The organism is Paenibacillus koleovorans NBRC 103111 (assembly GCF_004000845.1).
GTDB classification, from domain to species: Bacteria; Bacillota; Bacilli; order Paenibacillales; family NBRC-103111; genus Paenibacillus_AA; species Paenibacillus_AA koleovorans.
On record NZ_BIMA01000029.1, the window covers coordinates 1 to 57,671 of the forward strand.

Annotated in this window: 43 protein-coding genes and 2 pseudogenes (1 of these 45 running past the window's edge); 28 read left to right on the plus strand and 17 right to left on the minus strand. The window is 57.8% G+C overall.

Features of this window, described 5'->3' with window-relative positions; all coding sequences use genetic code 11:
• Positions 1-212: 212 nt before the first annotated feature.
• A complete protein-coding gene (locus tag PKO02S_RS11995) occupies positions 213-2,483 on the minus strand; it encodes a helix-turn-helix domain-containing protein (RefSeq protein WP_127583013.1) in 2,271 nt (756 codons plus the stop codon).
• Between the two features lie 345 nt (positions 2,484-2,828).
• Between PKO02S_RS11995 and PKO02S_RS12000 the strand changes: the two genes are divergently transcribed.
• The 9 genes from PKO02S_RS12000 (at position 2,829) to PKO02S_RS12040 (ending at position 14,366) form a co-directional block, all read left to right on the plus strand.
• Positions 2,829-4,718 carry a peptidoglycan D,D-transpeptidase FtsI family protein gene (locus PKO02S_RS12000; protein WP_246066945.1) on the plus strand — a complete coding sequence of 630 codons (1,890 nt, stop codon included), beginning with the start codon at positions 2,829-2,831 and terminating at the stop codon, positions 4,716-4,718.
• 153 nt (positions 4,719-4,871) lie between these two features.
• A complete protein-coding gene (locus PKO02S_RS12005; RefSeq protein ID WP_307720019.1) occupies positions 4,872-5,768 on the plus strand; it encodes a YheC/YheD family protein in 897 nt (298 codons plus the stop codon).
• Between the two features lie 243 nt (positions 5,769-6,011).
• Positions 6,012-6,806 (plus strand): response regulator transcription factor, encoded by a 795-nt coding sequence (locus PKO02S_RS12010; RefSeq protein ID WP_127583015.1) that lies wholly within the window; start codon positions 6,012-6,014, stop codon positions 6,804-6,806.
• Positions 6,785-9,124 carry a cache domain-containing sensor histidine kinase gene (locus PKO02S_RS12015; protein ID WP_127583017.1) on the plus strand — a complete coding sequence of 780 codons (2,340 nt, stop codon included), beginning with the start codon at positions 6,785-6,787 and terminating at the stop codon, positions 9,122-9,124. The genes PKO02S_RS12010 and PKO02S_RS12015 overlap by 22 nt, the downstream gene beginning before the upstream one ends.
• The gene (locus PKO02S_RS12020; protein WP_164821409.1) at positions 9,121-9,597 is read left to right on the plus strand and encodes a sensor histidine kinase; all 477 of its coding nucleotides are present in this window, start codon (positions 9,121-9,123) and stop codon (positions 9,595-9,597) included. Before PKO02S_RS12015 ends, PKO02S_RS12020 begins: the two co-directional genes overlap by 4 nt.
• 96 nt (positions 9,598-9,693) lie before the next feature.
• Entirely contained in the window at positions 9,694-11,376 is a 1,683-nt protein-coding gene (locus PKO02S_RS12025; protein ID WP_127583021.1) for a type 2 periplasmic-binding domain-containing protein, read from the plus strand.
• A 66-nt stretch (positions 11,377-11,442) separates the two neighbouring features.
• Positions 11,443-12,396 (plus strand): ABC transporter permease, encoded by a 954-nt coding sequence (locus PKO02S_RS12030; RefSeq protein WP_127583022.1) that lies wholly within the window; start codon positions 11,443-11,445, stop codon positions 12,394-12,396.
• A gap of 2 nt (positions 12,397-12,398) precedes the next feature.
• On the plus strand, positions 12,399-13,298 hold the full coding sequence (locus PKO02S_RS12035) for a carbohydrate ABC transporter permease (RefSeq protein ID WP_127583024.1): 900 nt from the start codon (positions 12,399-12,401) through the stop codon (positions 13,296-13,298).
• A 6-nt stretch (positions 13,299-13,304) separates the two neighbouring features.
• Positions 13,305-14,366 carry a sialidase family protein gene (locus tag PKO02S_RS12040; RefSeq protein ID WP_127583027.1) on the plus strand — a complete coding sequence of 354 codons (1,062 nt, stop codon included), beginning with the start codon at positions 13,305-13,307 and terminating at the stop codon, positions 14,364-14,366.
• A gap of 38 nt (positions 14,367-14,404) precedes the next feature.
• Here the strand turns inward: PKO02S_RS12040 and PKO02S_RS12045 are convergent, their stop codons facing one another.
• The 8 genes and pseudogenes from PKO02S_RS12045 to PKO02S_RS12075 all read right to left on the minus strand — a co-directional run bounded on the left by PKO02S_RS12045 (position 14,405) and on the right by PKO02S_RS12075 (position 19,876).
• Positions 14,405-15,361, minus strand: a complete 957-nt coding sequence (locus tag PKO02S_RS12045; RefSeq protein ID WP_127583029.1) for an aldo/keto reductase — start codon at positions 15,359-15,361, stop codon at positions 14,405-14,407.
• 30 nt (positions 15,362-15,391) lie between these two features.
• The gene (locus PKO02S_RS12050; RefSeq protein WP_164821410.1) at positions 15,392-15,952 is read right to left on the minus strand and encodes an SDR family oxidoreductase; all 561 of its coding nucleotides are present in this window, start codon (positions 15,950-15,952) and stop codon (positions 15,392-15,394) included.
• On the minus strand, positions 15,868-16,179 hold the full coding sequence (locus tag PKO02S_RS32350; protein WP_164821411.1) for an NAD-dependent epimerase/dehydratase family protein: 312 nt from the start codon (positions 16,177-16,179) through the stop codon (positions 15,868-15,870). Before PKO02S_RS32350 ends, PKO02S_RS12050 begins: the two co-directional genes overlap by 85 nt.
• Positions 16,180-16,219: 40 nt before the next feature.
• On the minus strand, positions 16,220-17,002 hold the full coding sequence (locus PKO02S_RS12055) for an SDR family NAD(P)-dependent oxidoreductase (protein ID WP_127583033.1): 783 nt from the start codon (positions 17,000-17,002) through the stop codon (positions 16,220-16,222).
• A gap of 3 nt (positions 17,003-17,005) precedes the next feature.
• Complete coding sequence (locus PKO02S_RS12060; RefSeq protein ID WP_127583035.1) at positions 17,006-17,833, minus strand: HpcH/HpaI aldolase family protein; 828 nt, start codon at positions 17,831-17,833, stop codon at positions 17,006-17,008.
• 39 nt (positions 17,834-17,872) lie between these two features.
• A complete protein-coding gene (locus PKO02S_RS12065) occupies positions 17,873-18,844 on the minus strand; it encodes a Gfo/Idh/MocA family oxidoreductase (RefSeq protein WP_127583037.1) in 972 nt (323 codons plus the stop codon).
• 12 nt (positions 18,845-18,856) lie between these two features.
• Positions 18,857-19,066 (minus strand): annotated as a pseudogene (locus PKO02S_RS12070) (aldehyde dehydrogenase family protein); the annotation flags it as partial.
• Positions 19,067-19,876 (minus strand): IclR family transcriptional regulator, encoded by an 810-nt coding sequence (locus PKO02S_RS12075; RefSeq protein ID WP_127583041.1) that lies wholly within the window; start codon positions 19,874-19,876, stop codon positions 19,067-19,069.
• Between the two features lie 951 nt (positions 19,877-20,827).
• On the opposite strand from PKO02S_RS12075, the gene PKO02S_RS33210 reads away from it, so the two are divergent.
• On the plus strand, positions 20,828-21,859 hold the full coding sequence (locus PKO02S_RS33210) for an HAD-IIA family hydrolase (RefSeq protein WP_164821412.1): 1,032 nt from the start codon (positions 20,828-20,830) through the stop codon (positions 21,857-21,859).
• A gap of 23 nt (positions 21,860-21,882) precedes the next feature.
• Here the strand turns inward: PKO02S_RS33210 and PKO02S_RS12085 are convergent.
• The 4 genes and pseudogenes from PKO02S_RS12085 to PKO02S_RS12100 all read right to left on the minus strand — a co-directional run.
• Positions 21,883-22,920 (minus strand): annotated as a pseudogene (locus PKO02S_RS12085) (YheC/YheD family endospore coat-associated protein); the annotation flags it as partial.
• A gap of 114 nt (positions 22,921-23,034) precedes the next feature.
• Positions 23,035-24,192, minus strand: coding sequence for a Ger(x)C family spore germination protein (locus tag PKO02S_RS12090; RefSeq protein WP_127583047.1), 1,158 nt, complete (start codon positions 24,190-24,192; stop codon positions 23,035-23,037).
• Positions 24,189-25,610 (minus strand): spore germination protein, encoded by a 1,422-nt coding sequence (locus tag PKO02S_RS12095; RefSeq protein WP_127583049.1) that lies wholly within the window; start codon positions 25,608-25,610, stop codon positions 24,189-24,191. Before PKO02S_RS12095 ends, PKO02S_RS12090 begins: the two co-directional genes overlap by 4 nt.
• Entirely contained in the window at positions 25,603-26,688 is a 1,086-nt protein-coding gene (locus tag PKO02S_RS12100) for a GerAB/ArcD/ProY family transporter (RefSeq protein ID WP_127583051.1), read from the minus strand. Before PKO02S_RS12100 ends, PKO02S_RS12095 begins: the two co-directional genes overlap by 8 nt.
• A 208-nt stretch (positions 26,689-26,896) precedes the next feature.
• Here PKO02S_RS12100 and PKO02S_RS12105 point away from each other — a divergent pair, with 208 nt between their 5' ends.
• From PKO02S_RS12105 to PKO02S_RS12120, 4 genes are read left to right on the plus strand one after another with little or no spacing between them, the layout of a single operon-like run.
• A complete protein-coding gene (locus PKO02S_RS12105; RefSeq protein WP_246066946.1) occupies positions 26,897-28,210 on the plus strand; it encodes a Gfo/Idh/MocA family protein in 1,314 nt (437 codons plus the stop codon).
• A gap of 20 nt (positions 28,211-28,230) precedes the next feature.
• Positions 28,231-28,743, plus strand: coding sequence for a GNAT family N-acetyltransferase (locus tag PKO02S_RS12110; RefSeq protein ID WP_127583055.1), 513 nt, complete (start codon positions 28,231-28,233; stop codon positions 28,741-28,743).
• Between the two features lie 43 nt (positions 28,744-28,786).
• Positions 28,787-29,791 carry a Gfo/Idh/MocA family protein gene (locus tag PKO02S_RS12115; RefSeq protein ID WP_127583057.1) on the plus strand — a complete coding sequence of 335 codons (1,005 nt, stop codon included), beginning with the start codon at positions 28,787-28,789 and terminating at the stop codon, positions 29,789-29,791.
• Between the two features lie 59 nt (positions 29,792-29,850).
• The gene (locus tag PKO02S_RS12120; protein WP_127583059.1) at positions 29,851-30,660 is read left to right on the plus strand and encodes a helix-turn-helix domain-containing protein; all 810 of its coding nucleotides are present in this window, start codon (positions 29,851-29,853) and stop codon (positions 30,658-30,660) included.
• Here PKO02S_RS12120 and PKO02S_RS12125 read toward each other — a convergent pair.
• Positions 30,650-31,810, minus strand: a complete 1,161-nt coding sequence (locus tag PKO02S_RS12125) for an ROK family protein (RefSeq protein WP_127583061.1) — start codon at positions 31,808-31,810, stop codon at positions 30,650-30,652. The two genes, PKO02S_RS12120 and PKO02S_RS12125, sit on opposite strands and share 11 nt — an antisense overlap.
• 202 nt (positions 31,811-32,012) lie before the next feature.
• On the opposite strand from PKO02S_RS12125, the gene xylA reads away from it, so the two are divergent.
• The 3 genes from xylA to PKO02S_RS12140 all read left to right on the plus strand — a co-directional run bounded on the left by xylA (position 32,013) and on the right by PKO02S_RS12140 (position 36,123).
• A complete protein-coding gene (xylA, locus tag PKO02S_RS12130; protein WP_127583063.1) occupies positions 32,013-33,326 on the plus strand; it encodes a xylose isomerase in 1,314 nt (437 codons plus the stop codon).
• Between the two features lie 72 nt (positions 33,327-33,398).
• The gene (gene xylB / locus PKO02S_RS12135) at positions 33,399-34,910 is read left to right on the plus strand and encodes a xylulokinase (protein WP_127583065.1); all 1,512 of its coding nucleotides are present in this window, start codon (positions 33,399-33,401) and stop codon (positions 34,908-34,910) included.
• Between the two features lie 46 nt (positions 34,911-34,956).
• Positions 34,957-36,123, plus strand: coding sequence for a Gfo/Idh/MocA family protein (locus PKO02S_RS12140; RefSeq protein ID WP_127583067.1), 1,167 nt, complete (start codon positions 34,957-34,959; stop codon positions 36,121-36,123).
• 134 nt (positions 36,124-36,257) lie between these two features.
• Here the strand turns inward: PKO02S_RS12140 and PKO02S_RS12145 are convergent, their stop codons facing one another.
• A complete protein-coding gene (locus tag PKO02S_RS12145; RefSeq protein ID WP_127583069.1) occupies positions 36,258-37,166 on the minus strand; it encodes a helix-turn-helix transcriptional regulator in 909 nt (302 codons plus the stop codon).
• Positions 37,167-37,311: 145 nt separating this feature from the next.
• On the opposite strand from PKO02S_RS12145, the gene PKO02S_RS12150 reads away from it, so the two are divergent.
• The 4 genes from PKO02S_RS12150 (at position 37,312) to PKO02S_RS12165 (ending at position 42,454) form a co-directional block, all read left to right on the plus strand.
• Positions 37,312-38,316, plus strand: a complete 1,005-nt coding sequence (locus PKO02S_RS12150; protein WP_127583071.1) for a Gfo/Idh/MocA family protein — start codon at positions 37,312-37,314, stop codon at positions 38,314-38,316.
• A complete protein-coding gene (locus tag PKO02S_RS12155; protein ID WP_127583073.1) occupies positions 38,313-39,308 on the plus strand; it encodes a Gfo/Idh/MocA family protein in 996 nt (331 codons plus the stop codon). The genes PKO02S_RS12150 and PKO02S_RS12155 overlap by 4 nt, the downstream gene beginning before the upstream one ends.
• A gap of 166 nt (positions 39,309-39,474) precedes the next feature.
• A complete protein-coding gene (recQ, locus tag PKO02S_RS12160) occupies positions 39,475-41,280 on the plus strand; it encodes a DNA helicase RecQ (RefSeq protein ID WP_127583075.1) in 1,806 nt (601 codons plus the stop codon).
• A gap of 145 nt (positions 41,281-41,425) precedes the next feature.
• Positions 41,426-42,454, plus strand: coding sequence for an Rpn family recombination-promoting nuclease/putative transposase (locus tag PKO02S_RS12165; protein ID WP_373865207.1), 1,029 nt, complete (start codon positions 41,426-41,428; stop codon positions 42,452-42,454).
• Positions 42,455-42,553: 99 nt separating this feature from the next.
• On the opposite strand, the gene PKO02S_RS12170 is transcribed toward PKO02S_RS12165, so the two are convergent.
• Positions 42,554-45,256: a family 78 glycoside hydrolase catalytic domain gene (locus PKO02S_RS12170; RefSeq protein ID WP_127583077.1), complete on the minus strand. Its 2,703-nt coding sequence runs from the start codon at positions 45,254-45,256 to the stop codon at positions 42,554-42,556.
• 172 nt (positions 45,257-45,428) lie between these two features.
• On the opposite strand from PKO02S_RS12170, the gene PKO02S_RS12175 reads away from it, so the two are divergent.
• The 3 genes from PKO02S_RS12175 (at position 45,429) to PKO02S_RS12185 (ending at position 50,804) form a co-directional block, all read left to right on the plus strand.
• Positions 45,429-46,358 (plus strand): AraC family transcriptional regulator, encoded by a 930-nt coding sequence (locus tag PKO02S_RS12175; protein WP_164821414.1) that lies wholly within the window; start codon positions 45,429-45,431, stop codon positions 46,356-46,358.
• 201 nt (positions 46,359-46,559) lie between these two features.
• The gene (locus PKO02S_RS12180) at positions 46,560-48,986 is read left to right on the plus strand and encodes a cohesin domain-containing protein (protein ID WP_127583081.1); all 2,427 of its coding nucleotides are present in this window, start codon (positions 46,560-46,562) and stop codon (positions 48,984-48,986) included.
• 60 nt (positions 48,987-49,046) lie between these two features.
• Positions 49,047-50,804: an S-layer homology domain-containing protein gene (locus tag PKO02S_RS12185; RefSeq protein WP_127583083.1), complete on the plus strand. Its 1,758-nt coding sequence runs from the start codon at positions 49,047-49,049 to the stop codon at positions 50,802-50,804.
• A 128-nt stretch (positions 50,805-50,932) separates the two neighbouring features.
• On the opposite strand, the gene PKO02S_RS12190 is transcribed toward PKO02S_RS12185, so the two are convergent.
• Positions 50,933-52,060, minus strand: coding sequence for a class I mannose-6-phosphate isomerase (locus PKO02S_RS12190; protein ID WP_127583085.1), 1,128 nt, complete (start codon positions 52,058-52,060; stop codon positions 50,933-50,935).
• A gap of 218 nt (positions 52,061-52,278) precedes the next feature.
• Here PKO02S_RS12190 and PKO02S_RS33870 point away from each other — a divergent pair, with 218 nt between their 5' ends.
• The 4 genes from PKO02S_RS33870 to PKO02S_RS12210 all read left to right on the plus strand — a co-directional run.
• Positions 52,279-52,617: a heterocycloanthracin/sonorensin family bacteriocin gene (locus PKO02S_RS33870; protein ID WP_127583087.1), complete on the plus strand. Its 339-nt coding sequence runs from the start codon at positions 52,279-52,281 to the stop codon at positions 52,615-52,617.
• A 172-nt stretch (positions 52,618-52,789) separates the two neighbouring features.
• Positions 52,790-54,745, plus strand: coding sequence for a putative thiazole-containing bacteriocin maturation protein (locus tag PKO02S_RS12200; RefSeq protein WP_127583090.1), 1,956 nt, complete (start codon positions 52,790-52,792; stop codon positions 54,743-54,745).
• Positions 54,742-56,685 (plus strand): TOMM precursor leader peptide-binding protein, encoded by a 1,944-nt coding sequence (locus tag PKO02S_RS12205; protein ID WP_127583092.1) that lies wholly within the window; start codon positions 54,742-54,744, stop codon positions 56,683-56,685. The genes PKO02S_RS12200 and PKO02S_RS12205 overlap by 4 nt, the downstream gene beginning before the upstream one ends.
• Positions 56,686-56,704: 19 nt before the next feature.
• Positions 56,705-57,671 carry the 5' portion of a SagB family peptide dehydrogenase gene (locus tag PKO02S_RS12210; RefSeq protein WP_127583094.1) on the plus strand. 632 nt of this gene lie beyond the right edge of the window, so only the first 967 of its 1,599 coding nucleotides appear in the window; it begins with the start codon at positions 56,705-56,707; the stop codon falls past the right edge of the window.

Below are 57,671 nucleotides of genomic sequence, written 5' to 3' on the forward strand. Positions count from 1 at the left end.
AGTCCGACTTTTTCGGATTACGGGGCGGGAGTGTCGTGCGGACAAGCAGGGAGCGAGCGATGAAGGAGCGGTAGATGCAGCCCCAGTCGGCCGATCGCCCAGTAGCCTTGTTCTGCTGCTCTGCAGTCCAAATACCCCAGTAAGTCAGGAAACCCCTGACGCTTCAATACGGTGAAGAACTTCAACTTTCTTATCTGTTAAAAAAACCGGCGTCAGCCGGGGTCAAGTGAGGTGATCGAAATTGCGCGAAGCCGATATTCGCTTGGCGTCGTACCTGTCATTTTTTTGAAAATGCGGTTGAACGAGTTAATATTTTGATACCCGACGCTTGTCGCCGCTTCCTGGATTTTGGCGCCGGGCTGCGCGAGCAGCGGCAGCACATGGCGGATCCGGACCGAATTGACATAATCGACGAAATAGACCCCGATCTTCTCTTTGAAATAGGTCGACAAGTAGCTCCGCGACAAGTTCAGCTTATCGGCGAGCATTTCGAGAGAGATGACGGACACATAATGGGCCTCGATATAGTCGCTGATGAAGGCGATGACGGGATCCCGTTTGATCCGATGCATGTCGTGCAAAGCGGCAGCGGCGCTCAGCAAGTCATGGAACCATTGCAGCAGCTGCTCGTATGTATGGCATTCGTCGAGCGCGGCTCGAATGGCGCGCAGCTCCTTCGGGATAGAGCCGAGGCGCGAACAGCCGGCGTCGATTTTGGCGGCAAGGCTGTCGGCTAAGGCGACTATTTGCGCATGCGAGGCATGCCGTCTTTTCATCGACTGAATCGTTTTCTCGACTATGCCAAAAGCCGCTTCGATATGGCCATCCGCCAAGTTTCGCTCGAACGCCTCCTCATGATCCAGAATGTAAATCATTTGTGGCTCGGCCGCAGGCATCGGCTCGACTAGAATTTGACCGGGATGATCGAATGTGCGCAGCTTGAGCAGAGCGACGGCCGATTCATACGCTTCGGTCAAATCGTCGGTTTCCGCTCGCCCGGAGCCGATCCCGGTCGTCAGGAAGCAATACTTCCGTTCATTTCTCATCATGGCTTCGATCCGATCGATTGCGGCGCGTACTTGATCGTCCTGCGTCTCGCCGAACAACACCGTGATAATCAACTGCCTCTCAATCTGACAGGACAGCATTTCACGAAAATCCGCCTTCAGCAATTGATCGATGATCTCTTTGATGTAAGGAGTGGCGCGTTCTTTGGCATAATCAAGCTCGGCTAGAAAGCCCGGCATGTAGTGGACTTGGAACAGCAATATCCGGAATGGCTTCCGCTCCTTCTGGATATCCCAGAACCGGCTGAGTCCGTTGCTCGTTCTTTTAAACACGTCTATAACCGCATAGTGCTGCAAAATGGAGTTTTTGGCCTTCAGATCATGGGTGATATCCCGGTTGAACTGGACTATTTGTTTCACGGTCTCTTGAATTTCCGAAAATTCTTTGATTCGGGACAAAGGCTTCTCGCAGGAGCCTTGTTGCCTGAGCGTCTCGATCATCCGTTTCACTGGCGATTGCAGGCGGAACGCAAAGACGAACGACATCAATACGCTGATCAGCGCGATGAGCGCCAGGATTGCGAAGAACGAACTGATCCACCGCGTTTTGGCGGCGATGGTGGCGTCGGTAATCGTCGTGGAGTAGGTGAATTCAGTGTAGGAGCCCTGCTTTTGGAACAGATATTCGCCTTTGGCCGGCTCGGCTGTGCCGCTTGAATCGCCCGTCCCTTCCTTGAGCTTGGCGTTTACCGGACTGTAGATCAATAGGCCCCGAGAATCGCGGATATAGAAATTATCGTTAATCGATTGGAAGAACGAATTGTACATTTGATCCGCATCGACAAGGGCAACCATGAAGAAATCGGGGATCTGCTTATTCCGAATGACGATGGGCATCTGTCGAAACCGGGAGATTTCGGCGCCGCTGCCGTCGTGCTCCGAGTAGGTCGCCGTCTGGAGATAGTTAGTCGTTTCTTTCTGCTCAAGCAGGGAGTTCCAGTAAACGGTTGGTTTGTCCGCATGGTATAAGAAGCGGGTGAAATAGTTCCCGTAAGAAGTGCCTCTGGATTTGTCGAGCGTCAGGCCGCTCTTCCCGAAGTGAAGAATGAGGTTTTCGATGCGCAAGGAGGAATTGTTCAGAAACTGCTGGATGGCGATTCGCGTTTCCATGGCCACGGGGTAGGAGAGGTTCTCCCTGTTCAGCGACTGGATGTCCAAGCCCATGGAGAACGTGAGCACGGAGTCGGTAATGAGCTGAAACTGCTTCTCATAGTCGTCGGTGGCGGAGGTGAGAATCAGATTGTTGTACTGGATCACTTCGTCTTTCACGCGATCGCTGAAGAACAAGGCGGAGAATAAAGTGAATGAGCAGAACAAGAGGATAATGACAGCGAAGCTGCTCAGGAACCAGGCGAACAGCGTGTACGGCCGTCTTCTCCATACGGTTCTGCGAATAGGCTCGAACCAGGATATCATCGCAGTCCTCCCATTCTTCGTATCATTGCTTTCCTATTTAGTATAACAAGTCATATCCGGTGTTCAATATGAAAATGAAGCGGTGTAGAAGTGGGAGCAGGGCTAGCCCAAAAAGAGACCCACGGCAACGGGCCGCAGGTCTTAAGGTGATGCTATATTAAAAAGGGGGTCATGGATAAGTATAGGCGATCAACATTAAAGCAAGATGAAAACAACATTTCAAAAATATTACATTTTAAAACAAGCGTATGACAGCCATGGTTTGCGCCCGCCGGTGGAAGGCAACACTAGATCCAGAAGCAACTTTACGATCCGCATCTAGGTCTCAACTGGAGGGTGCAGCCTGTGAACCATTCCGAGAACCCCAACGTCTTGTCGCTCCACCGCCGCGTCTTGTTCGGCTTGCTCGTCATTGCCGTGATGTTCGCTTTCCTCTTATGGAAGCTCATGCGCATTCAAGTGCTCGACACGGGCAGCTACACTGCTCACGAGGTCGATCTTGTGCGGGACTCGGTGGCGCAACGAGAGACGGGCATCGAGCTGGACAGCGGACGAGGCCAATTTTATGACCGGAACGGCATGCCGATCACCGGCCAAATCGTGAAGGCGCTCGTCGTATTCCCGCTGAAGCCGATGCTGAGCGGTCGAGAGGGCGATGTGGCCAAGCTGCTGCGGGTGATCGGCACGGACCAGAAAACGTGGGAGTCGTTCTACCACGGATTGCGCCAGCCCCGCATCTGGGGCGACGGGTTGTCCGGTCAGCCGAAGCCGCTCACCGAGGCGCAGGCGGAGCAAATTACGGCGCTGCAGCTGCCCGGGGTCAAGGTGTTCGAAACCATGCGCCGCTACCCGGCCGATGCCGTGGCGAAGCAGCTCATCGGCTATGTCGGCGAGAATCCGCAGCGCATCGCAACGATGTTCGCCCGGGAGCTGGAGAACGGCCAACTGTCGATCACGAGCCGGATCGGCGTCGCCGGGTTGGAGAAGACGCTGGAGTCGTACCTGCAGGGGATCGGCCATACGTCGATCAGCCAGTTCACCGACGCCGAGTCGAGACCGCTGCCCGGCATGGAGTCCCGGCTCGTAACGCCGGACAATCCGTACTATCCGCTGCAGGCGAGGACGACGCTCGACTTGCCGCTGCAGCGGCAAGTCGAGGCCGTCCTCGATCGGCTGCGGGTTCGCGAGGGCGCGGTCGTCGTGCTCGACGCTTCCAATGCGGACGTGCTGGCGATGGCCAGCCGGCCCGATTACGACCCGGGCCGGGTCGACCCGTCCGGCACGGGGTGGAGCAACCGGGCGCTGAAGGCGTTCGCGCCAGGCTCGATCTTCAAGACCGTCGTCGCGGCTGCGGCGCTGGAGGAAGGCGTCTTGAAGCCGGGCGAGCGGTTTCATTGCAGCGGCTCGTTGGGCAAATACGGCTTCACCTGCTGGCTGAAGCAAGGCCATGGCGATATAACGCTGCAGGAAGCGTTCGCGGTCAGCTGCAACGTGACGTTCGCCAAGGTGGCGCAGCGGTTGACGGGCAGTCAGCTGCAGCAATACGCCGAGAAGCTCGGGCTTGACCGCAAGGTCGGCTGGTCCGAGGGACCGGGCGCCAAAGCGGACGGCGGCAGCAAGGGCGGCAGCAAGGGCAGCAGCAGCGGCGAGCGCCAAGCCTGGAGCCAGTTCGACGCCGAGGAGCAAGGGCAAATATTCGACGGCCGCCAGCCGTCCGAAGACGAGGGCGTTCGCGTGCAAACCGCGATAGGCCAACGCGACGTGCTCGTCTCGCCGCTCCAGGCGGCCAATCTCGTCGTGACGCTGCTGAACCGGGGAGTGGTGCATCAGCCGCGCGCCGTGACGAGCATCCAGTTCCGCAGCGGATCGGCGGCGGCCGAGTTCCCGGAGCGGGTGCTCCTGCCGCGGGGGGACGGCATCTCCGCCTCGACCGCCAAGAAGCTGACGGGCTGGATGCAGGACGTCGTCCGCGACGGCACCGGCAAAGCGCTGCAGCAGGCGAAATGGCCGCTTGCCGGCAAATCGGGCACGGCGGAGGTGACCGCGGGCGGCAAACCGGCGGTCAACCAGTGGTTCATCGGCTACGGCCCCGCCGACAAACCCCGCTACGCGGTCGCCGTTGTCGTGCCGCATGCGAACGACCGCGAAGGCGGCCTCGCGATCGCCGCCTTCCGCGACGTCATGGACGCGCTGGCGGAACGCGAACAAGCTTCCGCACCTCCGGCGGCGAAATAAAAGGACGGGCTCCCTGACATTTATCCCATATATAAGCGGATGTCTTGGGACAAACAAACAAGAGAAGCGCCTGTTTCCCGAATATCGTATAGCAAGGCTTATGCAACGGAAGCGCTGCTTTCCGCCTAATCTTGCTGTACAGGAGGGGAACTCATGGAAGAAGCCACGAACGGGATCGGCGAAGCGCAAGCCGGTTCGACCGGAAACGCCGGCGCATCGGCCGCTGCAGCCGCAACGGAAGGAGCGCGGGTAGATCAAGCGGGGGAAGCTCCCGCAGCGCAGGATCAGCCGGCCGATCTCACGGCGGTTCAACCCGGCGGGGAGGGATCGGAGGGAGTTCAGACCGAGCTGCATCTGAACAGCATGCTGCTCGGCAGCAGGAAAGGTTCGATTTCCCGTCAAGTCGCGAGCAAGTGGGTGAAGACATCCGTCCTTCGCCAAGACGCGCGCATTGCGAAGCATATTCCTGACACTCGTATTTTCTCCGCGGGCGATCTGTCCGCTATGTTGAATGCTTACGGCAAAGTCGTCGTCAAGCCGGTTGTCGGGACGGGAGGCGTCGGCGTGATCATGATCGATAAGTCCGGCGACGGTTATCTCATGCGGCACAAGAGCCGGCATCGCCGCTTCGCCAAATTCGAAGGGCTGGTAGCCGCGCTCAAACGAATCAAACGCAGGCGCCGGTACTTGATCCAGCGAGGCATCTCGCTCGCGACAATCGGCGGCCGCCCGATCGATTACCGGGTGAAGATGGTGAAACAGCGGAAGAGCTGGAAAACGACAGCCATGGTCGGTCGCTTGGCCAGGCCCGGCTTGTTCGTCACCAACCTGTGCCGCGGGGGGACGCTGCTGCCTTCTTCCGTGGGCATCAGCCGCTCGCTGCCAAGCTCGTCCGTCCGGGCCAAGAAGCAAGAGATGCGCCAGCTGACGCGGCTCTGCATAGCATCGCTGGAGCGGGCGTTCCCGAATGTCGGGCAGCTCGGCTTCGACTATGGCATCGACCGCAGCGGCATGATTTGGATATTCGAAGTGAATACGCGGCCTCACTAGCGTAAGAGTAATCAGGGCATTCGTTTCCCTGCATGCGAGCCTTCTCGGAAGATGTTCCGGGAAGGCTTTTTTCAAGGGACCCATGCTAACACAATTTATCGTTTTCCTAACATTATTTTCAGAAGTTTGGCTTTTCCTCGCTCCGAATGAAAGAGCTGCCTTCCAGGTCCGTCCTTTTCCTTGTTATAATGGGCTAAAATCCAATCGCACTTGCTTTCATGAGCGAAAGGGGAGAATCGGATCATGTATCGGGTACTTATAGCAGATGACGAACCGTATATCCGAGATCGGCTAGCCAATCATATGCCTTGGAGTGAATTCGGATTCGAGGTTGTAGGCAGCACCGAGAGCGGCGAGCAGGCGCTCGAGCTGTTTCTATCCGCAAAGCCTCATGCTCTGCTCACCGATATCCTCATGCCCGGTATGAACGGCTTGCAGCTGATCCAAGCGATCAAGGAGCATGAGCCGGCAACCAAGCTGCTGGTCATGAGCGCATATGATGATTTCAAATATGCGCAGCAAGCGATCCGCCTCGGTGTGAAGGGATATTTGCTCAAGCCGATCATTCGCGACGAATTCGTCGAGCTGGTGCGATCGGTAGCGGAGGAGCTCCAGCGGGAATTGCCGAGCCTTGGCCGATTGTCGTCGTCCACCGATGGCGATGGGCAGGAGCCCCCGAAGAAACCGGGCAATGCATACATCCTCGCAGCTAAACGCTATATCGAAGAGCATTATGAAGAGAAGCTGAAGCTCGAAGATGTAGCGCAGTTCCTCTATATGAATCCCAATTACTTCAGCTCGGTCTTCAAACGCGAGATGGGGCTAAGCTTCGTCGATTATGTGAATGAGCTCCGCATCCGCAAGTCGATGCACTTGCTGCTGGACACGGATGAGAAAGTATTCGAGGTGTCCATCCAGGTCGGGTACAACAATTTCTCCTATTTCAACAAGCTGTTCAAACGGATGAACGGCGTGACTCCTCAAGCATATCGGGAGCAAGGCCGCCGGAGCGGCAAATGGCCGGGTGCTTCTTCGTGATGAAGCGCGGAGCGATCAAATTCACGCATTTCTTGATGCTGTTCTCCCTCAGCGTAACGATGATTTTGCTGCTGGTGATCGGGACGGTGCTCTATAGCAAGACCAAACATATTTTGCTGGAAAAAATCGATCTGATCCATTCCATGAAGCTGAACCAAGCTTCGGCGGATGTGCGGAAGCAATTTGAGGATCTCTACCGATCGTTCGACGGCTTTCGCAACCATGAGCTGCTGATCGGCACAGTCCGCAGGCTGACAGAGGAAGGAACCTCAGCTTACGAGCTCCACACATTGACGAAAAGCCTGCAGACGTCGATTACTAATTTCAAAATCGGAAACGCTTTCATAGATCATGTGATGGTCATGACGGAGCGGCAGCAATACAGCTCCAATTTGAAGTATCTGAAATATTTTCTGGATGGGAATCGGTTACCGCTGAAGCTGGAGCAGGATCAAATCGTGTTCGTGCCGGCTGGCAGGTCCTATTCGTTGTTTCAAATGGAGCGGAGCGCAATCAACAATCGATTGTTGATCGAGCTGATGGACTCGCTGGATCAGTCGATGTACTTTCTGTGCCGGTTGAACGATGCGGCAGGCGAGCAAATCGCTTTGATGTTCATGCAGCTCAGTCCAAGTGCCTTAAAAGAGCAAATCCCGTATGCGAACTCGCTCGCTATTATCGGGGGGGACGGAAGCGTGCTCTACCGTGGGGACGAGGTGGACGAGGAACTGCCGCATCAGCTGCAAGGGAGCGCGATCGGTGCGGAGTCCGTCTCGCTGAAGGGAGATCGGTACGAGCTCAGGCCGATCGGCTTCAACGGCTTCCAGCTCTTGTTCGTGGAGCCGGAGCTTGATTTTCACAGCAAGCAAATTCGGATCATCGCCTGGTATTCGGTGCTTACGCTCTTCGGGAGCGCCTTGCTGTCCTTCATCTATTCCCGGTGGATCGGCACGAACATTTTGCTCCCCGTCCATGGGCTCATACGCTGGATTCGCAGATTCGAGAAGCTGGAGGACCGCTGGGAGGCCGGCACCGGACAGCAAGTCAATACACGAATAACCACAATGAGGGAGCGATTTTTGGTTTATTTTCTATTGACGATCTTGCTCCCGATTGTTCTGTTCGTCACCCTGTTCTACGTCCAGTCCACGAGAGTCGTGTCCAGAGAAGTGCAGCAGACGTATTACGCGCTGTTCGAGAAGTCCGCCCATCGGCTTGAGCTGTTTGTGAAGCAGAAGGAGATGGCACTCACCTGGCTGGCGTACAATTCTTGGGTAGCCGAGTTCGTGGAGACACCGGAGGTGCCCAACAATCGGGAGAAAATGGACGATTTGCTGTTCACCGGCACCTTCTCCTCGCTCCATGAGGACGCTGTGAGCTTGTATGACGTGAACAATCAACTGATCTATACGAACAGGCATAAGCAGGCCCCGCGAATGGCTCCTGCCCTTTACGAGAGCATGACCACTTCGCGCAAAAGCTTGCACTACTGGCTTCCGCCCGTCGAGACCGGTTCGTCTACGCTCAGCCTGGGCATGCCTGTTGTGAGTATCCAGCTTTCGTCCCAACCGCTCGGTTTTCTGAAGACCGATGTGAGCGGCGTATTCTTCTCCAATTTGTATGCGGAGCTGAACGGCACAGGCAGCGAGGCGTTCGTCGTCGATCAGGAAGGCAGAATTCTCTCGCATCCGGAGGTGGAGAAGGTAGGACAAATGTCCAGCCTGCCCGCAGCTCCCGGTGAGTTGAACAGACTCAAGCTGAGCGATCTTTCGACTTCCTATTTCGCAATCAAGGTGGGCAGCGTCCCCTGGTACCTAGTCGCTTTATTCGACGCCTCGAATGTACGGGATCAGGCGATGGGCTTGATTTACGACGACATCTACCTCTTTATCATCATTTTCCTGCTCATCCTCCTGTTCTCTTACCTCATGTCCCAATATATGATCCGGCCGCTCTCATCGCTGCAGCTGAAGGTGGCCGGTATGGCCCAAGAGCAGGTTGGGTGGGTCACGCCGAACGACCGTTACGTGATCGACGAGGTCGAGCAGCTGAGAGGCTCCTTCAATAGGCTGATAGAACGGATCGAGCAATTGGTAGAGGAGAAGCTGATGGATCAAAATGAACGGCTCCTGCTGGAATTCGAGAAGAAAGAGACGCAGCTGGAGGCGCTGCAGGCCCAAATCAACCCTCATTTCCTTCACAATACGCTGGAGATTGTCATGTACATGATCGAGGAGGGCGAGCGGGAAAATGCCGTCAATATGATCGGACTGCTCAGCCGATTGTTCCGGTATGCCATGGGATGGAAAGCCAGATGACGTCGCTTCGGGAGGAAGTGGCCTATGCGAAGACATACATCCGAATCATGAGCTTCCGATACAAGGACCGAATCCACTGCGAGTGGCGGATCGACGAAGAGCTGTCGGACGCCGCCGTCGTGAAGATGATCCTGCAGCCGATTCAGGAAAATGCAATCCGGCATGCTCTTCGAGCAGGTGTACCTCAGGTGCGCATCTCCATCGATATCGCACGCGAAGGGGAAACCTTGAAGATTGCCGTAGCCGACAACGGTCCTTCGCTCTCTGAAGAGAAGCTGGCCGAGATCCGGGCCAATCTGGAGCGCAGGGATCGCGGCAAGGTGGGGCTCTATAATGTCAACAGCCGCATTAAGCTTCACTTCGGCGAGGAGTACGGACTTGCGCTGACCAACGGGGAAGCGGGCGGCGTGACCGTCGTTTTGACCATCCCCGTCAACTGCATGACGCCGATGGAAACGGATACAAAGATGTGATAATAGTGATACGAAGATCGAATGATCCTGTCATGGCCGCTTTGCGAATTCATCTATACTTAACCTGTATCTAAATTGCGCAAGGGGGATTGTTTAATGGCAGGTAAGAAATCGATACTGGTGTCGCTCGGCATTTTGCTGGCATTCACGACCGCCTGCTCCGGAAGTCCGAGCTCCACGGGCCCGGAAGCGTCCGGCGCTCCGTCGGCTACGGTGGGCGACATGAGCAAGAAGCTGGAAATCAGTTGGGTCGGGCAGCTGGCCCGAGGCAAGGTCGAGGACAACAACAAGGTTCAGCAGATGCTCGAGAAGAAGTTCAATGTCAAGCTGATTAACAAGAAGATCGACATCAACAACACGGAGCAGCGCAACCTGATGGTCGCCTCCGGGGAGCTGCCGGACTACTCGTACATGCTGGACGATGTCGGCAAGCTGTACCGGGACGGCGTAACCCGCAGCATTCCGAAAGAGCTGATCGTCAAGTATGCCCCGAAATACGCCGCTCTGCTGGACTCGGTGGGGACGGGCTGGAAAGTGAACGAGGTGCCCGGCAAGCCCGGAGAATACTACGCGCTCACCGGGTATGTCGATACGGTGGAGAACTTGTTCTGGGGCCAGGCGTACCGGTTGGACTGGATGGAGAAGCTGGGCTTCAAGCCGAAGGGGAAGGTGCAGCAGCTCGGCACATCCGGCGGGTTGGAAAGAATCTATTACACCACCGAGGCCTTCACGATAGAAGAGGAGACGAAAATGTACGAGGCCTTCGTCAACCAGGACCCCGACGGCAACGGGAAAAAGGATACGTACGGTCCGATGTTCGATTATGAAGCGCCGTCGAACACGATGGCTAATCTGGCCGGCGCGTTCGGCTTTGGCTGGGGACAATTCATCGAGGAAAGCGGCAAGCTGGTCAACTATGCGGTCAGCGCCGGGTACAAGAGCTTCCTGAAAAATATGGCGGACTGGTACAAGAAGGGAATCATCGATCCCGAATTTACGACCCTTAACCTGACGAAGAGCTGGGAAAAGTACGCGACCGGCAAATACGGCGGCGTGCAAGCGCTTCATCAATCGGCGGCATTGGTTTCTTACACGCACACCCGCCCGCCGGGCAATCTGGTGCTGAAGGAGCCGAATGCGAAAATTTTATTCGCGCCTCCGCCAATCGGGCCTCAAGGCAAGCAAGGAGCGCCTACCAATGGGAACGGCGTGGACGGATTTTCCTACACGGCGGTCATTCGGAAGGATGTCAGCGATGAGAAACTGATCCGCATTCTGCAGATGTTCGACTACATCAACCTGGACCCGGAAGGCAATCTGTTCACTCAGTTCGGCGAAGAGGGAATCGATTTCAAATGGGAAGGCACGCCGAAGAAATCGGCCGTACTCAACAATAGGACCGATCCTGAACGGGATGCGCTGGGGATCGGCTATTACAATCACGTGATGCGCCCTGCTGCGGTGACTCCGCTGTGGAACGACAGCACGACGGTGAAGCTCTTCGACGCGTTCTGGGGCGTAGAAGCGGGCCGCAAGCTCATCTACGCGAATGCAAGACACGATTATTTCAACGAAACGAAGTACAACGAGCTGCGATCCAAGTATACGGCCAAGCTGAAGACGATTACCGACGAATATTTGTTCAAAGCGATTACCGGCGAGATCAATATCGACGCGACCTGGGATAATTATGTGAAGAATTATCTCGACAATGGGGGGAGAGAGCTGACCTCGGAGCTGGAGAAAGCGCCAAGAGTAGCCGATCTTCGCAAAAAATAAGCCAATCTGCCGCGGCGGGCGATGGGTCGGAGACCGATCGCCCGCTCCTCGGGAAAGGAGCCGGTGATGGAACCATACATCAAGACGAACCGGGCGATACAGAAAGCCGAGGCCAGAGGCGCGCTGCGGCGGAAGCTGGTGCGGATGAGGGCGCTGTACTTGATGCTGCTGCTTCCGGTCATTCACTTGGCGGTGTTTCACTACGCTCCGATGTACGGGGTGCTGATCGCGTTCAAGGAGTATCGGCCGGGCCTCGGTATTTGGGCCAGCCCTTGGAACAACTTCGAGCATTTTCGGACGATGCTGCACGATTTCGTGTTCTTGCGGGCGCTGCGCAATACGTTCTTGATCAGCGTGCTTCGCCTGGTCTTCGGATTCACGATGCCGATTTTGTTTGCGCTTTTCTTGAACGAGCTGCGGGTCCATTATTTCAAGAGAACGATTCAGAGCATTTCGTATTTGCCGCATTTCCTGTCCTGGGTCATTGTGGCCAGCATGGTGGTGGAGATAGTCTCTCCTCAACGGGGCGTTGTCAACCATGTCATCACGCTGTTCGGCGGCGATCCGATCAATTTCTTGTCGAGCAAGCTGTTCTTCATCCCGCTGCTCCTGATTACGGACGTTTGGAAGGAGATAGGCTGGGCGTCCATTATTTATTTGGCTTCGATCGCCTCCATCTCGCCTGAGCTGTACGAGGCGGCCGAGTCGGATGGAGCGAATCGCTACCATAAGATGATCTACATCACCTTGCCGTCGCTCGTTCCCGTCATAACGATTTTGTTTCTATTGCGGCTTGGGCATATTTTATCGGGCGGCTTCGATCAAATTCTTAATTTGTACAATCCGCTTGTGTACGAAGTAGCCGATATTATCGATACGTACGTATACCGGGTCGGTCTGCTTGAGGTGCGCTTCGACTATTCAGCCGCGGTCGGGCTGTTCAAAAATGTGGTAGGCGTCATCCTGCTCGTTGTCGTCAATCAGATCGTACGCAAGCACAGCGATTATGGAGTGTGGTAACTATGGCCCTATCCGTTCGTAAGCGGATGCGACTGCGACCCGGATGGTGGTTCGACGGCCTGAACATCGGATTCATGAGCGTCTTCACGCTGCTTATTCTGTATCCGTTCTGGCAAGTCATCATCCTGTCGTTCTCTAACTCGCTAGAAGCGACTACATTGGGCTTTCATTTCTGGCCGAAGACGTGGTCGCTGGAAGCTTACAAATTTTTGTTTTCTTATGATGAGATCATGAGACCCTATCTGAATTCGATCGCGAGGACGGTATCGGGGACCGTGTTGGAGCTGCTGTTCACGGTGCTGGCCGCCTATCCGCTGGCTAAGAAGGAGCTTCCGTTCCGGTCGTCGCTGACCTTTTATTTTCTCGTGCCGATGTTTTTCTCGGGCGGCCTCATTCCTTCTTACCTGCTCATGAAAAGCTTGGGGTTGCTGGACAATTTCCTCGTGCTGATCCTGCCCGGAGCGGTTGCGATCTTCAGCATCATCATCATGCGCAATTATTTGATGTCGCTTGACGTGGCGCTGGAGGAGTCCGCGCTCATAGACGGCGCCGGGTATTGGACCATTCTGTTCAAGGTCATTCTGCCGGTATCCAAGCCGGTGCTGGCGACGGTTGCTCTGTGGGGCGCAGTGAGCCATTGGAACGCCTGGTTCGACGCCATGATCTATATCCGAGATCGCGATCTCACCGTCATTCAGGTCATCATGCGGGAGATGCTCACCTCGGTCAGCCAGCAATACAACGATTTGGTGCTGAGCGACCATAACCAGATGGCGGAGCTGTCGCTGAGCAATGTCCGTTCCGGCATCACCTTGCTGTCGATCGGGCCGATCGTGCTGATCTATCCTTGGCTGCAAAAATATTTCATTAAGGGCATCATGCTGGGTTCGCTGAAAGGGTGATTCGTGTTGAAGCTTGTAACTGTGGCCGAGAGCACGGCCGAGTATCCTCGCAAGAGCGAGGGCGACGTAATCGAGCTGAAGGATGGACGTTTGCTGGTCATCTATATGGAATTCGGAGGAGACGGCCACGATTTCGCGTATACGCGATTGGCGGTACGGGAATCTCGGGACGGCGGCTTGACTTGGGAGAAACATCGGACATTGGCGGAAACTTCAAGCGGCGATGTAAACGTCTATTCGCCCAATCTGATCCGAGCTCAGGACGGGGGAATTCTCCTTATCTTTATGCGCAGACATGTTGTAGGGGCGTTCGACAATACGTTTTTTGTCTGGAAATCCGAGGATGAGGGAGAGACGTTCCGTCCATTCGCTTCTTTCGTGGAACGGGGCTTCTACAGCCTGTGCAACGGGGTCGTGAAGCGGCTGAGCTCCGGTCGGCTGCTGCTGCCGACCGCCGTTCCGGACGAACGGCAGGACGCCCCGGGGCAAGCTTTCGCTATCGCCGTGCTCTACAGCGATGATGACGGTCGCTCGTGGAGAGAAGCGGACGAACGCGTCTATCTCCCTATGCGCGGGGCGATGGAGCCGCATGTGGAAGAGACGCGCGACGGCCGGGTGCTTATGGTCATGCGCAACCAGCTCGGCTCGCTCTTCCTGTCGGAATCGGCCACAGGCGGGACGTCGTGGTCCTTGCCCCAGACTACCGGACTGAGTACGCCGGAGTCGTGTCCGGAGCTGACGCGCATTCCCGGAACGGGCGATCTGCTGATGATCTGGAACAACAGCGCTTATAACCCGTTTTTCGGCTCGCATTATGGCAAACGAAGCCCGCTCGCCGCCGCCGTTTCCGACGATGAGGGACGAACGTGGAAGGCGGCGCGATTGATCGAGGACGATCCGGCGCGTGCGTATTCCAATCCGGGATGCCGATTCACATCGGCAGGCACCGCGATCGTCAATTATTGGACTTGCGAGTATAAAGAGGGTGGGTTGATGCAGGATGTCATCGATCTTCGGGTAGCCGTGATCGATGCCGGCTGGTTCTATGGGGAAAGAAGAAAAACCTAACCGGTGTTCGGTTAGGTTTTTCTTCTTTCTATCCTCTTCTACTTGGCAGCCGCCGTCCAATAAGCCGGATTCACGATATGCTCCGGCAAATGGTCCAGCAGCCGTATAATGTCGGCACGCGCCGATTCGCCGATGGCGGGGCCGTGGAACCAATCCAGATTATCCTGCACCTGCTTCGCCGTCTCCGCCCCGAACACAATGCTGTGCACGGCAGGCAAGTCCCGGACGAAGGAGAAGGCGAGCTGCGCCATCGTCATGCCTTCACGTGCCGCAATCGTGCGCAGCATGGACAGAGGGCCGGCCGCTTCGCGTAGATGGGCGGGCAAATCCGCCTCTTCCATGAATAGCAGGCCTTGCAGGAAAATGCTGCGTGCAAACACGAGCTTGCCGGTCTGCTCCATCTTCTGCAAGCCGCCGAACGTAAGCGGGCGGGAATCCAGCAGGTTAATCGGCACTTGCAGAGCCTCGTAGACGTCATCCTGCAGCGTTTCCCACAGCGCGTCGAACTCGCGCTTCGCTACCACCCTCAGCGAGACACCCATCCGCTCCACCAAACCTTCCTTCACGAGCTGCTTGGCGACCCGAGTTACCGTAGCCGCATGCGCTTCCATGATCTCCGGGTTGTGAAGCATCAGGACCGGCAGCTTGGCCAGTCCCAGATTGGATTGCGACGATGCGACAGCGTCATAGATCAGGCGCTCCACTTCCGCCGGCGCCGACTCGGCTTCAGCACGGATCGTCATCTTCGTCACGATGAGAGAGTTAACGTCCGGATGACGATCGAAATAGCCGTGGAGCACCTCCTCCGAATTGCCATAGGCATTAGCGGTGTCGAAGCAGCTGATGCCGCCCGCCAGCGCAGCGTCCAGAATCGAGGCTGCCGCCGCTTCGTCCGGTTTGCCGCTTTTGTTGGCGATGCCGTACGGAAGGCCAAGCTGGACCGTGCCTAACGTCAGTCTCGAGAAGGTTAATCCGCGTTTAGTCACTTGCATCATCGCAATCCTCCATACATGTTGAAGTATCGGTTACCAGGCTGTCCAGCCGCCGTCCACGACGATGTTCGCGCCAGTCATGTAGCTCGAGGCCGGAGAGGCGAGCAGCAACACCGGACCGACCAGCTCCTCGGCTCGGCCGGGACGCCCGAGCATCGTCTTGCGGCTCAGCTCGCCCAGGAACGCGCCGTCCGTCTGTACGGCCGGATTCGGGAACGGTCCCGGGCTTACGCAGTTGACTCGAATGTTCTTGTCGCTCAGATGGCCGGCGCAATATTTGGTCAGTTGGATGACCGCCGCCTTGCCGGCACCGTAGTTGACCGGATTGTTGGCGCCGCTGTCGCCGTAGATGCGCGGGTCCGGGGACACGCTGCCGTACATCGAGGCGAAGTTGACGATGCTGCCGCCGCCTCCTTGCTCGAAGTAAGGGAGCACTTCGCGAATGCAGCGGAACGCCGTGCCGGCGGCGCCGTCCACGCCCTTGAACCAGTCCTCGTCGGACATCGCCGCTACAGTGCCCAGCTTACCGTAGCCGGCCCCGTATGTAGCGCCGTTGATGAGCACGTCGATCCGGCCGAATCGCTCGAACGCCAAGCGGAACGTTCCCGGATCGACTCCGTCTGGGACACATCGCAAGGCATGTAGTGCACTCGCTCGGGAGCGGAGGGTCGGCCGCGGAACGGCATCGGATCCGCCACGACGACCATGGCGCCGTGATCGACCAGCGCCTCGGTCACGGCCGTGCCTAAGTAGCCGCTTCCCCCAGTTACAACTACAACCTGCCCTTCCAGCGAGAAAAGTGATTGGGCATCGATGGTCATGATCAAGAACCCCTTTATCGGTTGGATGCTTGCCGCTTTCCTACTTGGCCGTATAGCCGCCGTCTACCGGAATGTTCGTCCCCGTCACATAGAGCGAGGCGTCGGAGGCGAGGAATACGATCGCGCCCATCAGGTCGGACTGATTGGCCATGCGGTTCAGGAACGTGCGGGAGCTGTAGCGCTTCGTGAACTCCTCCGGCGTCTTCTCCGTCCAGAACCCGCCCGGGCTGAGGCAATTGCAGCGAACCCCGCGCGGACCGTAATAGCTCGCTGCGAAGCGGGTGAAATTGATCATGCCGCCCTTGTGAAAAAAGTAATCGGGCACGAAGCCGTTGAAGCTGAGACCTTCGTACAAAGTGCCGTCCGGACCGATCATCCCTTGGATGGAGCCGATGTTGACGATCGAGCCGCTACCTTGCTCGGCCATGAGGTCGCCAAGCGCGCGGGTCACTAGAAAAATGCCGGTCGCATTGGCGGTCATGCTCTTCGCGAACGATTCGGCCGTGTCGTTCCAGCCGGACATCGTCCGGGCGACCGCGTTGTTGATCAGCACATCGACCCGGCCTTCGGCCGCCTTAAGCTCATCGCGCATCGAGAGGATGGAGGGTTCATCCTCCTGGTCCATATAGAGCGCCTTGACTTCCGCTCCTTCTGCGCGGAACTCGTCTTCAATTTCCGTCAGCCGATCGCGCTGGCGGCTCGTTACATACGTCCGGGCGCCCGCTTCGTGCAGCGCAAGCGTAATTTGCCGTCCGTATTTGCCGGAGCCGCCGGTTACGACAGCGACCTTGCCTTGAAGGGAGAAGCTGTCCAGAATAGCCATCGGTCAATTTCCTCCATACAGGCTGCTCGTCATCTTCGGCTGCGGCTGCAGCTTCGAGATGTCGTCGACCAACCGGTGATAGTAACCGCTCAAGCCGACCACGTCGGCGCCTACGCTGATGAACGAATAGCCGAGCGAGACGAGCTCTTCCCAATTGCCCGTACCGCCGACCGTGCCGGCGAACTTCCCGTTCGCGCGCGCCGCTTCGGCGACGCGCCGGCGAGCTTCCACGAGACGAGGGTGGTTGAATTGGCCGGGCGCCCCGATGCCTTGGCTGAAATCGCCTGGACCGAAGAAAATCATATCGAGGCCGGGCAAAGCGGCAATCTCCTCCAGCTCATCTAGCGGCTCGGGATCTTCAATCTGGAGAATATTGAAGCGCTGGTCGTTAGCCTGCGATAAATAGTCATGAAAGTCGATATTGCAAAAAGCCCCGTCGGCATTGCCTCCGTCCACGGGACGGCGGCCCAGCGGATGAAATTTCGTCTGCTTCACCACCGTTTTCGCGTCGGCCAAGCTCATAATATGCGGCACCATGATGCCGGTCGCATCCATCTCGAGCGGCTTCACCAGGTCGCTGTAGCTGCCGCGAGCGACCCGTACGATAATGTCGATGTTGTAGGCTTTGCTCGCGAGAATTTGTTTCTCGACCGCCGACCAATCGTTCGGCACATGCTCCATGTCGGTCCAGACGCAGTCGAAGCCGGACATGGCGGCGATTTCGGTGACTCGGGAATCGTACAAGTTCAATTTCGTGCACAGCGCGATGCCGCCGCTGCGCAGCTTGGCAAGGACACGGCTAGGCTTCATGGCGAATGTTTGCGGTTGCATGTCGGATTTCCTCCCCCAGTTTTCCTTGGATGTAACGGGCTAGCGCTCCAAAATTTCATCCAGCCCGACGACGCGGCCGCCTTCCTCGCGGCTTCGAATGCCGGCGATCACCATTTTCATCAGCTCGACCGTCTCCTCGAACGGGAATGGACGCACGCCGGTATGCAAGTAATCGATGAAGGCCTGGAGCTGAGCTTTGAACTGATAAAACGAGTCCTTCGAAGCGGCGACCGCGTAGTCGCTCGTTCCGCAAAGCTGCAGGATGCCGAAGGAGCCATACATGTCGTCGATGGCCGTCACGATGACCTCGACGCCGCTCTCGTGTCTGAAATGAACGACATTGCGTTCTTTCTCCGAGACCAAGTTCTGGGCGGAGAGGAAGCCGGGACCGAGAATCGGATACAGGCCTTCCATAGCGTGAATCCCGTAGCGCTCCCAGCTCTTCGGCGTCGTAATCGTTGCGAAGCGGATCGCGCCCAGATTGTGGGTCGAGAGCCGATAAGGAGCGTACTCCTTGGAATAGCGCATCGAGCTGGAAGACAGGATCGTTTTGCCCTCAGAGACCCAGCGCACGAACGTGCGAAGATCCTCTTCGTTGTCCACTAGCGGCTTGTCGACGAATACCGGCAATCCGGCTTCGATGAACGGACGGCAACGCTCGACATGCTCATGGCCTTTGTCCGTGGCGATGATGACGGCATCCACTTGGCCGATCACGTCCTCGGGGCGGCTGGCGATATGTGGGATAAGCGCCGCTTGAGCGACCAGCTCGGCATCACGCGGATCGTCCGTCCATACATGCGTCACAAGGGCGCCTTGAATTTGCAGCGTTTTCTTCGGCTCTTTGTCCAAATAAGCCGGAATGGCGGGGAAGGGGCATTTCGCCATCTCCGCCGGGTTATAGCCGTTGAACATCGCGCTCCATGAGTAGGGATGTCCGTTGCCGTCGACCATGCCCAGCATAGCCAGGCGGATCGGGGAGCTCCCGAAGGATTTCACAAGCGGTTTCATCGCATCGTCTCCTTAGCTCAGCCGGTTGATCACGACCAGCTTCAGCTCCAGCATGTCTTGCATCGTATATTTGACGCCTTCGCGGCCCATGCCGCTTTCCTTCACGCCGCCGTAAGGCATCTGGTCGACGCGGAAGGTAGGAATGTCGTTGATCGTGACCCCGCCGACATGCAGCTTCCTCGAAGCGTCCATCGCCGTTTCCAGGTCGTTCGTGTAGAGGCCTTAGTGGCCGGAATAGCCCATGCGGCGGCTTAATTGGGCGGCGCTGATGCGGATGGACAGGCTTAGCTCCTGCAGCTTCGCATCGGAAATGCCGAATCCGCTTACACTGATCGCCGCAACGACATCGCCGCGATGGCCGAGTATGGGCGCTGCGACGCACTGCGATCCGATCTGCGCTTCCTGGTTGTCTACGGCGAAGCCTTGTTGCCGTACCCGCTCCAGCTCCTGCAGGAATTCATCCAGCGAGCCGATCGTATGCGGCGTTACTTTCTCGAAGCGGCATTCCTTCATAATGCTGCGAATTTGCGCTTCGGGCAGCCAGGCAGTGAGGCATTTGCCGAGTCCCGTATTGTAAATCACCCTTCGCTGGCCGACGGCGCCGAATAGATATTGTCGGTGGTCAGGCTCCACGTTGATCAAGTAGAGCACGCTGTCCCGGTCCAAAATCGCGAGATGGGCCAAATACCCTGTCTGCTGCACGAGGTCGGCGAGCACCTTGCGGCCTTCGACGCTCAGATCGGTCGAGTTCGTATAGACGGAGCCGAGCTCGAATGCGGTGGGCCCGATGAGATAACGATCCGAGTCCTTGAGCTGCTCGACGAAGCCGTGATCCTTCAGCGTCAGCAGGAAGCGGTGGACGGCGCTGCGGTTCAAGCCGAGCATGCGGGCGATCTCGCTGACGCCGAGCGCTCGTTTTTCCTGGATGAAGCATTTGAGAATTTGCAGTGTACGATCAACGGATTGAATTTTGTAGTAAGGGCTTTCTTTTTCGTTTTCATTTTCGTCCAGAAGATCGATGGAGTGGGTCATGGCAAATCTCCTTATCGAGATGACATCTCATATATACATAAATAATAACACAATATGAATCTTTGTAACATATATCGTGACAAAAAGATTGCGAACCAATTAATGTCCATCTTTTCGCAAGAAATTAACCTTTTCCAGCCGTGTTTCGCCCGATACGCTGAAAGTGTCCTGAGAAAAAAACTGGTTTGTACAGCGAGGTGAGGGCGGATTTGGACGGATTTGGAAGAAAAATCGAACAAAATGGGCAGCGGCACAGCGGCAGCTGGGTTGAGACGAGATTTGTATGAATAATCGAACAAAAGGGGTCGAGACGGCTGGTTTGGGGCGAGATTTGTATGAAATATCGTACAAAATGGTTCAGTATAGGTGGATTATAGCGGGGGAGGGGAGCCAAGTGCAGAAAAAGAGGTTACAGCTTGAAGGTTACTTGGTGGATGGAGTCCAGTTAGTTTGTTTTACTGTTGCGTCCGACTCGAATCCTGCTTTTGGAGCACTACACTCCCGTTGCCAGTCAGCAACCTTGGGCTTCTGGGAGCGGGTGGGCGACGTAGTCTGAAATTTCCTGACTGCAGCTGGGTGCGGTCGGGCAAAATACGCTGCAGTCCGATTTTAACCAATTGGAAGGCCGGATTGGTGCACCACCGCCGAAAAAGCGCGCTCTAGTTCGGCAAATCGGACTACAGCCAACTTTCCTGCCGCACCTCCGCTGTAAGTGGGAAAATTCGGACTAGGGCGTGGAGATTACTAGGCGCTAGGAGCCCCGATAGTGCGGTCTTAGTTTGGAGCAGCACCTCCTGCTTCGCCCATCTGAGCCGAGGGGATAGTGGTTTGAGCATTGTGGAATCGCCGACAATATAGGAATAGTCCCTCTGGCTTGTCCTCCCTTTGAAAGTGGCAATGTGCTATAGTAGAACGATATAGCCAGGCCAGACATGCAAAGGGGACATTATCGTGCAATCACATTATAAGAACTTAACCGCAACACAAGAGGCGGAGCAGGCATGGACGACGCTGGAGCAGGCGGAAGGAGTTTTCTTCGACCTGGACGGCTGCGTCTACTTTGGCGAGCGCATCGCCGAGGGGGCGGGCGAGCTGCTCCAGGCGCTGCGCGGCCAAGGTAAGCGTGTCCGCTTCGTCACCAACAACTCGACGGATTCCGGCGAGCAGGTGGCTGCGCGGCTGGCGCGCATGGGGCTCGAGGCGCAGCCCGAGCATATTATGACGGCGACCGAGCTCGTCGGCGTCCATCTGTTCCGGCAGGCGGGGCCGCTGAAGCTGAAGGCGGTGGGCAGCCAGTCGCTTCACGCCGCGCTCGAACGAGCCGGCCACCGGGTGTTGCCGCTGGACAGCAAACAGCGCGTCGACATGGTTGTGTTCGGCCGCGACACGACTTTCAGCTACGCCAAGCTGGCCGCAGTGCTCGAAGAGGCCGAGCGCGGCACGCCGGTGCTGGGCACGAACCTCGACCTGCACCATCCTGGGGTGAAAGGGCGCGTGCCTGAAACCGGCGCGCTATACGCTCCGGTCGAGCTGATCCTCGGCCGCAAGCTTGAGGCGTTCGGCAAACCGGCGCCGCATATGTTTCGGCTCACGATGGAGCAATGCGGCATCGCCCGGCCCGACCTTTGCGTTATGGTCGGCGACAACCTGTACACCGACGTAGCAGGAGGCCGGGCGGCGGGGATGCGGACATTCTGGCTCTACGGCCCGAGCTTGGCGTCGTCATCCGGGTTGCCCGCCGCCGCCGATCCAGCCGCGTCACCTGCATCAGCTCCTGCATCCACCGCCCTAATCGCCGCCCCAGCCGCCGCGATACCTGCCACTACCGCATCAACTGCCTCCGTGTCTGCCGCAACCGGCATCCCGTCTGCCCCAACCGCGGCCCCGGCCATCCCGCGGGACGCCGTCTTGCCGGACCATGCCGTGCGCGACCTGATGGCGCTAGCCTCCACCATAGGCGCGGCAGGTACTTCCGGGATGTGAGGCAGCCGAGCCAAGTGCAGCGCATACCGGAACGGCATGCGGAAGCATTGCTCGAACGCGCCCTGCCCATAGATGCGCCGAATGACGCTGCGCCCCGGCTTGATGTTGACCTCGAGCAGCCAGAGGCGGCCGTCCCGGTCCACCGCGAGATCGATGCCGAGCTCGCACAGACGGATTCCGTAGGACTCTTCGAGGAAGGCGGGGATATGCGCGGCCAGCGCATGCACCCGCTCGACGAGCGCGGCGCCCCGTTCGGAGCCGAACTGGCCCCGCAAATAGCCGGCCAGCTCGCAAGCACGGCCTCCGGTCTTCAAGTTCGACGTGATCCGATTGGGTCGTCCTTCCCGCACCGCGGTACCGGACAGCTGCCATTCGCCGCGGCCGTTCTTCTGCACGAGCGCGCGAATGTCGTACACGAGCCCGGAGTTGCTGCGGATGTCAATCCAGCGTTGCATCAGATGCCGGCCGCGGCCAAGCACATGCCGCACGTACAAGCCGGCGCCGGCCGCCGATCCGAAGCGGCGGCTGGCCCGGTTGTCCTTGGCCGCGAACCGGCCGCCTCCGTGCGACGACAGCCGGATGATGCCGCGGCCGCATTTACCGTTGATCGGCTTCAGCATTACATGCCGATGCTCGTCAACGAATTGCATCACGGCTGTTGCCCGCTCCGCCACTAACGTAGGAAGCAAATGCTCCTTGAGCTCCGACGATTGCAGCAGATGCGATTGGATTTTCCATTTGTTGCCGAGACCGTACCCGATGAAGGGGAGGCTGCGGCAGTTTTTCACCCGCATCGAAGCGGCCGCCCATCGTCCGCCGTCATAGAAGCCGAGATCGATGCTGATCCGCGGAAAGCCGATCATCCGGCGTACCCAGCCCCTTCCGCGGGAGACGTACGCGCTAATGCGGCGCAGCGACAAGCTTACGTCACCCGGCGTGAACACCGCCACCTCGGCGAAACCTTCCGACAGCGCCGCGCGAGTCTGTCTGGAGAAGCGGGAGGGAGAGCCGACATAGTGCGTCATCAGTCCCAACATGCAAGAAGTCGCCATGACCGTCATCACCTGCTTGGATGTGTTGTTCTACCATATGCCATAGCGGTTCGATCGGAAGCGGGCAGCGACCCAAGCAGGACAAAAGCCGGGCTCGTCCAACCCTAGAGTCCGGCTTTCCAACTATTCCACGTATTTATACTTGCCTAAATATTCGAGCCTCACGTGCACTTGAATATCCTCCAACGAATCGGGCTTCAACAACGTTTTTTCACCGTTCGCGGTCAGCTTCATGTACAGCTTCGGGTCTCTTCGATAGACGTAAGGACTAAGCTCCAGCAAGTCCGCATCGCCCTTGACGCCTGCCGAATAAGTAGCGCGAATCTGCTCCTCCGCCACCTTCTCCGCCAAGGAAGTCAATTCGTCCTCTTTGAACGGCCGGTGGAACTCCTTCAACGTAGCGATCAGCTTGACGTCCAGCTTGAATTTCACGGGAGCTTCGCCGTTCAGCGTCACCGACACATCCCGATCCACATGATTGATCGTCAGCACCGCGTCCGCCGCGCCTTTTTCATCGCCGATTATCAAGGAACCGCTTATAGTGCGAGGCTTCGTCCAGCGGAGACCTTCCAGCTGTTTGGCGGAATAGAAGCCAGAGTACTTCTGATCGTGGAAAGCGAAGCCGCCTTCGATTTCCTGCATTTCGTGCATTTCGGAGTCGGTCTTCCAAATGTCAGCAGTCACATCGAGACTCGGAATGAGCGCCAAGCTGCCGGGATTCTGGTAGTTATTCATGAAATCATGCATCCGGATCGGCGGCAGCAATGAATATCGCTCATAGTTATCCAACGGGTTGTGGAGCAGCGTATACATCCGGGACTGCTCGAAAGTAGGCGAAACCGAGAATAACTCGGTGAAGGAGCCTCTCGTGGCGAACACCCAGTTCGTGTATCGCAGCTCGCGGAATCGGTTGAGATCGTCGAATATATTCGCCTGCTTGTCGGATTGGAGCAGCCGTTCCGAGAGCACGATCGCCGAGGTGTGGCCCCAGACGATCTTCTTGGGGGCGGTGCGGTAAATTTCCCCGACGGCCAAATTCAAGGAGCTCCCTCGTCCGATCGCAATCCATGGCAATGCCGGCGCCTCATCGGCAGAGCCTTCGTTCTTGGCCGCGCGCGACAGGTTGGGGAAGGACAAATAGGCGACAAATTTCCCGTTCTCATAATCGATCCCAAGCGCCTTCACATAATCGAGCTGCTCGATCGGATCGGCGTCGAGGCAGCCCGCGGCAAGCAAGAGCGGCAACAGCACAACAAGCCTGGCCCATTGGCGGACGTTCATCCCGACTCACCGCCTCTTGGCTGCTTGTCTTTATCCTTCACATTCAAATATTTAGGACGTGTCTGTCTCTTTTTCCAGGGCCAGTAGAACAAGGAATAGAACGCGTCCGGGAGCCGAAACGGAGACAGCGGAGCCAGAAAAGGCACACCGAACGTTCGGATCGTCGACACATACAGCAAAATGAGAAACACGGACACCAGAAACCCGAACAAGCCGAAGAAGGAGGACACGATCAGGACGAACAGCCGGATCCAAATGGTCCCCACGCCAAGGGCATTGGGCATCAGGACGAACGACGAAGTACTGGACACGCCGGCAACGAGCAAAGTAGCGGGCGATGTGATGCCGGCCCGAATCGCCGCATCCCCTATGATCAAGCCGCCCACGACGGAAAGCATGCTCCCGATTGAGGAAGGCAGCCGATTGCCGGCTTCGATGAACAACTGGAACATGAGCAGCACGAGGATCAGCTCCATAGGCTCGTTGAACGGCGTGCCGTCGCTGGCCACCGAGACGGTGGCGAGCAGCGGGAACGGAATCTGGTCCTGATGAAAGGTCGTGAGCGAGATCCAGAATCCCGGCAGGAACAAGGTAATGAATAGTGCCGTCAACCGAATGAGACTGACAAAGGCTACATGATGGCTTGAGGTATGAACATCTTCCGCAGTCATGAGCAAGTAGGACAAAGTAACAGGTCCCGTGATGGCAACCGGAATGCCATCCATCATCAAAGCGAAGCGGCCCGCAAGCAAGCTCTCGAGCACCATATCGGGCCGGGTCGTCACCCCGAGCGTCGGACCGAGCGTGTAAAGCTTCGGCGACAGCAAACGCTTCAGCTGCTCGGCGCTATAGATTGCGTCGATATCGATTTCCCGCAGCCTCGCGCGAATTTCATCCAAAATCGCATTCGACGTAATGTCGCTCATGTATAGCAGCGAAACTCGGGTCTGCGTCCGTTTTCCTAACAGAAACGGCTCCTGGCGAAACGTGTTCGTGCGAAGCCGCTTCCGGACGAGGGCGAGGTTTGTCGTGATGCTCTCCGTGAATGAGTCACGCGGGCCGGTATTGGACGATTCAGTTGGAGACTCTTCCGTGCTTCGTTGAGGCGGATTGCTCAGATCGGCGCCGTACAAACAATCTTCCTTTTCCAAGTAAACCAGCAGTTTGCCGGAAAACAGGTCATTGATCAAGGTCTGATCACAGGGCGACTGCTCGTAAGGCTCGAATACAATGCCCCCTTCCACCGCATGCCGGAACAGAGACGCATCACCGCTCGCGAACGACGGAAGGAGCAACTGGCTCATCAGCCTCGTATCGCACAAGCCCTGTGCATAGACGAGCAGCAGACTGCCGTGTTTCTTGAACAGAACGTCCTCGCAGCCTTCGAACAATTCCCTGAGTTTCTTCTCGCTAACCATGGGACACCTTCTCCTTCTTGCCGATAAGGGTTACGACTCCTAGTATGACGCCGACCAAGCCGAGAACCGCCATTGTGCCTGGCAAATACAGATGTTTGATAAGCAGGTAGAATCGTTCGTCCGACAGCGGCAGCAGGGTGGCGACGACCAGCAGGATCAACACCGGCAACTGAAACAGGGAAGGACGGATCGTCCGCTTACGGTTCATCAGCTCCTGAATGAGGAAGAGAGCCGTCGAGATGCGTAAATAGGCGCCGGCCATCCATTGATAGATGGAGAGAAAATCAAGACGCTCGACGTTGCGGGTCAAAATGATCAGCTTCCATTCCTCGAAGGCGGGATACCTCAGCTTGGACAGCTCTTGGGGGCCGTATTCGGCGATTCCTCCTGTCACGGGACCGAAGGTCAAACCGAGAAGTATCAGAGCGATGAGGGCCACTTGCCAGAACCGAATGGAATGGGTGAGATAAGGCTGCATAAATAATAAAATCGTCAGCTCGATCAGTCCGCAGCCGCTGACAAGAGCGCCTTGCCAGACGGGTCCCATGCCATATTCCAAGACGGGCAGCAGGCGGAGATAGTCTTTATTAGGCCCGTTGGAGAACGCTACGAAAAAACCGAGTGCGACTATCGCAGGCAGTAAAATGCCGGTCTGAATGGCGATGACGCGTATGCCCTGCACGGCGGTCAAATAGCAAACGAGAAGAAATCCAATGAGCAGAGGGGTTTTCGGCGTCTGCGGCAAATAAGAAGTGATCGCCCAATTCACCGTATCGCGGACTGTAACGGCTGCGGAAACGAATAAATAAAGACAAGCCAGCGAAACGACGATCCACCCGACTACGCCGCCAAGACGAGTAGAAACCCATTCCAGCAGATGCTGCTGCCGGCTTTTTTTCATAATCCAATAGAGCAGCCCCGCCCAAGCGATCACGGGAACCGCGATCAATAGGATGGAAATCCAGGCGTCTCGCCCCGCTACATCCATCAACACGGGGATGATGAACACATGGTTGATCAAGCCGACGGAGGAAAGGATGATCATTGTAATTTGGACGAGACCGATCGATTTATTCATGGGGACACCTGCCTTTTTCCGATAAAGGGATAACTAGCCAATAGTTCCAGTCAAGAAAGTATTACCAGTCTTGAGCACAAATATGTAATAGAGGAGTGGACGGCTGTCGATTTTTTGTCCATATAGCAAAACAGCGGCTGACATCGCCAACCTAAGTTGATATAGTATAGGTATGATACAAGTTTACAATTATAAGGGGGCGCAAGTCGTGCTAACGATCCAATCCGAGACCGACAAACAGGCAGCGAAGGTAGGGCTGGTAACGGCAATTATAGTGGGGGCGGGGCATCGCAGTCTTGTATACGCTTCCTATGCGGAGCAGCATCCCGAAGAGCTGCAAATCGTAGGCGTTGCCGATCCGGATCCGGTTCGCCGCGTGAAGACGGCGGAGAAGTTCGGCATTTCCGAGACGATGCAGTTCGAATCGGTACAAGCGCTGGCGGCAAAAGGGAAAGTGGCCGATGCGATCATCAACGGGACGATGGATGCCCAGCATATCGAGACGACCATTCCGCTTCTGGAGGTGGGGTATGACGTCTTGCTGGAGAAGCCGATCGGGGTCACCCAAGAAGAAGTGCTCCGGCTGCTGGACACCGCGAGAGCACACGGCCGCAAGGTGATGATCTGTCATGTGCTTCGTTTCGCCCCGTTCTATGCGGAAATTCGGCGCCGCGTGCAGGCGGGCGAGATCGGCGATGTCATCAGCATCCAGACGGCGGAAAATGTAAGCTACCACCATATGGCGATGGGCTTCGTGCGCGGCAAATGGAACAATGAATCCAAATGCGGCTCGCCTATGCTTATGTCCAAGTGCTGCCACGACCTCGACATCATCACATGGATGAAGGGCGGAGTGAAGCCGGTGTCCGTCAGCAGTCTCGGCGGCTTGTCGTACTTCCGGCCGGAGCGGGCCCCTGAGGGGGCGGGAACTCGTTGCCTCGATTGCGCAATTGAGAGCGACTGCGACTATTCGGCCAAGAAGCATTACTTGGAACAGCAGCTGTGGGGTCCGTATGTATGGGTCCATTCGTTTCTCGGCGTCACCCCGACGGAGGAGGAAAAAATGGAGTCGCTGCTTAAGAGCAACCCATACGGCCAATGCGTATGGCATTGCGACAACGATGTCGTCGACCATCAGTCTGTGCTGATCGAGTTCGAGGACGGCTCAACCGCGACGCATGTAATGACCGGCGGCACTTCGCGCCCTTGCCGGCGCATCCATATCCACGGGACGAAAGGCGAAATTGAAGGCGTGACGGAGGAGGGAAGCTTCATCGTGCGTCATCCCGATCCGCGACATGGCCATGAATACAGCGAGGAAAAAGTCGTACTGAACGTCTCGAACGATATGCATGGCGGCGGGGACCTTAGATTGGTTGCCGATTTCGTGAGAGTGCTGCGAGGCGAGGCGCCTTCATTGTCCACAACTTCATTGGAAGATTCCATTTACGGGCATCTGATCGGCTTCAATGCGGATGTCGCGCTGCACGAGAAGCGGGTAGTCGAGCTTCCTCAGCTGTAAGCGATAGGAGGGACGGACACATGTCGTCATATACGTTTCAGCCAGGGAGTCGTGAGTTTTTTGAGTTGATCCAGACGTTTCCTCAGGATCGGCAGGAATTGTACTATATGTCGCCGAGCGCCGTTTATCCCCTGACGGCCGATCAGCTCGAGACGATCGCTTCCGCCAGGCTGCATCCTACGGTCATCCTGAATGAAGCCGGGGAGCCTGTCGGGTATGCGAATCTGTACGGCTATGAGCCGGAGAAGCACGTCTGGCTTGGCAATCTGATCGTCCATCCCGACTATCGGGGAAAAGGGGCGGCGTCGGCGCTGCTTCGAGAGATGCTGCGGATCGCCCGGGAGGAGCTGCAAGTCCCTAGCTTGCAGCTGATCGTCCATAATCTCAACTTGACGGGGATATTGTTTTACCATAAGCTCGGATTCAAGCCCTACGAATTCGATCCCAAGGTCAATTACAACGGAGATGCGCTGGTCGGCATCAAGCTGGTGAGGGGAACGGAGCGTCAGGACGAATCGGACAAGGCTCGTTAATCGTAACGGGTTGAAATCCGTCTGACCTGAGGAGGAACTGGAGATGAGCTTGAAAATTGTATCGATCGGCTGCGGCCGGCATGCGGAGACGGTGCACGGGCCTTCGTGGAGCAAGGCGCAGCGTGAGCGCGATGATATCGTGTTGGCAGCTTGCTGCGACATTCACGAGGAGACGGCGGCGCGGTATCGGGAGAAGTTCGGTTATTTGCGGCACTACACCGACATCGAGACGATGCTGGATGCCGAACGGCCGGATGCCGTCAGCCTCGTAGTGCCGGTCCAGCTGACGAAGCGGCTCGCAGTAAACATCATGGAGCGGGGAATACCGATCATCATGGAAAAGCCGCCTGGACTGGATCGCTTGGAAACGCTGGAGCTGTTCGAAACGGCCGAGCGGACCGGCGTGGCGAACCGCGTAGCCTTCAATCGGCGGTTTGCACCGTTGACACGGCGGCTGAAGCGACTGCTCGCGGAGTCGGTTGCACCTGGCGATCTGCACAGTATCGTAGGAGAGATGTACCGGGTTAACCGGTTGGACGAAGACTTCTCCACAACTGCGATTCATGTGATCGATTCGGTTCGATTTATCGCCGGACAAGACTATCGCAGGTTGCGCTTCGATTATAAAGAGCTGCCGCAGCTCGGTCGGAACGTCGCTCATTTCCGGATGGACGGCGAATTTGAGAACGGGGTCAAAGCGTTGCTGCACTTCAATCCCGTATCCGGCCAATTGGTAGAGCGCGTAACGGTCCATGCGCATAACCAGCTGTTCGTGCTGGAGCTGCCGATGTCCGGCAACGACGAGCACGGCGGCACGCTTCAGCATTTCGTCAAAGGTCAGCTTGCGGGCTATTGGCGGGGCAAGGACGAGGGAGACGGGACGGAGTGGTTCGAAACATTCGGCATGTACGATGAGAACGTGTCTTTCGTAGACGGGCTGCTCGCCGGCGGTCGAGGGTTGGAGGACGGTTCGGTGGCGACCGCGCTGCAATCCGTCGATGTGGCGGACTGCGTGCGGAGAAGGGTCGAGACGTACACGAACGGATAAGCTTGCGTCAAATAAGTTGGGCAGCAGTCGGTGTAGACGGCAAAGGGAGATGGGTGTAAATGGCGGACGGCAGGAGCGGGATCGGCGAGTGGGGCTTGCGGGATGTGGAAGGAATCCATGCCGGCTCCATCGTCTACCCGCCCAAGGGGACATATGGACCTAGGGTTCAGAACGGCGTGCAGCTCGTCACGCTGCACAGCGGATCGCTGGAGCTGCTGCTGGAAGGCGAGCTGCATGCGATTTCCCCTGGCAGTACGGTGCTGCTGCTTCCCGGGCGACAGGAGCACTTCCTGTTCTCCCGGTCCGAAGACAGCTGGCATCGGTGGATCTCGGTGCTGCCGGCTGGCGTAGTCCCTGAACCGGTTATCGAGACGCTTAGCCGTCTCCCGCTTGCGCTCCCTTTGTCCGAATCGATGAACAAACTGATCGACATCGCGCTGGCAATGACCGATACGGCTCACTCGGATCGGGATGTGCTGAAGCAGCTCGGTCTTGCGGCGTTACTGTTATATGAGGCGGAGACGCAACAGGAGGCGGAGCGGAACCGGGTGCACCGGGCGGTAATGCTGGCCAAGTGCGATATTCGCTTCCGTTTCATGGAGCCGTTGACGCTGGGAGAGCTGGCGAGTGTAGCTGGCGTGACGCCGGAGCATTTGATTCGGTTGTTCCAGCAGTACGAGCGTACGACGCCGGTCAAATATTTGTGGAAGGTGCGGCTTGAGCGCGCCGTCGATCTGTTGGCTACGACAGGCCTCAGCATCGGCGAGATCGCCGACCGGACCGGGTTCAAGAATACGCATCATTTCTCCCGCATGTTCAAGCAGGCGACCGGCCGGACGCCGAAGGAGCATCGCCGGGCTAGAGGGTGACGCGGTCCTTGTACAAGAAGGCGGAGATAGCGTAGTAGGCGGCGCCAAGCACGGCGGAATGCATCTTCAGCGAGGCGAAGCGGATCTCCAGCCCTTCCCGGTGGTAGGGCAGCGACCTCTGCCGGACGACGCGCTGAACCGGATTGCGCAGCCAAGCTTCCGCCCCTACCATTTGCCCGCCGATCAGAATCAATCCCGGATTGAAAGAGTTGATGATATTGGCGATGCCGATACCGAGATATTCTCCGGTCTGGCGGAATAGCTGCAGCGCTTCCGGCGCGCCGGCTTCCGCCCGTTCTACCAACTGATCGAAGCTGTCGATGCCCATGCTGGCCGCTTGCTCGAGCAGCGCTCCCTCCGAGGCGTACAGCTCGAGACAGCCGCGATTGCCGCAGCTGCATCGCCGACCGTTCACTTCGATCGATGTATGGCCGATTTCCCCCGAGAACCCCGATGCTCCGCGGAATAACCTCCCTCCAAGGATGATCCCTGAACCTACCCCTGTACTAACGCTTAGATAGATGAGATCGTCGCTCGTTTGACCGGCTCCGTATTGCTTCTCGCCCAGCGCTCCCACATTCGCTTCATTGTCGATCGTAACCGGCAGGCCGAACTCCTGCTCCAGCTTGATCTTCAGCGGGAACGACTCCCATTGCAGATTGGGGGCGAACAAAATGGTTCCGGATGCGTCTACGATGCCAGGCACTCCGATGCCGATGCCGATGATGCCGTAGGGACTCTGAGGCGCGCGATCGAGCAAAGCGCGCACCTGCTGGACGAGCCGCTCGAACACTTCGTCGGGCTGTTTCACGTCGAGCGGCAGCCGCTGCTCTGCGACGATATGCCCTTCCAGGTCGGTCAGCACGGTCAGGATGAACGTGACGCCGAGCTCGATGCCGACGGCGTAGCCGGCCGTCTTGTGGAAGTGCAGCATGACCGGCTTGCGGCCGCCGCTCGATTGGCCGAGACCGATCTCGTACACGAGATGGTCGCCGATCAGCTCGCCCACGAGCGCCGACACGGTGCCTTTGTTGAGCCCGGTCAGCTCGGATACTTGGGCGCGAGACAGCGGACTTTCCGTCCGTATTTTTTCCAGCACGATGGATTTGTTTATTTTTTTGACGAGAAATTGATCCCCGGTAGTTTGCACAGTTCTGCACTCCTTCTGGCAACGACGGCATTCGACACTTTGTTTATCCGTTGACGATTATTCTATATATAGTTTAGAACAGTTTGCGCGGAATCACAATCTTTCTCCGGAAACTTAGTTTGTCGGATGTACAAAGTCGGAGCGGTTTGCTATGATGAAAAAGTAGAGACAGGTTAAAGATTCCCTTCCAGGAGGATTGGTTATGAGTTATTTTCCAAGTATCGGCACTATCGCATATGAAGGCAGCCGAACGTCGAATCCATTCGCCTTCCAGCATTACAACCCGGAGCAGATCGTGGCTGGCAAACGGATGGACGAGCATCTGCGTTTTTCGCTCGCTTACTGGCATGCGCTGACCGGTGGAGGCTCCGATCCGTTCGGCAGCGCAACGGCCGTTCGACCGTGGGACCGTTTCAGCGGGATGGATTTGGCCAAGGCTCGCGTCGAATCCGCGTTCGAGTTGATGACGAAGCTGGGTATCCGCTATTATTGTTTCCATGATCGGGATATTGCGCCGGAGGGCAGCACACTGCAGGAGACGAATCGCAATCTCGACGTCATTGTAGAGTTGCTGGAGCAGCACATGAAGTCGACGGGCATCAAGCTGCTGTGGAACACCGCTTGCCTGTTCACGCATCCCCGGTTCATGCACGGAGCCGGCACGACCAGCAATGCCGATGTATACGCTTACTCCGCGGCCCAGCTGAAGAAAAGCCTGGAAGTAGGCAAACGGCTCGGCGCCGACAACTATGTGTTCTGGGGCGGCCGCGAAGGGTACGAGACGCTGCTCAATACTGACATGAAGCTGGAGCTGGACAATCTCGCATTCCTGTACCGGATGGCGATCGACTATGCGCAAGAAATCGGCTTTGACGCGCAATTCCTGATCGAGCCGAAGCCGAAGGAGCCGACGAAGCATCAGTACGATTTCGATGCGGCGACGACGATAGCGTTCCTGCAAACTTACGGGCTGCAAGAGCATTTCAAGCTGAACCTGGAGGCGAACCACGCGACGCTGGCGGGCCACACGTTCGAGCATGAGCTGCGCGTTGCCCGTCACCAAGGGATGCTCGGCTCGCTGGATGCGAATCAGGGCGATTTGCTGATCGGCTGGGATACCGACGAGTTCCCGACCGATCTGTATACGACGACGCTGACAATGTACGAGGTGCTGAAAAACGACGGCTTGGGCCGCGGCGGCATTAACTTCGACGCCAAAGTGCGCCGGGCTTCGTTCGAGCCGGAGGATTTGTTCCTGGCGCATATCGCCGGTATGGACGCTTATGCGAAAGGGCTCAAGGTGGCGGCGCGCCTGATCGAGGACCGCGTGCTGGACGATGCCGTCGATCGCCGCTACGCTACGTTCCGCGAGGGCATTGGCGCGGATATTACAGGCCGGCGCACGACGCTTGCCAGTCTGGAGCAGTATGCGCTTGAGAATCGTCCGATCGTGAACGTCTCCGGCCGTCAAGAGCGGTTGAAGTCGGTGCTAAATCAGTATTTGCTGGAGGAATAGGCATTAAGCTCGGGATGGCTGTATTTCTGGGCTGTATCGCAAGGCGAAAGGGAATAGGGAGGAACGGGTCGGATGAAATACGTCATTGGCGTTGATTTGGGGACGAGCGCGGTCAAGGTGCTGCTCGTCGATCCGGCCGGCACCGTGCGGGCGGAGGCTTCGGAGCCTTATCCGCTGCTGCAGCCGCAGTCGGGTTATAGCGAGCAGAACCCCGAGGATTGGGTGACCGGGACGTTCGCTGCCCTGCGGCGGTTGTTATCGGAGAGCGGCGTGCCGGCGGCTTCGGTGGAGGGGCTTAGCTTCTCCGGCCAAATGCATGGGCTCGTGTTGCTCGACGAGGAGCGCCGCGTGCTGCGGAACGCGATCCTGTGGAATGACACGCGCACGACGGCCGAATGCCGCGAGATCGAGGCGGCGCTTGGCGACGAGCTGCTGGCGATTGCGAAGAACCGCGCGCTCGAAGGGTTCACCCTGCCGAAGCTGCTGTGGGTGAAGAAGCATGAGCCGGAGCTGTACCGGCAGGCGGACGTGTTCCTGCTGCCGAAGGATTACTTGCGCTACCGGTTGACCGGCGAGCTCGCGCTTGACTTGTCCGACGCGGCTGGCACGCTGCTGCTCGATGTCGCCGGCGCGCGCTGGAGCGGGCGGATCTGCGCCGCGGTCGGCGTCGATCCGGCGCTGTGCCCGCCGCTCGTCGCGCCGACGGCTCAGACCGGCGCGCTGCTCGCGGACGCCGCGTCGGCGGCCGGTCTCGCGGCCGGCACGCGCGTGTTCGCCGGCGGTGCCGACAACGCTTGCGGCGCGATCGGCGCGGGCATCTTGTCCGCGGGCGAGTCGCTCGTCAGCGTCGGCACTTCGGGCGTCGTCCTCGCGTACGAGGCCGACGGAGGGACGGCGGACTATGGCGGCCGCCTGCATCTGTTCAACCACGGCAAGCCGGACGCGTATTACGCGATGGGGGTCACCCTCGCGGCGGGCTACAGCTTGCAGTGGTTCAAGGAGACGGTCGCGCCGGATATCGGCTTCGACCGGCTGCTGGCGCCGGCGGCCGATGTGCCGGCCGGCGCAGGGGGGCTGCTGTTCACCCCGTACCTCGTGGGGGAACGCACGCCTCATGCCGATGCGAATATCCGGGCCAGCTTCATCGGGCTGGACGGCTCTCATCGGCTGCCGCATATGACCCGCGCGGTGCTCGAGGGTATCACCTTCTCCCTGCGGGAGTCGGTGGACATCCTGCGCGCGGCGGGCTGCGCGATCACCTCGCTCGTCTCGATCGGCGGCGGCGCGAAGAATGAGATGTGGCTGCAGATGCAGGCCGATATCTTCGATGCCGACATCGTCAAGCTCGAGAGCGAGCAAGGCCCCGGCATGGGGGCTGCGATGTTAGCAGCCGTCGGCTGCGGGTGGTTCGCGTCGCTGGAGGAATGCGCCGGCGTGTTCTTGAAGCGCGTGGCGGTGTATCGTCCACAGGCGGAGGAAGTGGAGACGTATGCGAGGCTGTACGAGGTGTACAAGCGGGTGTACGAGCAGACGCGTGAAATGAACGAAGCGCTGGCGCCTTTCCGGGCAGGGTTGGGCAGCTAGTTGTGCAACCAGTAAGGCGGCTACTTTCATTTAGGAGGGGTATGGAATGGAGCAGCAGCAAGTGAGAATCGGCATGATCGGCTATAAATTTATGGGCAAGGCGCATAGCCATGCCTATCGCGATTTGCCTATGTTTTTCCCTAACACGGCGGTGCCGGTTATGAAGGCGATCTGCGGCCGCAATGAAGAGGGCGTCCGTCAGGCGGCTCGGCAGTTCGGCTGGGAGGAGGCCGTCGTCGATTGGCGGGAGCTCGTCGAGCGGGACGATATCGACGTCGTCGACATCAATGCGCCGAGCGACGCGCATCATGCGATTGCGCTGGCAGCTGCGCGTGCCGGCAAACATCTGTTCTGCGAGAAGCCGCTCGCGCTGACGCTGGCGGATTCCCGCGAGATGCTGCAGGCGGCGGAGTCGGCTGGCGTGAAGCATATGGTCGGCTTCAACTACCGGTTCGCCCCGGCGGTGCAGCTCGCGAAGAAGCTAGTCGAAGAAGGCCGTTTGGGGCGCATTTTCCACTTCCGCGCCTGGTTCCTGCAGGACTGGATCGTCGATCCCGAGTTCCCGCTCGTCTGGCGGCTGCAGAAGGAGATCGCGGGCTCCGGCGCTCACGGCGATCTCGGCGCCCACCTGATCGACCTGGCGCATTTCCTCGTCGGCGACATGACCGAAGTCGTAGGCATGAGCGACACGTTTATCAAGGAGCGGCCGCTGCCCAGCTCGATGACCGGGCTCAGCGCCAAAGGCTCGAGCGACGGGCCGCGCGGCGAAGTGACGGTGGATGACGCCACCTTGTTCCTCGCGCGGTTCGCGAGCGGTGCGCTTGGCAGCTTCGAGGCGACCCGCTTCGCGTCCGGCCATCGCTGCACGAACTCGTTTGAGATCAACGGCAGCAAGGGCAGCGTGAAGTTCGACTTCGAGCGGATGAACGAGCTGCAGGTGTACTTCACGGACGACGCTGCGGACGTGCAAGGGTTCCGCCGCGTGCTGGCGACCGACCCGGCGCATGCGTACGCGGACGCGTGGTGGCCGCCGGGCCATACGATCGGCTATGAGCACACCTTCATCCACGAAGTGGTGGAGCTCATGGACGCGATCCGCGAGGACCGGCAGCCGGTGCCGAACTTCCGCGACGGCGTGAAATGCCAGCAGGTGCTGGAGGCGGTCGAGCTGTCGGTGGCGGAGAAGCGCTGGGTGAACGTGAACGAGCTGTAAGGCGGTTTAGGAACAACCCCTCCTGCTGAGCCGGTGATTTTCGGTTCGGCGGAGGGATTTTTAGTTGAGCGAGAATGTGGTGATTTGGGATCGAGGTCCACATGACGGGTGGAACGGTCGGCTGGGTGCGATATCTATCTTCCTGCGGACTCCACGATCCCCGCACTCCCCAGCCTCCGCAAATACTCCTTCGGCGTACAGCCGTTGAACCGCTTGAACATCTCGTAGAAATGCGCCATGTTCGCGATGCCGACCGCCGCGGCGATGTCCGTCACGCTTCTGTCGCTCGTCACGAGCAGCCGTTCGGCCGTATGAATGCGCCTCCGGTTGATGTAATCGGTGAACGAGGCGCCCATCGCCCGCTTGAAGTATTTCGAGAAATACGAGTAGCTCATCCCCGCCAGCCGGCTCACCTGCTCCATCTCGATTTTGTCCGCCAGATGCTCGTCGACATAGTCCATCACCCGCTTCATCAGCTCGCCGTCGCTCCATTCATGCGCCTGCAGCAGCCCCTTGCGATCCGCGCGCAGCAGCGTCAGCAGCAGATGTTTGATGTGCATGCTCGCCGCGATCTCGTAGCCCTTGGGCCGCAGCGTAATTTCGTCGTGGATGGCCAGAATGATGCGCTCGACCTGCCGTTTGACCTCTACATTTTCCACGAAAATATAGTTGAGCGCCTCCAGCGGCTCGTAAATTTCCGAGAAATGCCGGTAATACATCAGCATCGCGGGATCGAAATACGGCTGAAGGTCGAAATGAAGCACGACAAACGCCAGCTCGTCATCCCCCACCTTGTGCCCCCGATGCAGCTGCGAGGAACCGACGACGACCACATCGCCCGGCTCCAGCCGATAGACGCGGTTTACGGTATGAATCTCATGGGTTCCCTGCCGCACGAGTACGAACTCGATTTCCTTATGATAATGCCACTGGGCCCGATCCCGCATTTTCACTTCCGGGGCGCTCACGCGAAACTCCATTACCTTGATGCAGAGCTGCGGATTTTGATAATAAATCGGCTCCTGGAACACGTCAAACTCCATCCGGAATCCACCTCCGACAGGCTAGAGCAAAATTGGATACAAACGGGACAAAAGCCGGCATAGCCGAAGCCGCCGTATCCTTGTATTGTTGGCACTAGAGCTATTATATCCTGTAGGTGCCGTCTAAAAAAGGAGAGAATGCCGGATGAGAGTAGCAGTGTTGGGCTGCGGAGGAATGGGAAGAGTTCATGCGGGCGCTTATGCCGAAATGCCGGGCGTCGAGTTGGTGGGAGTATGCGACCTCTATCCAGGGGCGGCGGAAAATGTCGGCGCGATATACGGTGTGCCTGCATTCGCCTCATACGAGGAGCTGCTGGATCGTGTGAAGCCGGAGGCGGTCAGCATTACGTTGCCTAGTGAATTGCATAAGGAGTATGCGATCCGTACGGCGGAAGCGGGAGTTCATGTAATTAGCGAGAAGCCGATTGCTTTGACGCTCGAGGATGCGCAAGCGGTGATCGACAGCTGTGAGCGGAATGGGGTGCAGCTGTTCGTCGGGCATGTGGTCCGTTTTTTCCCGGAGTATGTCCAGATGAAGGAGAAAATCGCCTCCGGCCAGTTGGGACGAGTGGGGACGGCGAATTTACGGCGGATCGGCGGCCACCCGGGCGAAGCAAAGCCTTGGTTCAAGGACGAGTCGAAGAGCGGCGGCGTGATCGTCGACCTGATGATCCACGATATCGATTTTGTCCGTTGGGCGCTTGGCGAGGTGAAGTCGGTGTATTGCACGCGTCGAGTTGACGATCATGTGGACTATGCGCTGGTGACGCTCGTGTTCGAAAGCGGAGCGGTGGCCAATGTAGAGGCTTACTGGGGGTATCCGGGGCCTTTCCGGACAGCGGCCGAGTTTGCCGGGTCGAAGGGGTTGATTCGAGGCGATAGCGGCAAGACATCATCGTTGCAAGTGTACAAGGAGGTACAGGCCGAGGACGGCGAGAAAAAGGTGGCGGTCCCGAGCAGTCCGGGCGTCAACAGCCCGTTTTACTTGGAGCTTCAGCATTTCATCGAATGCATCCGTGACGGGAAAGAGCCGAGAGTAACCGCTTGGGACGCTTACAAGGCGCTTGAAATCGCCAACGCAGCGCGGCTGTCCGCCGAAACCGGGGAAGCGGTCATTTTGTCGAACCAAGGGAGGGCATCAAACCAATGACCACGGCCAAATTAAAGATAGGGTTGATCAGCTTCGCCCACGGACATGCGTTCTCTTATGTGAACTCGCTCTCCAAAATGCCTGAAGCGGAAATCGCGGGCATCGCCGACGAAGTGAAAAGCCGCGTGGAGGGCGTTGTTCAGCAGCTGGGTACGGTTTACTACGCGGACTATCGGGACTTGTTGCGTACGGATATCGATGCGGTCATCATTTGTTCGGAAAATGTGCATCATGCGCAGCTGACGATCGACGCCGCTCAAGCGGGCAAACATGTGCTCGTCGAAAAACCTCTCGGTCTCTCCGTGGAGGAAATGGAGCGGATGGTCGCAGCATGCGAGGAGAACGGCGTGCAGCTTATGACAGCGTTTCCTTGCCGGTATTTGACGGCGGTCGTGCAGGCGAAAGAAGCGGTTGACCGCGGCGAGATCGGGGACATCATTGCGATCCGTGGGACGAACCGTGGCTCGTTCCCTGGCGGCTGGTTCGTCGATCCGGCTTTATCCGGCGGCGGCGCGTTGCTTGACCATACGGTGCATGTGATGGACCTGATGAATTGGTTTATCGGGTCGCGGGTATCCGAGGTGTTCGCCCATGCCGCTACGATGTTCCAAGAAGGGGCGGCGGTGGACGATACAGGGATGATTCACGTCAAATTCGAGAACGGCGCGTTCGGCACGATCGATACGAGCTGGTCGCGGCCGAAATCGTTCCCGACTTGGGGCGACGTGACGATGGAGATCGTGGGTACGCGCGGGCATATTGCCGTCGATGCTTTCGCCCAGAGCAACGAGTGGTACTCGAACGAAGCAGGCAAAGGGGTGTACAGCTTCTGGGGCGACAACATGGACGAAGGGCTGGTCAAAGGGTTCGTCCAGGCCTTGCTCCAAGGCACGCCGGTGCCGGTCAGCGGAGTCGACGGGCTGCGCTCCTCGGAGGTGGCGCTGGCGGGATATCGCTCCGTACAAACCGGCCAGCCGGTCAAGCTGCTGTAGTACCATGCAGCTCCTTGGCAGCTCTATGGAGCGTTATGCAGCACTAAGCAGCTCTAGCGGCAGACGCTTGTCTTGCCTTCCCGAGTGATCCGTTATACGATAATAGAGACCGGACGCCGACATTCGGGTCCGGTCTTGATCGTTTCCGATGGGATAGGAGAAAGCGATGAACGAACCTTTAACGATGGACCAAGCGCGGAGGGTGCTGCAGCGCATTTACGGCTACCCGGATTTCCGCGAAGGGCAGAAGCAAATTATCCGAGACATATTAGACGAATACGATACGCTTGGCATTATGCCTACCGGCGGGGGCAAGTCGATCTGCTACCAGGTGCCAGCCTTGCTGTTCCCCGGCACGACGATCGTCGTCTCGCCGCTGATCTCGCTGATGAAAGACCAGGTCGACGCGCTCGACGGGCTTGGCATTCCAGCTACTTACATCAACAGCTCGCTCACCGGCTCCGAAACCTCGCGCCGCCTGCGGGCGGCTGCGGCCGGCGAGTACAAGCTGCTGTACGTCGCCCCCGAGCGGCTCGAGACGGACATGTTCGCGACGCTTGCGGAGCGGCTCGACATTCCGTTCGTAGCGATCGACGAGGCGCACTGCGTGTCCCAATGGGGACACGATTTCCGGACGAGCTACTTGGCGATTGCGCCGTTCCTCCGCCGAATGCCGCATCGTCCGAGACTCGCAGCCTTCACCGCCACGGCGACGGAGAACGTCCGAACCGACATCGTGCGGCTGCTGGCACTGCAGGAGCCGCAAGTGCATGTGACCGGCTTCGACCGCAGCAACTTGAGTTTTTCCGTGCTTAAGGGCGTGAATCGCGACGACTATGTCGACCAGTACGTGACCAAACACGCCGACCAAGCCGGAATCGTCTATGCGGCGACGCGCAAGGAAGTCGACCAGGTGCATCAGCAGTTGAAACGCCGCGGTATCCCGGCCGGCAAATACCACGCCGGGATGACCGATGACGAACGCAAGCAGATGCAGGAGCGTTTCCTGCGCGACGACATTCGCGTCATGGTGGCGACGAACGCGTTCGGTATGGGCATCGACAAGTCGAACGTTCGCTATGTCATCCACTGGAGCATGCCGAAGAACATGGAGGCCTACTACCAGGAAGCCGGCCGTGCGGGGCGCGACGGCGAGCCCGGCGAATGCGTGCTGCTGTATCAGCCGCAGGACATCCTGCTGCAGAAGTTTCTCATCGAGCAATCCGTCTCCTCGCCGGAGCGCAAGCAGCAGGAATACCGGAAGATGCAGCAGATGATCGACTATTGCATCACCCAGAATTGTCTTCGGTCGTACATTCTGAGCTATTTCGGAGAGCGCCCGGAGGAAGGAGCCGAAGCCGCCCGCTGCGGCAATTGCGGCAACTGCAATGACGACAGCGAAGTCGTCGACATGACGCTGGAATCGCAGCAGATCATGTCGTGCATTCGCCGCATGAACGAGCGGTTCGGCGTCACGCTCGTCGCGCAAGTGCTGAAGGGCTCGTCGAACAAGCGGGTGCTGGAGTTCCGGTTCGATAGGCTGCCGACGTACGGTCTCATGAAGCAATATCCGGAGAAGACGATCGTCGACATGATCCAGCTGCTCATTGCGGACGGCTATATCGGCTTGACCGAGAGCCAATACCCGGTGCTGCGCCTGCTGCAGCCGGCGGCCGATGTGCTGCGCGGCGAGAAGCGCGTCATGCGCAAGGTGCGGCTCGTCAAGCGCCAGACGCGCACCGGGGACGAGCTGTTCGATCGGCTGCGCGCTCTGCGCAAGCAGCTGGCCGACCGCGACGGCGTGCCGCCGTACGTCGTCTTCGCCGACAGCGCGCTGCGCGAGATGGCCGAGCAGCTGCCCGAGACCGAGGAGCAGCTGCTCCTCGTCAAGGGCGTCGGCCAGGCGAAGCTGGCGAAGTACGGCGCGCCGTTCCTCGACGCCGTTCGCGCCTACGCGGCGGAGAGCAGATAACGGCATTGATAATGAAGGTAAGTTAGCATAGAACAATTTCTGGAATTTTCTGGAGTTCCCTGGGATTAGCCTGCTGTGCTATACTTGAACCAGCGGAAGCACCGCCATGCGCAAGCCCAGTGATTGGTCCTGGAGCGATGCGACAATGGCCGGTGCTTGTTTTTTTGCAGCATCGGCAGATGGAGAGGGAGGAGAGCGGTTGTCTGTCGATCATGATCGATTGTTCAAGGAATTGATCCAAACGTTTTTTCAAGAGTTTATCCAGCTGTTTTTGCCCGATGTGTATGAGGCGATCGATTTTGATCATCTCACTTTTTTGTCGGAGGAGCTGTACACAGACTTGCTGGCGGGGGAGAAGCGCAGAGTCGACCTGCTGGCGGAGACGAAGCTGCGGGGCGAAGAAGCGCTCATAATCGTGCATGTGGAGCCGCAAGCTTACTATCAGCAAGCGTTTGCCGAGCGTATGTTTATTTACACCAGCCGACTGTACGAGAAGTACCGGAGGAGGATTTTACCGATCGCCGTGTTCAGCTATGATCGTGCAAGAGAGGTGCCGAACACGTTCGGCTGGGCGTTTTCCTCGTACGGAGGTCTGCACTACTGGTATTTTCCGGTTACGCTCCACATGTACGGCTGGCGGGACTATATCCGACATGACAATCCGGTAGCTGCTGCGCTGCTGAGCAAAATGGGTTATACTGAGGAAGAAAAGGTGCAGGTCAAAAAAGAGTTTTTGCTTATGTTGGCGCGGATGAAGCTGGACCCTGCCCGGATGCATTTGATCGCCGGCTTCTTCCATACTTATTTGGTCTTGGACGAGGCCGAGGAACAGCTGTTGAAGGAGGAGATACGATTGTCGAATCGAAGTGTCGAGGACATCATCCACGATCTGCAATACTACTGGGATAAAAATACGCTGCAGCGGGGCATTGAGGAAGGCAAGATCGAAGGCAAGATCGAAGGCAAGATCGAAGGCAAGATCGAAGGCAAGCTAGAAGCGTCTCGCCGCTTCATTGAGATGTTCCTTCAGACCCGGTATGGCGAAGCCGGCACGAAGCTGCTGGAGCAGATCGCCTTAATCAACGAGCTGGACCGACTGGAAAAGCTGGGGGAAGCGATATTCCGCACCGAACGTCTGGAAGAGGCGACCAAGCTGCTGGAGCCATCGAGCTAACCCGAACGTTCCTGTTGTAGAAAGCCTCCTGAACCACCGCTAGAGTGGTACAGGAGGCTTTTCTGTTTGTTCTTCTTGTAGGCGGCCAGATGACAAGTCTTAGCCTGCCACCGTGTACTCGAACACGTAGCGGCCCGAGCCGAGCGTAAAAGTTGCTCCTTGAGCGGACTGCCCCACAGCGCTAACCCCTTCCGCTACCGCCAACACATGGCCACTCTCAAGTACGGCTTCCACAGCAGCTTCTTGCAGCACGACGACCGCCTCCGTATTGGCCGGCACGGTGACCGCAACGCGGCGACCGGCGCCGTCCTGCAGCTTCTCCCACGCCACGCCGATTTCGCCGTACATCGACTGATGCGTCGCGCTCATCGAGGTCAGCGCCGTCTCCTTCATATGCGGCTCAATGCGGAAGCGCTTGTAGCCCGGCACTTGCGAGTCGGTATCGATGCCGGCGCCGATCCGGTACAGCCATTCGCCGACGGAGCCGTAGGCGTAGTGATTGTACGAGTTCATGTCTTTGGACCAAAACGAGCCGTCCGGCTTGATGCCGTCCCAATGCTCCCAGATCGTCGTCGCGCCTTGGAGCACGGAGAACAGCCAGGACGGATATTCGCGCTGCAGCACGAGCTCGTAAGCCAGCTCCGTGTAGCCGTGGCTCGAAAGCGCGTGGCACAAGTACGGCGTTCCGACGAAGCCGGTCGTCAGCCGGACTTTGTTGTCCCGGATGTACTCGGCCAGCGTATCGGCCGCTCGTTTGCGGTCCTTCTGCTCGAGCAGGTCAAATGCAAGAGCCAGTACATGCGCCGTCTGCGTCGGAGAGACGAGCCGACCGGTCGGCGTCACGAACTCGCGGCGGAATTCGCCGACGATTGCGGCGTGCAGGCGGCCATATTCTGCCGCATCCTCAACCTCACCCAGTACTTCCGCAGTGCGGGCGACGAGCGAGGTAGAATACGCATAAAACGCGGTGGCGATCAAATCCTTCGGCGTCGCGCCGATATAGCTGCCTTCCTTGGCATCGAGCCCGAGCCAGTCGCCGAAATGGAAGCCCGTGTTCCACAACAGCTCGTTGTCGCCTTGCGCCTGCATATAGCCGACCCACGCTTTCATGCTGTCATACTGCTGCGCGAGAATGCGCGTGTCGCCATAGCATTCGTACACGACCCACGGGCAGATGACGGCGGCATCGCCCCAAGCTGCTGAAGAGTGGGAGTCATCCTTCAGCACATGCGGGATGACGAATGGCACGCCGCCATTCGGGAGCTGGTCCGCCGCCAAGTCTCGCAGCCATTTCGTGAAGAAAGAAGCGACGTTCATATTATAGGCCGCCGTCCGGATGAACACCTGCGCGTCTCCGGTCCAGCCGAGCCGCTCGTCCCGCTGCGGGCAATCCGTCGGCACATCGAGGAAATTGCCGCGTTGGCCCCATACAATGTTCCGCTGCAGCTGATTGATCAGCTCGTCGGAGCAGCTGAATGTGCCGGTCGGCTCCATATCCGAGTGGATGACGACGCCGATGAACCGGTCCAGCCAGTCAGGCGATGGCGCCAATCCTTCCACTCGCACGTAGCGGAACCCTTGGAACGAGAAAGTCGGCTCGAACGTTTCCGGCCCGCCGCCTTTGCAGATGTAAGTGATCGTCTGTTTGGCGCTGCGCAGATTTTCGGTATAGAAATTGCCGTCCTTATCCAGCACCTCTGCGTGCTGCAGCACAATCGTTGTCCCCGCCGGGACTTCCACGCTAAACCGCATCCAGCCGACCATGTTCTGGCCAAGATCGAGAATCGAGTCTCCGTTCGGCGCGGTCAGCAGCTCTTTCGGGCGCAGCTCCTCGGTTGCGCGGGTCGGCACGTTTTCCTGAGCGACGAGAATGGCGTACGAATGCTCGATCACGTTCGCCGATTTCCACATGGAGTCATCAAACCCCGTTCCCTGCCAGCCTGTTGTCTCCAGCCTCGCATCATATGTTTCCCCGTGATATAGCTCGGACATGAGCAAAGCCCCAGTGCCGGCTGTCCAAGAATCGTCAGTCCCCACGATCTCTTCGCGGCCGTCCTCGTAACGAACATGGAGCTGGAGCAGTGCCGCACGAGTGTCGCCATAATTGTTCCTCTGATGCTGCCATGCCAAATTCCCTGAGTACCACCCGTTGCCGAGCATAATGCCGAGCACATTTTCCCCCTCGTTCAGCATGGAGGTCACGTCATAGGTCTGGTATTGCAGCCGCTTTCGGTATTCGGTCCAACCTGGAGTAAACAGCGTGTCGTCCGGATTCGAGCCGTTTACGAAGAGCCGATACAAGCCGAGACTCGTCGCATAGACGCGTGCCGACACCGGTTTGCCGCTCAATCGAAACGTCTTACGCAACTGGTGAGCGGGCAGATCATCGCTTGGTATGCCAGGCGTAGGAGCGAGGTCGGAGGTGATCCACTTCGCCGTCCATTCGTCGGCCCCTTGCAGGAAAGCCGTCTCCCAATAAGCCGTCTCGCTGCTCCAATCCGTCGCCTCGCCAGCGCCGTCCCACACTTGCACGCGATAATAGTAGCGGGTTCGCGACCCAAGCTCCGGTCCACTATAATCCAGTTGGATCGATTGGTCGGACTCTATTTTGCCGGTATCCCACACGAGATCGCCCTGAAAGGCTTCATCCAACGAAACTTGCACGCGGTAGGCCGATTGCACGATGCCGCGGGCACCCTCAGGCGCTTCCAGCTTCCAACTCAATCTAGGCTTGCGAACATCGATGCCGAGCGGATTCGATTTGTATTCACAGATCAGGTTCCTCACTACACTTTTCGCCATGCTCCTATGCTCCCTTTTCTTCAATATTGATGTAGTTGTATGTCGGTATGGTTACATTTTCAGTTTAACGGTCGATTGCGGTGAATTATACGGGTAATCTTGACAAAAGCGTACGGTATATTTGACAATGAAACCATATCACTCAACCAGGGGTCAAAGGACGGCGAAGGCGATGGAAACGCGGCAAAATGTGTTTCGGGGGACGGATTTTTTTCAAGGCGGCTTGGACATCTACGTCAATCGGGCGGTCGAGTCGTTCGAAATGCCGTTCCATGCGCATGATTTCATTGAAGTGACGCTTGTCTCGGAAGGCCGGGGCTATCATCATATCGGCCATCAGGTGCAGGCGGTCGGCAAAGGGGATCTGTTCGTGCTGCCGGCGGGAGTCCCGCATGTGTTCCGCCCGGCTTCGGTCAAAGGGGGCGACAAGCTGGTCGTCTGCAATTGCCTCTTCAGCGACCGGCTGCTGACCGAATTGACGGAGCGTTTGCTGCCGGATCTCGAGCTGGCGCCTTTGCTGAGGCTGCAGCCGGGACATAATGATCACGGGTTCTGGGTCAGGGACCGCCGATTTTCGTTCGAGCCGCTGTTCGCCGCGTTGTATAGAGAATATAACGGCGAGCGGCGCGGTTCATCCGCTATGCTGTATGCGCTGCTGATCCAGCTGTTGGTCGAGCTGTATCGCGCCACAAACGAGTCTCGGGCAGGGGGGGCGGAAACCGGCAGTACTGCTGTAGGGATCGAGTCGTCGAAGTCTTCGCAACTTTTGATTGAGGAGGCGATCGATTATGTGCTGGCTCACGCCGCCGAGCCTTTGACGATTCGCGGCATGGCGGAGCGGCTGCGTATGAGCGAGCGGCATTTTTTCCGTCTGTTCAAGCAAACGACGGGGCAGCCGTTTCACGATTTCGTCCAGCATGCCCGCATCCGCATGAGCTGCGAGCTGCTGCTCGGCACGACGCAGAAGGTGCGCTCGATCGCCGAAACGGTCGGTTATTCCGACGCGGAAAGCTTCTATCGCGCGTTTCGCCGCATCGTCGGCATGACCCCGGGGGAGTTTCGCAAAGGGAGCAATGACGGATTTGTGCACCAAACCCCTTGATTTTGCAATCACACCGGCCCCCCTAGTCGATAAAGTGGACCAAACAACGGATTTGCCTCATTTTTTCCGTTTTCCCTGTCGCTATAAAATGACGAGGTAAGCGGAAATCTTTTGCAGAGGGGGTTGTTTGTAAGCGGTTACCAAAAATGTGCAGTTCTGCTTACAATCCAAACTTATCGCAGATGGGGTGAAAGGTACAGCATGTTTGCAAACGGATACAAACCAATTTCCGGCGCGAAATTGAAGCTGCTGGTTGGCATTTTATTCGGCCTGATGGCTTTTTTCGTTGCCAGCTCCGCCTATGCGCTGCCGGTTTTCCCGGGCGCTGCGGGTTATGGAACGGATACGCCGGCCGGTCGCGGCGGCAAAGTGTACAAGGTGACGAGCCTGGAGGACCGCAACGTACCGGGTACGCTTCGTTATGCGATCAGCCAATCGGGACCTCGCGTCGTTGTGTTCGAGGTGTCCGGCACGATTACGATCAACAACTACTTGGACATTCTCGATCCTTATATTACGATTGCCGGTCAGACGGCTCCTTCTCCGGGCATTTTCCTGAAGGGCGCCAATATGCGGATCATGACGCATGATGTCTTGATCCAGCATATCCGCATCGCCCCGGGGGACGAGGGCTATTCCATCGCGCCGACGAACCGAGACGCGGTAGCGGTCAGCGATCCGAACGGCTTTCCGGACAATGTCGTGATCGATCACAGCACCTTTACTTGGACGGTCGACGAAGTGTTCTCTACTTATGGGAATTATGGGAACGTCACGTTCAGTAACCTGATCGCTTCAGAGCCGCTGCACGATTCGATTCACGTAGATGAAGGGACCACAACTCCGGGTCCGCATGGGTTCGGGCCACTGTTCGACAATACCGCGAATTCCAAGGTGACGATGAGCGGCAGTCTCGTCAGCCATGCCGAGGGCCGGATGCCTTATGCGATGTCGAGCGAGTATGTACAGGTTAACAATGTGTTCTACGACAGGATCAACTCGTTCAACCGATTGAGCCAGCAGCGCGGTATTCCGACCAAGAACAGCATCGTCGGCAACGTGTTCAAGGAAGGTCCGTCTCTCGCCAGCTGGGCCAGCAGCAAAGTGCTCGAAATCAACGCCAACTTTGTCGCGAACAGTCAAGTTCATATGGCGGACAACCTGGCACTGAACCCCAAAGTTCCTTTTACCTCGCAGTGGGACATGATCAACAACAAGTCGACATTTACCCAGCAGCAGCTGGAAGCCGCGACTCCGCCTGTATGGAATGCCGGGCTGATCGCCAAGCCGTCGAACGAAGTGTTCAACTGGGTCATGAGCAACGCGGGCGCACGTCCGGCCGATCGGCTGCCGTATGAAACCCGCATCGTGAATCAGGCCATCAACGGGACGGGTACGATTATGGACTCGATTAGCGAAGCAGGCGGCTGGCCGGTTGTTGCGGAGAATCAACGCAAGCTGGTCATCCCGAAAAACCCGAGTGCGGACAGCGACGGCGACGGCTACACGAACTTGGAGGAATGGCTGCAATCGTATGCGGCTTTCGTCGAAGGCCGCGGCCCGCAGCCTCCATTGATCGCGCCGGAAGACGGGGAGCCGGAGGATAACATCGGAGGCAATTCGTATCCGATTGTCGTTTCGAATCTTTCCATCCTGTCGGATGTCCAGCAAGGCGATCCTTGGGCGATTATGAATAACGTCAATCAAGGCGACCTCGTGTACGGCGATCGCGCCTTCAAGTTTGAGAGCGTATCATCGGTCGTTTATGGCAGCAACTACATCATGACGAACGCAAACTCCAAAAACTATCAAGGCGCTTCAATTGTGGCAACATTCAAGGTGGATACCACTTCGGACGTCTTCCTGGCTTTCGATGATCGGATGAATCCCAGACCGGATTGGCTCGCTGCGAACGGCTGGGTTGATACTGGCGAGGAGGTTGTGATTACCGGGAATTTGCCGTTCAGCTTGTACAAGAAAAGATTTCAGGCCGGCGAAACCGTGACCTTGTGGAAAAGCGCCAATAAAACGAACTTGTTCTTTGTTCCTTTTATCAAACCAATACCCGCAGCCAGCTTGTCCGGAGATACTTTTGTTTATGCCGGCCGCGATGTTCAAGTGGGACTCAAGCTGCGAAACGTGACGGATTCCGTATATGCCCAGGACATCACGATCCAGTATGACGCCAGTCTATTTGAACTTATTTCAACTGTACCATCCAGCTCCAGTACCGTAATCGCCTCGGTATATGGAGATACGCCGGGTCAAGTTCGTATTCTGACCATGACCGCCGACGGCATCGACAAGTCAAGCAACCTTCTGGACCTTACTCTTCGTGCGAAAAGTGCGACCGCTACGGGCACCATCCAAGTGATAGCGGCTACGTTAGGCGCGGCGGATGGAAGAGTGCTTCAAGTATTGCCCGGCACGCTGAATGTCCGAGTGTACAATACGGATTTGAACGGCAATAATATCACAAATGTAGGCGATTTGGCCCTCTTCGTGCCGTTTTACCGCCAAGATCAGAACAGTCCTGACTGGAACGAGGCCCAAAAAGCGGATTTCAACGGTGACGGGATTGTTGACGTATTGGATTTGGCTCTGTTGGCAGAAAAAATATTGAATTAATGCAGGATCCAACGGGAGGATAGGGTGCTATCCTCCCGACTTACATGGAGGCGGTACCTTATGATCCGATGGACAAAACGAGCTCTAACCGCGTTGTTGCTCCTGCTCCTTGCTTTTCCCTCCACCTTGGCGTTCGCTGAAGAAACACCGTCCTTTTCCTGGGATCGTTCCACGATTGCCGTCGAGAAGAGCGGTTCGTTTACGCTGGAGCTGTCAGGGCTTAACCTGTCGAATGTTTTCGCCGCCGAGCTGGAGCTCGGTTATGACCCGGGCAAGCTGGCGCTGAATTCGGCGCAGTCGTTGGTTTCGGACACGGTTGCACTGCCGGTTACGCTAAACGGAGATACGGCTTTTTATGCCTGGACCAAGATGGGGAACGGCACTCCGGTAACGGGCACGAGCAAGCTGGCCAAATGGACGTTTCAAGCGAATGTCGAAGGTGCGACGAAGATCCAGCTTCGATCCGTTACCCTTGTTGAGAAAGCAGGCCCTTCCGATTTTCGTAAAACCGTGTACCCGGTAAACGAAACCGTAGCCGTCACGATAAATGTGCCTGCTGGAGGCGGGGATGACAACGGAGGTGACGATGGCAATGGCAACGGCAATGGAAATGGAAATGGAAACGGGGTACAAGAGGAGCCGAACGGGCAAATAAAAATCGTCCTGGAGGCAGAACTGAACATGGAGAGCGGGGAAGCGGTCGCCATCCTTGACAACGCCACCTTGCAGCAAGCGATGGACCAGGCCAAGGAAGACAAAAACGGTGTGAAAAGCGTAGTGCTGGAAATGGCGGAAATCCCAGGAGCCAAACAATACGTGCAGCAGCTTCCTGCGGACGCGTTGTCGGTTAACGGTAAAAAGACCATGTTCGAAATTCGTACCCCGCTGGGTACGATTCAAGCACCCTCCAACATGTTCAGCAAACAAGATTTGCAGGGAGAAACCTCCGTGCAAATTTCCATAGGCCGTGGAAGCGCCGAAGGGTTAAGCAGCGAGATCAAGGACAAGATCGGAAATCGTCCGGTGTTTGAAATTGAAGCGAGAGCAGGCGACAAGACGATCGATTGGAGCAATCCTGGAGCTGCCGTCACATTCAGCGCGGAGTATGAGCCTTCAGCAGAAGAAATGAAGAACCCGAAGCATATCGTCATCTGGTATATCGACGGCCAAGGAAGTGCGGTCTCGGTACCGAACGGCAAATACGATCCCGCCACAGGCAAAGTAACGTTCAAGACGACTCACTTCAGCACCTACGCGGTAGCTTACGTGATGAAGTCGTTCGGCGATTTGGCGGCGCATCCTTGGGCGAAGCAGCCGATCGAAGTAATGGCTTCGAAGGGGATTATCGAAGGGACAAGCGACAGTACCTACACACCGGCGGCTAACATCAAACGTGCCGATTTTACGATGCTGCTGGTCAAATCGCTTGAGCTATCGGCAGTTCCGGATGCCGGCTTCGACGATGTAGCGAAGTCGGATTATTATTACGAAGCCGTCGGCATCGCGAAAAAGCTTGGGCTCGTTCAAGGCAGCGGGAGCAATCAGTTCCGTCCGACGGACGAGATTACCAGACAGGATATGATCGTTATTCTGGCCAGAGCGCTGCGATTGAGCGGAGTGCTGGAAGGAGAAGCAGGCAGCGAAGAGCTGGCGAGCTTCGCCGACCATGCCGAAGTCGCGACCTACGCGCAGAGGGACATGGCGGCATTTGTAAAAGCAGGTTACGTGGAAGGCAGCGACAGCAGGCTGCATCCCGCCGCCAATACGACACGTGCGGAAGCGGCCGTGCTGCTGTATCGGGTGCTGCTCGGACAATAGGCAGGCCCAACCAACCATAAGCCCTCATCTTCGACTCTGAAGACGAGGGCTTTTATATACAACGTTATGGCGTAACGCCAGTTGCCTCAAGCACGCCGCCGGCGTCAAGAAACCGCAGCTACGCGGGTCTACGCCAACGGCGGATAACAGAGCACGATCAGCAGCTCGTCGCTGTCCGGTCCGTTCGCCCAAGTCATCGACTCGAGGCCGGCCGGCAGGAACAACGTCTCGCCCTGCTTCAGGCTGACGGACTCCGCGCCGTCGGCTCCATAAGCGAGCGTTCCGCTGCCCGACACGACGATGGCCGCCGCGAATTCGCCCGGCTTCTCCAATGTGTACTGGCCGTTGACGGCCAGCCGGTTCATGCGGAAGCGATCCGTATGCTTCGCCTGGATCAGGGCGGTCAGCCGACCGCCGGCCTGCTCCTCCAGCATCTCCGGGACGACCTTGGACCGCTCAAGCGCTCCTGCGAGATCGGACATCTCGTAGTGGAAGCATTCGAGCATCCGGTCGAAGCCGATGCCTTGATGGCAAGCCGCATCCCGCAGCGCTACGCCGCGAGGAGTCGTGCGCTCCGTCCGCAGCGTCAGATCGGTCGGCTCCTGGATCTCGATCAGGAAACACCCGCTGCCGATCGCATGAGGCAAGCCGCCGGTGATGAGGAACACGTCGCCTTCCTCGACTTCGACTTTATGCAACATATCCAGCATGTCCGGGATGCGCTGCTCCTCGAACACTTGCCGCCAGGCTTCCTTCGTCACGTCTTCTTTGAAGCCGAGCAGCACATAGGGCTTTTCTCCGTCGATCGTACGCCCGCCGAGAATGTACCAAGCTTCTGTCTTGCCGAATCGGGAATTGAACTCGTTCCTCGCGAATTCGCGGTCCGGGTGCACCTGGATCGTCAGCCGCTCGCAAGAATCGAGCAGCTTGACCAGAATCGCCGGGCTCGTCTGGTAGGCGTCCGCGTGCCGTGCGCCGAGGAAAGCCGCGGGGTCGGCTTCAATCAGTTGTTTAAGTGTCGTTGCAGCTCCGTCAGGAAGCGCCGCCTTGCTAAGACCTTCCACAGGCAGGTGCTCGCGTCCGGCATTGACCGCCTTCACCGTCGAAGCTACCCAGAGCTCCGGGCTTTCGCTATCCTGGGGATCGGCCGCTCCTCTCCATGTATCCAAGCTTTTGCCGCCGGCATATGTACGCCAAACTCGGTCGTCATTCAATTTTAAAGGAATGCTGCTCCATGCCGCCACAGAACGTTCCATCTGTCTGAATCCCTCCTGAGGTAGAACTTTCTCTATTTGCACTAAGTTCCATTGTAACAGGTTGTCCTGCCCCGTGTAATCCGACTTTCGTTTAAAAGCGGATCGGGCGGCCAATTTTTATGCAACATGGACAGCTTCATCAGGAACACATGCGGAGCCGATTTCATAGCATAAGGGAGAGGTAAGCAACTGTACATCATGATTCGGAGGGAATCCAAATGACAGAATTTAAAAACGATCTTCAGAGGCTGCAGGTTCGCGACTTCAATGCGACCGGCATCACGCAAGCTCCTTCTCAACAAGGTCAGCAAGGCGTGGATAACGGCCGCCTGTGCGTAGGCGTATGCTTCTTCTGCATTGGTTTCTGCGGCGGCTGCGGTGGCTGTGGCGGCTGTGGCGGCTGCGGCGGCTGCGTCCGCTGCGGCGCCAACTGCGTGAACTGCGTCCGCTGCGGCGCCAACTGCGTGAATTGCGTCCGCTGCGGCGCCAACTGCGTGAATTGCGTCCGTTGCGGTGCCAACTGCGCGAACTGCCACAACTGCGCACGTTGCCGCTAAACCGCCTACATTGTTCACAAGAGGAGCCCCTATCGGTGTGCATTTGCACCGATGGGGGTTTTTCTGCGGTTTTACCGGGAATGGAGGCATGACGGACAAAATGTATTACATACCCTTAGAGGGAAGCTGTACAAAGCGTATAAGCCTATGGAAGCGGGAGGAGGAACGGAACTTGGAGGCAGCGATGCGTTTGAAAGTGAACGGGGACACGTATTTTGTGCCGGATTCGAGCGGCGGGGTTTATTTTCGCAACAATAGGGGCTCGTTCCGAATGGATGGCAGCGGCATCGACCAGTGGATCGAACAACTGATGCCGATGTTTACCGGCGAGCACACACTTGCGGAGTTGACGGACGGCTTGCCGGAGGAGTACCGGAATCATGTGTACGAAATTGCGAAGGTGCTTGTGGGCAACGGGTATGTTCGGGATGTGAGCGGGGATCGGGAGCATGGGTTGCCGGAACGGATCGTCTTGCACTACAAGCCTCAAGTGGAGTACCTCGATAGTTGTGGCGGTTCGGGTGCCGCGAGGTTTGAAAGCTATCGGCAAAGCCGAGTACTAGCCGCAGGGGAAGGGCCGATTCTAGTCGCACTTGTAGGAGCATTGCTTGATTCCGGCTTGACTCGTTTCGAGCTTCTGGTGACGGATCGGGATGAGACGAATTTGGAGCGGGTGACGGAGCTAGTCAACCATGCCCGGGAAGCGGATCCGGAGGCGGAAGTGCGGGTGATGGCGGCAAAGCAGGGACAACCGGAGGAGTGGCGGGAAACGGTTCGCCCCTTCGACGCAGTATTGTTTGCCGCTCAGCATGAGGATGCGGAGCAGTTGCGGACCGTGCATGCGGCTTGCAGGCAGGAGGGGAAGGTGCTGCTCCCTGCGGTCATCCGCCATCAGACCGGCGTCGCCGGGCCGCTCGTCCGTCCGGATTCGGCGGCGTGCCTGGAATCGGCTTGGCGTCGATTGGATGATTCCGTGCTGCTCCGAGATCCCGAGCACAACACTAGCTCGCCGACGGCCAATGGGATATTGGCGAACGTGATTGCCTTCGAATGGCTGAAGTCGGCAGCAGGAGTGGCGCCACCAGGCGAGCTGGACAACCGGCTGTACCTGCTGGACTTGGAAGCGCTGGAAGGAAGCTGGCACAGTTTCTTACCGCATCCGCTTGCCGGGGACGTGGAGCAGCTAGCGCTGTCGCGCTTGTCGACGGAGATTGAGCTCGAGAATGGGATCACGCTGTCTGAATCTGAGCGCATGTCGGCAACAGAAGTAGATCTAAGTACGCTGCTTGGCTCTTTCGGCCGCCTCACTTCGCCGATCACCGGCGTGTTCCGCGAATGGGGCGAAGGCGAGCTGCGACAGCTGCCGATGTGCCTGTGCCGGGTGCAGTCGGCCGATCCACTGGCGGCAGATCGATCAGGCGCGGCACTTCCGCCGCTCATCTGCGCGGGCATGACGCACGAAGAAGCGAGACGGGAAGCCGGGCTCGCCGGGATCGAGGCTTATGCGGCGCGGCTCGCCGACTGGAGCGGGGCACTAGAGAGCCGCGCAGCAGGAATCGGCGCCGGGGGAACGACGGCGGAAGCGATATGCCGCGGGCTAGCCGCGTCTCTGAACGAACGTCTCGCCGAGCGAGTGAAGGCGGAGCGAGAGCGCACCCCGGTCCTCCCCGTCCGCCTAACTGGAATCGAGGATGAACGATGCGGCTACTATTGGCGTACGCTGGCCATTATGTGCGGGGAGCCGGAAGTCGCGTTGGGTGAGGCGGTGGATGGTTTCCCTACGGTTTGGATTGGCTTGGGAGGCAGTTGGTTCGGGCAAGCCGGCTTGAACCGCACGACGGCTCTCCGCGGCGCGCTGCAGCAAGCGCTGCTGAAGGCGCAGGAGGAAGCTTGGTCTGGCGGGCGAGGGATCGAACTGGCAGCTGTTCATGTGCAGGAGGCGAGACAGAGCATCGCCATCCAAGCTTCAAACGATGCCGATTACCCCGAATTGCTGCGCTCGGCATCGGCGATTGCGGGGCGGAACGGGAAACGGATACGAGCGTTTGATTGTGCCTATGAGCCATTCATGCAGGATACATTGGCGGGCGTAGTCGGTGTCGAGCTGCGAGAGGAGGAGATCGGATGAGCAAAAGTGTCGCGATTATTGGTGACGGGCTGCTGGCGGAAGCGGTTCGAGACCTCTTGTCAGACGATTACAAGCTGCTGCGGCTGTCCGATCCGGCAAATTTGACGGAAGAATCCTCGGTCGAGTTGGCCCTCGTGCTGAGCGACAGCTGGGAGCCGGCAGTCCAAGAAGCGGCGGAGGAACGATGCCAATCGCTCGGGCTTCGTTGGCTGAGAGGCTTCGTCAACCTGGGAGAAGGTGTGGTTGGCCCGTTCGTGAATCCCGGCACCCCGGGTTGCTCGCGCTGTGCGGACACCCGGCGGCATATGGCGGGAAATGACCGGCGCTCGATGTGGGAGCTGCAGCATCAAGTGAGGCAAACCGGCGGCAGGCCCGACCCATGGGCGTCTCGTTCCGCCATCGCTTCGCTTGCCCGGCATGTGGTGGAGGATGTCCGGCGTGTGCTGGAAGGGAGGCGGCCGTTGACGGAAGGCCGGATCCGGCATGTCCGCCTGCAAACGCTCGAGAGCTCCCTGCATGTCGTGCTGCCCGACCCGCAATGCCCGCATTGCAGCCGGTTGCCGGACGACAGTGCGGACGATGCCCGAATCACGCTGCAGCCGAGCCCCAAAATCCGCGAAGACCGCTATCGCTGTCGGCCGATCGAGGAGCTCAAGCAAGTGTTGGCGAAGACGTATTTGGATTACCGAACCGGCCTATTGAACATGAAGATGGCGGATCTGACTTCTCCTTTCGCCGACGCCAGCGTCAACCTGCCCTTATTCGGAGCCGACGAAGGCTGTGCCGGACGGACGCACAACTACGCAGACAGCGAGCTGACCGCCATCCTGGAAGGTCTGGAACGTTACTGCGGCCTGTCGCCTCGCGGGAAACGCACCAAGGTGTTCGACAGCTACAGCAACTTGAAGGAGCAGGCGCTGAACCCGGTGCTGGTCGGGTTCCACGAGCAGGCGCAGTATGACCGAGCGGACTTTCCGTTCGTGCCGTTCGACCCGGATCGCCCCATCGACTGGGTATGGGGCTATTCCTTTCTACAAGAGCGCCCGATTCTCGTTCCGGAGTCGATAGCCTACTACAGCTCGGGCTGCGGCCGAGGCTTTGTGTATGAGACATCCAATGGCTGCGCACTGGGCGGTACGCGGGAAGAGGCGATTTTCTACGGCATTATGGAGACGGTCGAGCGCGATTCGTTCTTGCTTCCTTGGTTCGCCCAGCTGCAGCTCCCCCGGTTGGATCCCGCTACAGCGGACGATGTGGAGCTGTCGCTCATGCTCGAGCGGCTGCGGACGGTGGCCGGTTACGATGTGCATTTGTTCAATTCGACGATGGAGCATGGGATCCCGAGCGTTTGGATGATCGCCAAAAACCGGTCGGACCGGGGGATGAATATCATTTGCGCGGCGGGTGCCCATCCGGATCCTGTTAAAGCCGTGAAAGGAGCGATCCACGAAATCGCGGGTATGGTCGTCCCGTTCAGCGACAAGTTTGAATCCAACCGGGAGCGTTATGCCGAGCTGCTGAACGATCCTTTCCTGGTGCGTGAAATGGAAGATCATTCGATGCTGTACAGCTTGCCGGAGGCGGAGGAAAGGTTCGGCTTTCTAATGGACGGCGCCCGCCCGCTTAGGTCGTTCCGCGACGAATTCGCTCCGCGAGCCAGACATGCGGATTTGACCGACGATTTGAACGAGGCGTTGCAGTCTTTCCGCAGATTGGATATGGATGTGATCGTGGTGGAGCAATCCACGCCAGAGATCCGGAAGCAGGGGCTGCATTGCGTGAAGGTGCTGATCCCGGGGATGCTGCCGATGACGTTCGGCCATCATCTCGTCCGTCTGCAAGGGCTGGATCGCGTGCTGACGGTGCCTGCGCAGCTCGGCTATGTGCAAGAGCCGCTCACGCGCGAGCAGCTCAATCCGAATCCGCATCCATTTCCATAAAGCGAGAGGGGGTCGCTCCATGCACCAGCACTTGCACACCTTTCTCCGCCAGCTCCAGCTTGAACCGGATCGTGTTATGACCCCAGGGTGGCAGGCGGATTGGGAGGATGCACCGCTGCCTTATAAGCTATACCGCGGATTGCCGGCTTACCCGCTGCCAGCGGAAATTCCTTTCAGTCTCGATGGAATCAATCGGGATCGTTCCCGGCAGGCACCCACGCTCTCCGACATCGGCCACCTGCTCTGGCATACGTACGGGCTGACGCAGCTGGCACAGTCGGTTTATAACCCGGGGCAGTCTCAAGCTCTTGGCGAGGCGAGTTTCGTGCAGATCACGTACCGGCGCTTCGTCCCGTCCGGCGGCGGGTTGTACCCGAATGAGCTTTACGTTTACTTGAAGCTCGATGAACTGCCCGCCGGCGTATATCATTACGATACGGCCCATCATCGGCTGATTTTGCTGCGGGAAGGCGACTTTGACCGGTATATCGGCTTGACGATGGGCGAGGACTCGGACGGCATGCGTGGAAGCTTCGGTGCAGCATTCGTATCGACGATGTATTGGAAAAACTTTTTCAAATACAATCATTTCTCCTATCGGTTGCAAGGGTTGGATTCCGGCGTGCTGCTCGGTCAGCTGCTGGAAGTGTCAAAGCGATTCGGTTTCGAGGCGCAAGTCCGCTTTCAATTTCTGGACCGTCCAATGAATCGGCTTCTTGGCCTGGCCGATGAGGAAGAGACTGTGTATGCGATCGTTCCACTGTCGATTGGGGGAGGAGATCGGCGGCCTCTAGGCGGCAAGGAGGCTGTCGACGCGAATTCGTTATGCGGACAACTCGAAGAAGTGCGGTATGAGCATTATGTGCGATCGTTTTATGTGCGGCCTTATCCTATGCTGCTAGAGTTGTCGAAGGCAGCGAAGCAGGAGTCTGCTGCAGCATTTGTGAGTGAAGTCAAGCCAGTGTCCTCGCTCATGGAAGCTCCAT

Excerpts from the sequence above, each read along its gene's own strand:
- PKO02S_RS11995 (WP_127583013.1), bottom strand. The coding sequence starts at position 2,483 with ATGATATCCTGGTTCGAGCCTATTCGCAGAACCGTATGGAGAAGACGG.
- PKO02S_RS12005 (WP_307720019.1), top strand. The coding sequence starts at position 4,872 with ATGGAAGAAGCCACGAACGGGATCGGCGAAGCGCAAGCCGGTTCGACC.
- PKO02S_RS12010 (WP_127583015.1), top strand. The coding sequence starts at position 6,012 with ATGTATCGGGTACTTATAGCAGATGACGAACCGTATATCCGAGATCGG.
- PKO02S_RS12015 (WP_127583017.1), top strand. The coding sequence starts at position 6,785 with ATGGCCGGGTGCTTCTTCGTGATGAAGCGCGGAGCGATCAAATTCACG.
- PKO02S_RS12020 (WP_164821409.1), top strand. The coding sequence starts at position 9,121 with ATGACGTCGCTTCGGGAGGAAGTGGCCTATGCGAAGACATACATCCGA.
- PKO02S_RS12025 (WP_127583021.1), top strand. The coding sequence starts at position 9,694 with ATGGCAGGTAAGAAATCGATACTGGTGTCGCTCGGCATTTTGCTGGCA.
- PKO02S_RS12030 (WP_127583022.1), top strand. The coding sequence starts at position 11,443 with ATGGAACCATACATCAAGACGAACCGGGCGATACAGAAAGCCGAGGCC.
- PKO02S_RS12035 (WP_127583024.1), top strand. The coding sequence starts at position 12,399 with ATGGCCCTATCCGTTCGTAAGCGGATGCGACTGCGACCCGGATGGTGG.
- PKO02S_RS12045 (WP_127583029.1), bottom strand. The coding sequence starts at position 15,361 with ATGATGCAAGTGACTAAACGCGGATTAACCTTCTCGAGACTGACGTTA.
- PKO02S_RS32350 (WP_164821411.1), bottom strand. The coding sequence starts at position 16,179 with ATGACCATCGATGCCCAATCACTTTTCTCGCTGGAAGGGCAGGTTGTA.
- PKO02S_RS12055 (WP_127583033.1), bottom strand. The coding sequence starts at position 17,002 with ATGGCTATTCTGGACAGCTTCTCCCTTCAAGGCAAGGTCGCTGTCGTA.
- PKO02S_RS12060 (WP_127583035.1), bottom strand. The coding sequence starts at position 17,833 with ATGCAACCGCAAACATTCGCCATGAAGCCTAGCCGTGTCCTTGCCAAG.
- PKO02S_RS12065 (WP_127583037.1), bottom strand. The coding sequence starts at position 18,844 with ATGAAACCGCTTGTGAAATCCTTCGGGAGCTCCCCGATCCGCCTGGCT.
- PKO02S_RS12075 (WP_127583041.1), bottom strand. The coding sequence starts at position 19,876 with ATGACCCACTCCATCGATCTTCTGGACGAAAATGAAAACGAAAAAGAA.
- PKO02S_RS12090 (WP_127583047.1), bottom strand. The coding sequence starts at position 24,192 with ATGAACGTCCGCCAATGGGCCAGGCTTGTTGTGCTGTTGCCGCTCTTG.
- PKO02S_RS12095 (WP_127583049.1), bottom strand. The coding sequence starts at position 25,610 with ATGGTTAGCGAGAAGAAACTCAGGGAATTGTTCGAAGGCTGCGAGGAC.
- PKO02S_RS12100 (WP_127583051.1), bottom strand. The coding sequence starts at position 26,688 with ATGAATAAATCGATCGGTCTCGTCCAAATTACAATGATCATCCTTTCC.
- PKO02S_RS12110 (WP_127583055.1), top strand. The coding sequence starts at position 28,231 with ATGTCGTCATATACGTTTCAGCCAGGGAGTCGTGAGTTTTTTGAGTTG.
- PKO02S_RS12115 (WP_127583057.1), top strand. The coding sequence starts at position 28,787 with ATGAGCTTGAAAATTGTATCGATCGGCTGCGGCCGGCATGCGGAGACG.
- PKO02S_RS12120 (WP_127583059.1), top strand. The coding sequence starts at position 29,851 with ATGGCGGACGGCAGGAGCGGGATCGGCGAGTGGGGCTTGCGGGATGTG.
- xylA (WP_127583063.1), top strand. The coding sequence starts at position 32,013 with ATGAGTTATTTTCCAAGTATCGGCACTATCGCATATGAAGGCAGCCGA.
- xylB (WP_127583065.1), top strand. The coding sequence starts at position 33,399 with ATGAAATACGTCATTGGCGTTGATTTGGGGACGAGCGCGGTCAAGGTG.
- PKO02S_RS12140 (WP_127583067.1), top strand. The coding sequence starts at position 34,957 with ATGGAGCAGCAGCAAGTGAGAATCGGCATGATCGGCTATAAATTTATG.
- PKO02S_RS12145 (WP_127583069.1), bottom strand. The coding sequence starts at position 37,166 with ATGGAGTTTGACGTGTTCCAGGAGCCGATTTATTATCAAAATCCGCAG.
- PKO02S_RS12150 (WP_127583071.1), top strand. The coding sequence starts at position 37,312 with ATGAGAGTAGCAGTGTTGGGCTGCGGAGGAATGGGAAGAGTTCATGCG.
- PKO02S_RS12155 (WP_127583073.1), top strand. The coding sequence starts at position 38,313 with ATGACCACGGCCAAATTAAAGATAGGGTTGATCAGCTTCGCCCACGGA.
- recQ (WP_127583075.1), top strand. The coding sequence starts at position 39,475 with ATGAACGAACCTTTAACGATGGACCAAGCGCGGAGGGTGCTGCAGCGC.
- PKO02S_RS12165 (WP_373865207.1), top strand. The coding sequence starts at position 41,426 with ATGGCCGGTGCTTGTTTTTTTGCAGCATCGGCAGATGGAGAGGGAGGA.
- PKO02S_RS12170 (WP_127583077.1), bottom strand. The coding sequence starts at position 45,256 with ATGGCGAAAAGTGTAGTGAGGAACCTGATCTGTGAATACAAATCGAAT.
- PKO02S_RS12175 (WP_164821414.1), top strand. The coding sequence starts at position 45,429 with ATGGAAACGCGGCAAAATGTGTTTCGGGGGACGGATTTTTTTCAAGGC.
- PKO02S_RS12180 (WP_127583081.1), top strand. The coding sequence starts at position 46,560 with ATGTTTGCAAACGGATACAAACCAATTTCCGGCGCGAAATTGAAGCTG.
- PKO02S_RS12185 (WP_127583083.1), top strand. The coding sequence starts at position 49,047 with ATGATCCGATGGACAAAACGAGCTCTAACCGCGTTGTTGCTCCTGCTC.
- PKO02S_RS12190 (WP_127583085.1), bottom strand. The coding sequence starts at position 52,060 with ATGGAACGTTCTGTGGCGGCATGGAGCAGCATTCCTTTAAAATTGAAT.
- PKO02S_RS33870 (WP_127583087.1), top strand. The coding sequence starts at position 52,279 with ATGACAGAATTTAAAAACGATCTTCAGAGGCTGCAGGTTCGCGACTTC.
- PKO02S_RS12205 (WP_127583092.1), top strand. The coding sequence starts at position 54,742 with ATGAGCAAAAGTGTCGCGATTATTGGTGACGGGCTGCTGGCGGAAGCG.